At 58.9% G+C, this 57671-nt stretch carries 46 protein-coding genes, 1 tRNA gene and 1 pseudogene (2 of these 48 running past the window's edge); 20 read left to right on the top strand and 28 right to left on the bottom strand.

Translation table 11 applies throughout. The features are described 5' to 3' along the window. The 3 genes from grpE to gshB form a co-directional block, all read right to left on the bottom strand. A protein-coding gene (gene grpE, locus WDN46_05350; GenBank protein ID MEJ0092855.1) for a nucleotide exchange factor GrpE crosses the window boundary here: on the bottom strand, positions 1-253 show its start. The gene continues 335 nt to the left of window position 1, outside the view; only the first 253 of its 588 coding nucleotides appear in the window; its start codon is at positions 251-253; the stop codon falls past the left edge of the window. 129 nt (positions 254-382) lie between these two features. Beyond that, a complete protein-coding gene (locus WDN46_05345) occupies positions 383-3196 on the bottom strand; it encodes a [protein-PII] uridylyltransferase (protein MEJ0092854.1) in 2814 nt (937 codons plus the stop codon). 5 nt (positions 3197-3201) lie between these two features. Further along, positions 3202-4242, bottom strand: coding sequence for a glutathione synthase (gene gshB, locus WDN46_05340; protein MEJ0092853.1), 1041 nt, complete (start codon positions 4240-4242; stop codon positions 3202-3204). 319 nt (positions 4243-4561) lie between these two features. Between gshB and WDN46_05335 the strand changes: the two genes are divergently transcribed. The 4 genes from WDN46_05335 to WDN46_05320 all read left to right on the top strand — a co-directional run bounded on the left by WDN46_05335 (position 4562) and on the right by WDN46_05320 (position 7989). After that, positions 4562-4924: an HdeA/HdeB family chaperone gene (locus WDN46_05335; GenBank protein ID MEJ0092852.1), complete on the top strand. Its 363-nt coding sequence runs from the start codon at positions 4562-4564 to the stop codon at positions 4922-4924. 300 nt (positions 4925-5224) lie between these two features. After that, the gene (locus tag WDN46_05330; protein MEJ0092851.1) at positions 5225-6184 is read left to right on the top strand and encodes a transporter; all 960 of its coding nucleotides are present in this window, start codon (positions 5225-5227) and stop codon (positions 6182-6184) included. 192 nt (positions 6185-6376) lie between these two features. Beyond that, positions 6377-6453, top strand: a tRNA-Arg gene (locus tag WDN46_05325). A gap of 792 nt (positions 6454-7245) precedes the next feature. Continuing rightward, positions 7246-7989, top strand: a complete 744-nt coding sequence (locus WDN46_05320) for a hypothetical protein (GenBank protein MEJ0092850.1) — start codon at positions 7246-7248, stop codon at positions 7987-7989. Between the two features lie 367 nt (positions 7990-8356). On the opposite strand, the gene WDN46_05315 is transcribed toward WDN46_05320, so the two are convergent. Together WDN46_05315 and WDN46_05310 are read right to left on the bottom strand one after the other, a co-directional pair. Beyond that, positions 8357-9460: a tyrosine-type recombinase/integrase gene (locus WDN46_05315; GenBank protein MEJ0092849.1), complete on the bottom strand. Its 1104-nt coding sequence runs from the start codon at positions 9458-9460 to the stop codon at positions 8357-8359. 848 nt (positions 9461-10308) lie between these two features. Then, positions 10309-11268: a hypothetical protein gene (locus WDN46_05310; GenBank protein ID MEJ0092848.1), complete on the bottom strand. Its 960-nt coding sequence runs from the start codon at positions 11266-11268 to the stop codon at positions 10309-10311. 107 nt (positions 11269-11375) lie between these two features. Between WDN46_05310 and WDN46_05305 the strand changes: the two genes are divergently transcribed. The 3 genes from WDN46_05305 to WDN46_05295 are packed head-to-tail and all read left to right on the top strand — an operon-like array spanning position 11376 to position 17892. Further along, positions 11376-13544 carry a class I SAM-dependent DNA methyltransferase gene (locus tag WDN46_05305; GenBank protein MEJ0092847.1) on the top strand — a complete coding sequence of 723 codons (2169 nt, stop codon included), beginning with the start codon at positions 11376-11378 and terminating at the stop codon, positions 13542-13544. Further along, positions 13541-14824, top strand: a complete 1284-nt coding sequence (locus WDN46_05300) for a restriction endonuclease subunit S (GenBank protein MEJ0092846.1) — start codon at positions 13541-13543, stop codon at positions 14822-14824. Before WDN46_05305 ends, WDN46_05300 begins: the two co-directional genes overlap by 4 nt. Further along, positions 14821-17892, top strand: coding sequence for a type I restriction endonuclease (locus tag WDN46_05295; protein ID MEJ0092845.1), 3072 nt, complete (start codon positions 14821-14823; stop codon positions 17890-17892). Before WDN46_05300 ends, WDN46_05295 begins: the two co-directional genes overlap by 4 nt. Before the next feature lie 16 nt (positions 17893-17908). Here the strand turns inward: WDN46_05295 and WDN46_05290 are convergent, their stop codons facing one another. Continuing rightward, positions 17909-19186, bottom strand: a complete 1278-nt coding sequence (locus tag WDN46_05290) for a site-specific integrase (protein MEJ0092844.1) — start codon at positions 19184-19186, stop codon at positions 17909-17911. Positions 19187-20108: 922 nt separating this feature from the next. Between WDN46_05290 and WDN46_05285 the strand changes: the two genes are divergently transcribed. Both WDN46_05285 and WDN46_05280 read left to right on the top strand, forming a co-directional pair. Beyond that, a complete protein-coding gene (locus WDN46_05285) occupies positions 20109-20372 on the top strand; it encodes a hypothetical protein (protein ID MEJ0092843.1) in 264 nt (87 codons plus the stop codon). Beyond that, on the top strand, positions 20372-20521 hold the full coding sequence (locus WDN46_05280) for a hypothetical protein (protein ID MEJ0092842.1): 150 nt from the start codon (positions 20372-20374) through the stop codon (positions 20519-20521). The genes WDN46_05285 and WDN46_05280 overlap by 1 nt, the downstream gene beginning before the upstream one ends. A gap of 658 nt (positions 20522-21179) precedes the next feature. Here WDN46_05280 and WDN46_05275 read toward each other — a convergent pair. Both WDN46_05275 and WDN46_05270 read right to left on the bottom strand, forming a co-directional pair. Next, positions 21180-22502 carry an ATP-binding protein gene (locus tag WDN46_05275; protein MEJ0092841.1) on the bottom strand — a complete coding sequence of 441 codons (1323 nt, stop codon included), beginning with the start codon at positions 22500-22502 and terminating at the stop codon, positions 21180-21182. Positions 22503-22525: 23 nt separating this feature from the next. After that, positions 22526-23167, bottom strand: a complete 642-nt coding sequence (locus tag WDN46_05270; protein ID MEJ0092840.1) for a response regulator — start codon at positions 23165-23167, stop codon at positions 22526-22528. Positions 23168-23476: 309 nt separating this feature from the next. On the opposite strand from WDN46_05270, the gene WDN46_05265 reads away from it, so the two are divergent. From WDN46_05265 to WDN46_05230, 8 genes and pseudogenes are all read left to right on the top strand, one after another. Further along, the gene (locus tag WDN46_05265; protein ID MEJ0092839.1) at positions 23477-24337 is read left to right on the top strand and encodes a hypothetical protein; all 861 of its coding nucleotides are present in this window, start codon (positions 23477-23479) and stop codon (positions 24335-24337) included. Further along, entirely contained in the window at positions 24337-25704 is a 1368-nt protein-coding gene (locus tag WDN46_05260) for a TolC family protein (GenBank protein MEJ0092838.1), read from the top strand. Before WDN46_05265 ends, WDN46_05260 begins: the two co-directional genes overlap by 1 nt. Beyond that, on the top strand, positions 25701-26753 hold the full coding sequence (locus WDN46_05255; GenBank protein MEJ0092837.1) for an efflux RND transporter periplasmic adaptor subunit: 1053 nt from the start codon (positions 25701-25703) through the stop codon (positions 26751-26753). Before WDN46_05260 ends, WDN46_05255 begins: the two co-directional genes overlap by 4 nt. Beyond that, complete coding sequence (locus WDN46_05250) at positions 26750-29800, top strand: efflux RND transporter permease subunit (GenBank protein ID MEJ0092836.1); 3051 nt, start codon at positions 26750-26752, stop codon at positions 29798-29800. Before WDN46_05255 ends, WDN46_05250 begins: the two co-directional genes overlap by 4 nt. Positions 29801-30359: 559 nt before the next feature. After that, on the top strand, positions 30360-30695 hold the full coding sequence (locus WDN46_05245; GenBank protein ID MEJ0092835.1) for an SOS response-associated peptidase family protein: 336 nt from the start codon (positions 30360-30362) through the stop codon (positions 30693-30695). 82 nt (positions 30696-30777) lie between these two features. Further along, positions 30778-32946, top strand: a complete 2169-nt coding sequence (locus WDN46_05240; GenBank protein MEJ0092834.1) for a methyltransferase domain-containing protein — start codon at positions 30778-30780, stop codon at positions 32944-32946. A 924-nt stretch (positions 32947-33870) separates the two neighbouring features. Continuing rightward, a pseudogene (locus WDN46_05235) lies at positions 33871-34637 on the top strand (IS5 family transposase). A 146-nt stretch (positions 34638-34783) separates the two neighbouring features. After that, positions 34784-36802 carry a multicopper oxidase domain-containing protein gene (locus tag WDN46_05230; protein MEJ0092833.1) on the top strand — a complete coding sequence of 673 codons (2019 nt, stop codon included), beginning with the start codon at positions 34784-34786 and terminating at the stop codon, positions 36800-36802. A 697-nt stretch (positions 36803-37499) separates the two neighbouring features. On the opposite strand, the gene WDN46_05225 is transcribed toward WDN46_05230, so the two are convergent. After that, the gene (locus WDN46_05225; GenBank protein MEJ0092832.1) at positions 37500-37739 is read right to left on the bottom strand and encodes a hypothetical protein; all 240 of its coding nucleotides are present in this window, start codon (positions 37737-37739) and stop codon (positions 37500-37502) included. A 591-nt stretch (positions 37740-38330) separates the two neighbouring features. On the opposite strand from WDN46_05225, the gene WDN46_05220 reads away from it, so the two are divergent. The 3 genes from WDN46_05220 to WDN46_05210 are packed head-to-tail and all read left to right on the top strand — an operon-like array spanning position 38331 to position 39188. After that, a complete protein-coding gene (locus WDN46_05220; GenBank protein ID MEJ0092831.1) occupies positions 38331-38591 on the top strand; it encodes a hypothetical protein in 261 nt (86 codons plus the stop codon). Continuing rightward, the gene (locus WDN46_05215; protein ID MEJ0092830.1) at positions 38588-38746 is read left to right on the top strand and encodes a hypothetical protein; all 159 of its coding nucleotides are present in this window, start codon (positions 38588-38590) and stop codon (positions 38744-38746) included. The genes WDN46_05220 and WDN46_05215 overlap by 4 nt, the downstream gene beginning before the upstream one ends. 28 nt (positions 38747-38774) lie before the next feature. Continuing rightward, the gene (locus tag WDN46_05210) at positions 38775-39188 is read left to right on the top strand and encodes a hypothetical protein (protein ID MEJ0092829.1); all 414 of its coding nucleotides are present in this window, start codon (positions 38775-38777) and stop codon (positions 39186-39188) included. Here WDN46_05210 and WDN46_05205 read toward each other — a convergent pair. The 19 genes from WDN46_05205 to WDN46_05115 form a co-directional block, all read right to left on the bottom strand. Then, positions 39142-41325: a hypothetical protein gene (locus tag WDN46_05205; protein MEJ0092828.1), complete on the bottom strand. Its 2184-nt coding sequence runs from the start codon at positions 41323-41325 to the stop codon at positions 39142-39144. The genes WDN46_05210 and WDN46_05205 overlap by 47 nt on opposite strands. Beyond that, positions 41326-41604, bottom strand: coding sequence for a hypothetical protein (locus WDN46_05200; protein MEJ0092827.1), 279 nt, complete (start codon positions 41602-41604; stop codon positions 41326-41328). It abuts the gene before it with no gap. A gap of 4 nt (positions 41605-41608) precedes the next feature. Beyond that, positions 41609-43222 carry a hypothetical protein gene (locus tag WDN46_05195; GenBank protein MEJ0092826.1) on the bottom strand — a complete coding sequence of 538 codons (1614 nt, stop codon included), beginning with the start codon at positions 43220-43222 and terminating at the stop codon, positions 41609-41611. Continuing rightward, on the bottom strand, positions 43215-44228 hold the full coding sequence (locus tag WDN46_05190) for a tail fiber domain-containing protein (GenBank protein MEJ0092825.1): 1014 nt from the start codon (positions 44226-44228) through the stop codon (positions 43215-43217). Before WDN46_05190 ends, WDN46_05195 begins: the two co-directional genes overlap by 8 nt. Next, a complete protein-coding gene (locus WDN46_05185) occupies positions 44225-44647 on the bottom strand; it encodes a GNAT family N-acetyltransferase (GenBank protein MEJ0092824.1) in 423 nt (140 codons plus the stop codon). Before WDN46_05185 ends, WDN46_05190 begins: the two co-directional genes overlap by 4 nt. Further along, positions 44644-46281, bottom strand: a complete 1638-nt coding sequence (locus WDN46_05180; protein MEJ0092823.1) for a hypothetical protein — start codon at positions 46279-46281, stop codon at positions 44644-44646. The genes WDN46_05185 and WDN46_05180 overlap by 4 nt, the downstream gene beginning before the upstream one ends. Before the next feature lie 3 nt (positions 46282-46284). Beyond that, positions 46285-47289 (bottom strand): hypothetical protein, encoded by a 1005-nt coding sequence (locus WDN46_05175; GenBank protein ID MEJ0092822.1) that lies wholly within the window; start codon positions 47287-47289, stop codon positions 46285-46287. Between the two features lie 21 nt (positions 47290-47310). Further along, a complete protein-coding gene (locus tag WDN46_05170; protein MEJ0092821.1) occupies positions 47311-47694 on the bottom strand; it encodes a hypothetical protein in 384 nt (127 codons plus the stop codon). 35 nt (positions 47695-47729) lie between these two features. Further along, positions 47730-48602, bottom strand: coding sequence for a hypothetical protein (locus tag WDN46_05165; protein ID MEJ0092820.1), 873 nt, complete (start codon positions 48600-48602; stop codon positions 47730-47732). A 59-nt stretch (positions 48603-48661) separates the two neighbouring features. Continuing rightward, entirely contained in the window at positions 48662-49192 is a 531-nt protein-coding gene (locus WDN46_05160; protein MEJ0092819.1) for a hypothetical protein, read from the bottom strand. Between the two features lie 78 nt (positions 49193-49270). Further along, positions 49271-50179: a phage major capsid protein gene (locus WDN46_05155; GenBank protein MEJ0092818.1), complete on the bottom strand. Its 909-nt coding sequence runs from the start codon at positions 50177-50179 to the stop codon at positions 49271-49273. After that, entirely contained in the window at positions 50176-50406 is a 231-nt protein-coding gene (locus tag WDN46_05150) for a hypothetical protein (protein ID MEJ0092817.1), read from the bottom strand. Before WDN46_05150 ends, WDN46_05155 begins: the two co-directional genes overlap by 4 nt. After that, positions 50406-52955 (bottom strand): hypothetical protein, encoded by a 2550-nt coding sequence (locus WDN46_05145; GenBank protein MEJ0092816.1) that lies wholly within the window; start codon positions 52953-52955, stop codon positions 50406-50408. Before WDN46_05145 ends, WDN46_05150 begins: the two co-directional genes overlap by 1 nt. A 62-nt stretch (positions 52956-53017) precedes the next feature. Next, complete coding sequence (locus WDN46_05140) at positions 53018-53263, bottom strand: hypothetical protein (protein ID MEJ0092815.1); 246 nt, start codon at positions 53261-53263, stop codon at positions 53018-53020. Further along, positions 53260-54636, bottom strand: coding sequence for a hypothetical protein (locus WDN46_05135; protein MEJ0092814.1), 1377 nt, complete (start codon positions 54634-54636; stop codon positions 53260-53262). The genes WDN46_05140 and WDN46_05135 overlap by 4 nt, the downstream gene beginning before the upstream one ends. After that, complete coding sequence (locus tag WDN46_05130; GenBank protein ID MEJ0092813.1) at positions 54614-55234, bottom strand: hypothetical protein; 621 nt, start codon at positions 55232-55234, stop codon at positions 54614-54616. The genes WDN46_05135 and WDN46_05130 overlap by 23 nt, the downstream gene beginning before the upstream one ends. Before the next feature lie 1176 nt (positions 55235-56410). Further along, on the bottom strand, positions 56411-56980 hold the full coding sequence (locus WDN46_05125; GenBank protein ID MEJ0092812.1) for a hypothetical protein: 570 nt from the start codon (positions 56978-56980) through the stop codon (positions 56411-56413). Positions 56981-56991: 11 nt separating this feature from the next. Further along, the gene (locus tag WDN46_05120) at positions 56992-57195 is read right to left on the bottom strand and encodes a hypothetical protein (GenBank protein ID MEJ0092811.1); all 204 of its coding nucleotides are present in this window, start codon (positions 57193-57195) and stop codon (positions 56992-56994) included. Positions 57196-57226: 31 nt separating this feature from the next. Then, positions 57227-57671, bottom strand: partial view of a hypothetical protein gene (locus WDN46_05115; protein ID MEJ0092810.1) — the 3' portion only. Its footprint extends 140 nt past the window's final position; 445 of the gene's 585 nt are visible here — the last part of the coding sequence; the start codon falls outside the window, past its right edge; its stop codon occupies positions 57227-57229.

Raw genomic sequence — 57671 nt, 5'->3', positions numbered from 1 at the left:
CCCTTGCGAAAGAGGAGACGCCATAAATTTTGGCGTCGGCGACTTCTTTTTCCGTGCGCCGGCGGAGATTCTCCATATCGGCGAGCGCGCGCAACAATTTATCTTTCAGCCCTGTGTTTTCGAGCTGAAGATTTTCGAGCACGACGAAAGGGTCGGGTTCGCTGGAGCGCGGCGCGGCGGCATCGCGGGACGTCGAAATGTCCTCGGCGCCGTCCTCGGCGGTTTCATTCGGGGATTTTTTTGAATCGTTCATGGATCAATCTGCTGAATGAAAGACAAGGCTGGCATATCAGTTTTTCGGCGGAAAAAATCAAGTTTTTCCGTCAGAGCGACTCCAAACCGCCAAAGCCGCCGCGTGTTTCGATGCGTTTGCCGCGGAGGGTCAATGGCTCATCGCCGTCTGCGGCGCATCCTCCTTCGCCGGACTGAATGTCTCCAAAATCGAGCTTCGAATGCTATCTTGCTGTCCCGGCGAGGTAATTTTGGCGCCGTTCAGATCGGTAACATAAAAAACGTCCGCAGCCTTTTCGCCAAAGGTCGCAATATGAGCCGACCCGATATTGAGATCCAGACGCGAAATCGTCCTGGTTAAATCGTAAAGCAGGCCCGGACGATCGAGACCAGAGACTTCGACGACAGTAAAGCGATTGGAAAGCGTATTGTCGATCGACACTTCCGGATGGACCCGGAATGTATTTTGGCGCCGCCCGTGCGCCTGCCCGGCCCTGGCGGCAACCATTTCCCGCAATTTTATTTCCCCGGCCAGGGCGCGCTCGACGGCGAAGGCGATCCGGCTGGCGCGCCGCAACTCGTCCTCGTCAAAGTCGAATGCGCGCGAAATGGAAATCGTATCGAGCGCCATTCCATCGGTCGTCGTAAATACCTGCGCATCGACGATATTTGCTGATGCGGTGGCGCAGGCCCCCGCGATGATCGACAAAAGCCGCGGATGATCCGGCGCAATGACCGTGAGCTCGGTGACGCCGCGCGATGAATCGATGACGATATGCGTCACCGGAGCCGGCATTTCGACTTCCGTCATGTTCAGGAGCTTGGCGTGGAGGATCTGCTGTTGCAGATCGGCCTTCAGCCAATAGGCCTGCGGATGACGTTCCGCATAGGCCGCAAAATCAAGGTCAGTCCAGTTTGGCAGCGCGCGCCGCAGCACCCTGCGCGCCTGTTCGACTCGCCGCTGGCGATCGATCGTCGAATGGCCCCCGGCCAGCACGATCTCCGTCTCCCAATAAAGGCTGCGGAGAAGTTCGCCCTTCCAGTGGTTCCATACCCCAGGCCCAACGGCGCGAATGTCGCAGATGGTCAGGATGAACAACATTTTCAGCCGCTCAAGGGTCTGCACCCGATTGGCGAAAGTGGCGATCGTCTTGCGATCGCTGAGATCGCGGCGCTGCGCCGTATCCGACATGACAAGATGGTTCTCGATCAACCAGGCGACAGTCTCCGTCTCCGCGTCGGAGAGGCCAAGGCGCGGACATAACGCCCGCGCGACTTTCGCGCCAGCTATGGAGTGATCCTCGAGACGGCCTTTGGCGATATCATGGAGAAACAGCGCGATGATCAGCGCGGTGCGATTGCCGATCGACGGCAACACCTCGCTCGCCAAAGAATGTTCGCCGGAATGCCGATGCTGCTCCATATCGGCGAGGTTGCCGACCGCGCGCAAAAGATGCTCATCGACGGTGTAGTGATGATACATATTGAACTGCATCAGCGCGACAATCTTGCCGAAGTCGGGCACGAAGCGCCCTAGGACCCCCGCCTCGTTCATCAGCCTCAGCACGATCTCAGGCGTGTTGCGCGAGGTCAGAATGTCGAAGAAAAGTCGATTGGCCTCGGGGTCGGCGCGCAATTTGGCGTCGACGCGCTTCAGCGACAAGGTGACGAGCCTCGTCGCGTCGGGGTGGATCGCGAGAGCATTGCGGTCCGCCACCCAGAACAGCTTGATGATGTTGACCGGATTGCGCTCGAAAACATCGGTCTCCGCGACGGTCACGCGGCCATTTTCGATCGCGAAATCGCCCGTCGTGATCACCGCCGGCTGTGGCAGGAACGGGCCGAAGCGGTCAAGCACGGCATGGGGCTTTGCCTGTTTCTCCTCCATAGCGGCGCAGACGATTGCGGTCAGATCGCCGACGTCCTTCGCAATCAAGAAATAATGCTTCATGAATCGTTCGACGCTGGCGAGGCCGCCGCGAGTCGAATAACCAAGCTGCGCCGCGATCTGGCGCTGATGGTCGAAGCTCAGCCGCTCCTCCGCCCTGCCAGTCAGAAAATGGAGATGGCAGCGCACCCGCCAGAGAAATTCCTCGCAGCGACAGAACAACTGATACTCGCGGCGGGAAAACAGCCCGACGTCAACGAGCTGGGAGGCTTCGCGCACCTCGTAAACATATTTGGCGATCCAGAACAATGTGTTGAGATCGCGTAGACCGCCTTTGCCATCCTTGACATGCGGCTCGACGAGATACCGCGAGCGCCCCGCGCGGGCGATGCGCGCATCGCGTTCCGCGAGCTTAGCGGCGACGAATTCGGCCGCCGAACCGTGCACGATCTCGCGCTCAAACCGCGTCCGCATGGTCTCAAAAAGGGCTGCTTCGCCCAGAATGAAGCGAGCCTCGAGCAAAGCCGTGCGAACGGTGATGTCGGCGCGCGCCTCGATGAGACATTCTTCCGTAGTGCGGGTTGAATGGCCAACCTTCTGGCCAAGATCCCAAAGGACGTAGAGCACCGCCTGAATGACGGATTGAGTCCGCACCTGGGCGTCGGCAGGAAGCAGAAAGAGCAAGTCAATGTCCGAGCCGGGGGCGAGCGTCGCGCGCCCATAGCCGCCGACGGCCGCGATAACGCAAGGCGCGGCGGCCGCGCCATCTTCCGGCGGATGAACGTAAGTCACGACGTAATGGTGGACCGCCTTGATCAACTCATCTTCGATATGAGCCAATTGTCCGGCGCAGGTTAGGCCCCGCCCATTGGCTTCGAGCGCCGCACGAGCGATAGCCCGGCCATTGTCCAAAGCGCCGCGAAAGAGTGTAATGACATGCCGGCGCAACCCATCGGCTGAGCCGCCGTCCGAATGCAGCGCCGCGATGTTCTCGCGCAGCCCGGCGCGATCGAAAAGCTTCGACGCCGAATGCCCAGGCCCGACGCCTCGCCGTGCGGGTGAGACTGTCTCAAGCATTGCGGTCATTGGCTCCGACTCGGGGCGGAGGAGCGCCGAACGCCCTGAAGCTGACGCAAGATCCATCCGGGTTTGGGTTTTGCTTCAACTGTGACGGAGGCCTCGGCTTTTCTCTTCGCTTCGATCGCATCCCAAACCACTATCGAAAGGTCAGGTCCGCCCACTCGCTTGATCGCCCTGATGCCCGTCGGAGAGGTGACATTGATTTCGGTGAGATTACCGTCGATCACGTCAATTCCCACGAGAACGAGTCCGCGCCTTTTTAGTTCCGGACCAATCGTCGCGCAAATTTCCTGTTCGCGCGGCGTGAATTGCGTCGCCGCCGCCGCCCCGCCTCGCACCATGTTCGAGCGGATGTCATCCTCGGCCGGAATCCGATTCACGGCGCCGGCCGCCAATCCCTCGACGAGAATTATGCGTTTGTCGCCTTCGTTCACCTTCGGCAAGAAGCGTTGCACCACCCAGGGTTCGCGAAACGTCGCGGCGAAAAGATCGTAGAGCGAGCCGAAATTCGAATCTTTGCGGCCAACCTTGAACACAGCCGAACCGCCATGACCGTAGAGCGGCTTCATCACCACTTCGCCGTGGGTGGCCCGAAAGGCCTCGATGGCCTTCTTGTCGCGCGTGATCAGGGTCGGCGGCATCAACTCCGGAAACTGCATCACAAAGAGCTTTTCGGGAGCATTACGCACGCTCGCCGGATCATTGACGACGAGAACGCTGGGCGGCAGAAGCTCAAGCAGATGCGTCGAGGTAATATAGGCGAGATCAAACGGAGGATCCTGGCGCAGCAGCACCACGTCAACCTCGGCGAGATCGATCGGCTTGGCTTCGCCCAAGGTAAAATGGTCGCCGGCGATGTCGCGAACCGAGATCGGCGCCGCCTCGGCGATGACGCGGCCATCCGACAGCGAAAGCCTGTCCGGCGTGTAATAGAATAATTTGTGCCCGCGCGCCTCCGCTTCCAGCATCAGAGCGAAGGTCGTATCGCCCGCTATATTGATCTTTTCAATCGGGTCCATTTGGACAGCGACGTTCAACGACATGGATTGATACCCTTGCGCATTCGGCGGTTTCCGCCGCTTCCGTCAGCCAGGCATGGGATGGGAAGATCAGTCAAGCCCGCACCAACGCGACGCTTGAGCTGCGGGAAGCAACGCTTGAGTTGAAGAAGTAGCGCTCGCGTTGAAAGAAGCTTTTGGGCGCGAATCTCGGCTGCGAGCGTGCACCTAGAGCGCGGCGATCCGTTTGTTGCTGACTCTTCATATTAACCACATATTATCGGACAGCGTCGGTTTGCGATTCGCGCAACGCAACCGCCAGCTTGGGGAAGCTGGCATCAAATCCAAAAACGGGGAGAAAAAAATTCGACAGATCCTGCTCGCTGCGGCGGCGATTGCGACATGCCTGACATCCAGCGCGCATGCTCAAGTTGCGACGCCCTTGAGCGCCTATGCCGACAAGGACGGTTATCTTGATGTCCAGGCGCTGACTTGCGCGCAACTGGCCGGCACTTACCAGGAAGACGCCAATTACCTGACCTCATGGTACAGCGGCTGGTACAATGGCCTAGCGAAGAAGCATTACGCAAATATCCCGCGCGGCAAGGAAGCCGAGCACTTGACCATCGTCTATTGCAAGGAGCATCCGCAAAAGACGGTGATTGAGGCGATCGGTCTTGTGATCGATGAAATGAGACAAAAAAGCGGCATCGAATTATCGAAGTGATCGGCGCCTAGACTTTATTACTGTGGGCGGGCGCGCGGAAGACCCTCGGCATTGCGCTGCGGCGCCCGACATCCATTCAATGGCCGGGAATAACGGGCCCCGCCGGGTCTGAGGGCAACTGTGGCGAAATAGATACTGTCTGCAGAAATATCGCCGGAGAAATTCACCGTCGTCTGAAAGTTTTTGGCAGTTTATAGTGTACAGCCTTAAGTTGATTTCGGCGCTTTTGGTCGCGCGCCGATCTCTTTCCGGGGTGAATTATCGATGTCAGCGGAGCGTTGGACACCGCGAGTTGCGGGCGTGACGCTTTTAGTTTGCGTCAGCAGCATTTCGAGCGTCGAAACCGCCGCGGCTACAGAGTATGGCCTGAGTAATTACCAGCTTGGGCTGGTCATTCCGATGTCGGGATACATTCCGCCGCCCGGCGTCTATTTTTGGGACACATTTTATCTCTACCAAGGCAGCGGTAAGCTCTTCCAAGGCAGCAATACAAGAAACCCCGCGCAGGTAACCTATAATATCGCGGCGAACATCGTCATTACAGCCCTGATCACGGATTTTACGCTGTTCGGCGGCCAACTTGGGTTCGCAAACACCAGCGCCTACGCCTCGGAAAAGACGACGACTGTTGTTCCGTTCCAGGACGCGTTTGGGATCAATCGCCATCTCACCGATCAACAATCGGTCAACAGTATTACCGACACGGAGTTCACCGCCCTTCTTGGCTGGCATGCCGGCGAGCAGCATTGGAGCTTAACGGTCAGCGGATTCGTGCCGACTGGCAACTATGACGCCGCGCGGACTGCGGAAACGAGCTTGAACCGGCCTTCCCTCGACATCAAAGGGGCGTATACATTCCTCAGTCTTCAATCTGGTTTTGAGGTATCGGGCGCGTTTGGCGTAATGGTCAACGGGGTCAATAGCGCGACGAATTATCAGAGCGGCTCCGAAATCCATTTTGAATGGGCGCTCAATCAGCATTTCCCATTTGGCCTGGCGGTCGGCGTTGGCGGCTATTTTGATCAACAAATCACCAATGATACGGGCTCTGGAGACATTCTTGGCTCCTTCAAGGGGCGCGTAGCGTCGGTTGGACCGCTGGTCAGTTATACGATCAAAATGGGAGACCAGCAGGTCGATCTCAGCGCCCGATGGTTCCACGAGTTTGACGTGCAGCACCGGGTGCGGGGCGATGCGATCTTCGCGACGATGGGCTTCCCGCTTCAGTCGAAGCCGCCGGCAGTGTTCGCGACCAAATAGAAACGTCTATAAGCGATGGGGCTGACCCGCCGGTCGCCGCTCCTCCTCGCGAAGAAGCGAAATTCGGAAGGAATGCGGTCCCCTATTGCCACGCGCGCTTCGAGCCGCTAAGTGTCGCTCGTCCCTTGCGGTCACAGTTTCGGTTGCGTCGACGATCCAAAGCTCGACCTTTCCCGATGACCGCTGCGGCAGGCGCCCGTAGCTCAGCTGGATAGAGCACTAGACTACGAATCTAGGGGTCAGGAGTTCGAATCTCTTCGGGCGCGCCATCTAACGTATTGTTTCATAAAGTTTTTTTGAGCTGACCCCTGGTGGCCCCGTTTGCTTCCAATCAGGGGGTACCACCCGGGTACCACCGTGCGGAAGGCGGCCCGCTGCGGCCGTTATGAACCCGCGCTGCCAGCTGGGCGCGGAACGTTTCGGACTCGGTGCGAGACACCCGCCATCCCCACCACGATAAGAAAATCCGAGACTGGTGGCGCATCTCTAACGCAATAAAAATTGGATAGTCTGCTTCCGATCCTTTAGCGTCAGCATATGACGAACGCGGCGCGAAAATCCGAAGTCGGGCTGGTGGATCGGTTTTTAACTGATCCAAAGACATTGTTCGGGGCGCCCCCCGAGTTTGGGGACAAGCGCAGAGATCGCGGCGGTCCTATTTGGGAAGCCGTGTGGCCGATAGAGAATAGTCTTGGAATTGTTGAGACGGGGCAGCTTCGTATATTGACGTCGACCTCGACGGATAAGCCGCTGACGTTGGCAGTCGTCTATCGGGGCAATTGTGTTTGGCGAGTAGATTTTGTTGCGGCATCAATCTGCCACGTGAACCCATTCTGGGCTCATGGCTCCGGCGCATCCCCGAAAGTTTGCGGGCCTCATTACCATGGCTGGGATTCCAACCGAGACCATATTTTGGGCCAGTCCGAATGGACGCTCCCCTCTAGGCGAGCGCTGCCGCCGCAAGTCAGAAAATTCGAGCAGGCTCTTCCTTGGCTAGCCACGGAGGTCAATTTGCTATTAACTCCGGACCAGCGAACGTTTCGTTTGCCAGAAACGCTGCTGTGATCGACATGATCTGTGAATCTATCCGCAAAGCACTCTCCGACTTCAATGCGTGTGAGGACACGCTTGACGGCGCGCGTGTGGCAACGCATTGCCTTTATCCGTCTTTCGAGACTGTACAAGTGTATGTCGTCAAGATGGGCGATGGATACAAGGTTCATGACGGGGCCGGCGCCTACCGATCGGCTTGGGGTCATGGGCGCGATGAAGGCGTCATTTCCAGAGCGCTGTCTGCGGAGGCTTCCCGGTTCCATCTTGGTTGCTTCAATGATTCGCTCATTTCGGCAGAAGTTCCCGAGGAATGGCTCCAAAGCGTGATCTTAAGCGTTGCAAATGCCTCTTCGTTTGCCGCCAACCGCGCAGTTGCACGCTTCGTTCAAGCCGCCGAAGAAGCTTTGATTGAAAAGATTGATCACACGCTCGCTTACTCGTTTGGCCAAGAGCATATTGCGCGTAACTTCAGCATTCGCGGCAAAAGCGGCGGCGAGCGCCATTTTGACTTTGCGCTTCGTAACGGAGATGACTACGGGATCCTGATCAACGGCGTCTCACCTCATCATGCGTCGATTAATTCCAAATATGTAGCTTTTTCCGACACCGACGGAACCCCCGACAAGAAATTCGCAGTCTTCGAAAAGACGCTGGAATCTGATGATACAGCCTTATTGCAACAAGTGGCGAGCATTGTCCCGCTTGCCTCGTTGGCCGCAGGGGCCAGACGTGCCGTTGCAAATGCCTATTAGCTAAGATCCCGCCCTTGGGTCCGAAGACGGTTCCCCAGCGGGAGGACCCACTTAAGGTGCTCGCTGTGCCACCCGGGGCATAAGACGAAGCTATAGGTTGATCCGACTCCGAAAAAGTGCGGCGTTTGGATGGTCGGTTTTGAGATCCTTGTCGCTCTCTGGCTTGTTTTTTTGAGCTTTTTCATTTCGTCTCCTGCCATCGTAAAAGCGAGCCGCTTTCTGCGTAGCGTGCACGGCTTCGTCAAGCCGTTGAAACTGAGCCCGCGTGCCTTCCGCGCCTCCGAGCATTTTTGCGGCTCGCTCAGCGTCCTCGACGCCGAAGTCACAGCGGTTGCCGTAGCGAGTGCGCATCGCTCTGCTGGTCGCGCTATTCGCAGCCAATGGGCAATCGCTGTTCCAGCATCGCCAGCCGCCGTTCCAAGGCGCGAGTGTCAGGCGCTTCGCCCTTCGGCTTACCTAGCTGGCGGATAAGTTCGGCTTGGCGGGGAGTCGCGACTTGACCGTAGCTCGAAAACGTCGTGAGCACGCTCTCGTGGCCCAAGTTTTGGGACCAAGCTTTGAAGGCTTCCGGCGTCTGACATGTCCGCTCGCCAAATTGGCCAAGCGTCTTGCGGAAGCGATGCGGGTTAAAATAGGGCAGTCCCGCCGCCGTGAAAGCGTCTTTGAAAATGGCGCAGATTGGCGAGGCGCTGCTCCACCCCTTTCGGTCGAGCCCGACTGCTTCAAAATGGCGACTGGCCCCCACTGCGACTCGCGTCGCCGGGAACAGCGGATCGTCCAAGCCCCACAACTTTTCGCCGCGCAAATAATTGACCCAGTCCGTCACGATTTGCCGGATATCATCCCCCACCGGGAAGAAGTAGGTAGCGAACGTCTTGCGGAATTTTGTTTTAACTTCACGCGCGTCTTGCTCCACTTTTCCTTCGATCAAGTCGACATGTTTTAGCTTCATAGAAGCAATGGCCCCGTCGCGCGCTCCCGTGAGCAAGACAAAAGCGATCAACGCGCGGTTGCGCCGTTCAATATCGGTACCGATCGGCATGGTCGAGATCACGTGGCGAATCTGTTCGATAGTCGGCACGCTCTGTTCACGATGCGCCTTGGCGATCGCCGTGTCGCCTCTTCCGAGATTGAAATACTCTCCATCGGAATAGGTTAATTTCGATTTGTACCCTGGTTGCCCGGCGAGCCAGAGAAAAAACCCCTTAAGTGCGGTCAGCGTCGAATAAAGCGTCGCCTTGCTCAAAACTTCTTTTGTTCGATCGTTCACCTGGGCCGCCAAGTGCGACTTGAAGCCAATGGCTTGTTGAGGATGAAACGTTTTGAAGTCCTTGAACCGCGTGTAATTTTCAAAGCGATTCAGAGCTTTCGCCACGGCGTCAATGGATTGCTCGCTGTAACGCCGCGCCTCCTTCATATAGGCGAAATAGACGCGCTTAATCCGTTCATTCGGAGCATTGGTCGTTTTCATATGTTCAACGTTCCTTCCTGGAGTTACAATTCACGGAGGGGGTAATCATCTCTCTTATGCGTGGCGACGCACCCGCGAACGTGATCTCAAGATTCCCCTGAATCGCCCCAATTTTCGTTCGATTCGCTCGTCGATGAATCAGCCGATCGCAATCGGGACAAATCCCGCGAAGATTGCCTGTGGCGTCACTCACCGGCACAAACTCCGCCATATTTCCGGCGGGCGCTTTGGGCGCTCGGCATGGCAAACAGTAGATATGGCCGGCCGGACAGGGGCGCTTCGCGGACGCGCGACGACGCTGGAGAAAAGCCACGAGTACTGGCCCGTGAAAGATCGCGGGTCTTTGCTCATCGACGGATTGAAGGCCCTGCTTCACCCATCCGCGGACCGTGTTTTTGTGGACATCTAAAAGGCGGGCGATCTCTTCCACAGAGTAAGTCCGATGAGACTTTACGAGTTGAGGGTTGGGGTGACGCTTGCCCATGCGTCACTCTTCCCCTTTCTCTTGAACGTCGTCGGCCAAGACGGATGTGGAGCGACGAGGAGAGCCAATGCGGCCCTTCGCCCACCGATCAAGATCGTTCATCGTATAAAGTGGAGTTCGACCTGCCTTGCAGTAAACCGGCCCCCCACCAACAACGGCTAGCTTCGCCAGCCACTTTGTCGAGCAGGGCAAGCCCCAGTTGTCGCGGACATAGCCCGCCGCTTGGTCGCGGCGAAAATAGCGCGGGGAAACTTCCATAAAACCCTCTCCATCTGCCGTAACTTGCGGCGTCTTGGAGAAGATGACGGAAGCTTGCGAGGAACGCTTGCGACAAGCCTTGACTGTCAGACGTTGTCTTAACTTGTCAGGTGTCCGTCAAGGCGCGATGAATGGTCCGGTCGCTTGGAGGTCGAAGGCCCTTTTGCTTCAACAATTCGATAATCTGGGCGTCCCGTTCCTTCACCATCAGCCCCACCGGCAGGCCGTCGGGCCAAAGCTCATTGAACACGACGCGAATAGCCTCGCGACGATCCGACTGCCGAATTGAGCGCGGGACTACTGCGCTCGGTTCAGCTGAATTTCGGTCGGGCCACAGTTCGACGACTCGTTCGCGGTTAACCCGTACCCCGACAAAAATGGGATTTGGCTCCAGGATTCGGCCGACCGCGTCTGTTGGCCAGCCCTCCTGATAATATTGGTCGATATCGATCCAATCCGTATGCGGGATCGCTACTCGTCTCGCTTCTCGGGGTGGAATGCCGTTGGCGATCAGGTGGCCGGATTGCAACGGGCGCCAGAGATCGACTTTTGCTTCTTTGCCAGTGACAAGCGGGACACCATCGTCAGGATCATTGAAGGTCGAGCGCAGAAGCACCTGGAAAAGGTGCAGATTGGACAATCGCTCGAGCGTGTACCCGGTAGCGTTTTCGATATGGAGAGCTTTGGGTTCTCCGAGGATTCCAGGTTCAGTCTGCTTGTCCTGGACGACATCGTATTCGCGAGGGCCTATCCATATTCGCACCTCACGACGATAGGGCCACCATGCGCGCCGCACGGCATGCGGCGTGCGCCAAATGACCCACGCCGCCGTCATGGGCAGCGTCCACCAAATTTCGGGCATCGGGTCGAATTTTGCCGGATCAGGCTCAGTTGCCAGCGGCGGGAGTCCATTGGCTTTTAGCTCCGCTTCGATTTCGTCCGGCAAAATCTCGCCGCGGAGCGCCCGTTTGAGATAATCTTGGGCATAGGGCGGCACTACGATTGGAAATTCGAAACTCCCATAGTCCAAGGTTCTGCCCCCAACTTGTGGCACCGGATTGCCCATCGAGCCATTCCAGTTTGCAGATGCTATCTGTGATTCTTTTATCGGACCGATGAAGCAAATTATTTTAATCGACGATAGTCCGCTCGGTCGCAAACTTGGAAGCGTTAATGAACGTTCAACGACATCAACAACTTACAAATTCAATCTGGGAAATCGCAAACCGCCTTCGCGGTCCCTACCGCCCCCCACAATACCGCCTCGTGATGCTGCCGCTGGTCGTACTGCGCCGCCTCGATTGCGTGCTGGAGCCGACCAAGGATGTTGTGCTGGCCCAATACGAGAAGCTTCAGGCGCAGAACATGCCGCAAGAGGCGATGGATCGCATCCTGTCGCGAGCGGCGGACCCGACGCGCAAGCAGCCGCTCTTCAATACCAGTTCGTACACCTTCCAACGTCTGCTGGGCGATTCCGAAAACATCGCCCCCAACCTCGCCACCTTCATCAACGGCTTCTCGAAGACCGCGCGCGACATTTTCGATCGCTTCAAATTCAATGACCAGATTGAGAAGCTGGACAGCAGCAACCGGCTCTTCGCTATAATCAAAGCGATGGCCTCGATCGACTTGCACCCGGACCGCGTGGATAACCTCCAGATGGGATACCTGTTCGAACATCTCGTCATGAAGTTCAACGAGCAGGCAAACGAGGAAGCAGGGGACCACTTCACCCCGCGCGAAGTCATCCGGCTTATGGCGAATCTCGTCTACACCGGCGAACAGGATGTCTACACCCCCGGCATCTTCCGCACGATCTATGACCCGACCTGCGGCACCGGCGGCATGCTCTCGGTTTCGGAAGAGTTCATTCTCGACCAGAACAGCAGCGCAAACCTCGCCCTTTACGGGCAGGAATATAATGATGAGTCCTGGGCGATCTGCTGTTCGGACATGCTGATCAAGGACGAAGAGACTGGCAACATCGTCCTAGGCGACACTCTGGGCGACGGTAAAACCAAGGATGGGTTTGAAGGCAGGCAGTTTCACTACATGCTGGCCAATCCACCCTTTGGCGTAGAATGGAAAGACCAGAAGACCATTGTCGAAGGCGAACACACAAAGCTCGGCTTCAACGGGCGCTTTGGCGCCGGGCTTCCGGCAATCAACGATGGCTCCCTGCTTTTCCTCCAGCACATGATTTCCAAGATGCACCCCGCGCGGCAGTATGGCGGGGAGGGGTCCAGAATCGCCATCGTCTTTAATGGCTCGCCGCTTTTTTCCGGCGACCCGGGCGGCGGCTCTTCGAACATCCGTCGCTGGATCATCGAGAACGACTGGCTCGACGCCATCGTCGCGCTGCCGGATCAGCTTTTCTATAACACCGGGATTTTTACCTATGTCTGGCTCATCACCAACCGTAAGGCGCCGGAGCGGTGCGGCAAGATTCAGCTGATTGACGGCACGCGCTTTTTCCAAAAGATGAAAAAGAGCCTTAACAACAAACGCAACGAGATCACCAACGATCAGATCAAGACGCTAACCCGCCTTTATGGCGCCAACCGCGACAGCGAGATGGCGCAGGTTCTTATCGACGGCCAGCCGGAAATGCGCGTGGTTTCGCGCATCTTTGAAAACCGCGAGTTTGGCTTTCTTAAAGTGACGGTGGAGCGCCCGTTGCGCCTGAATTTGGAGGCGAGCGAAGAGCGGATCGCCAAGCTCGACGATCAGGGCGCCTTTGCGAACCTCGCTGTCTCGAAGAAACTGAAAGACAAAGCCGCCATTGCGCATGAGGAAGAAGCGGGCCGCAAGACGCAAGAGGCGATCCGCGCCATCGTGCGCAAGTTGGCCCGCAAGGGACGTTATATGGACCGGGCTTTGTTTGAGGCCGATCTGAACCGCGCCGCCAAAGCGGCGGGCGAGAAGGTGTCCACGCCGATCAAAAAGGCGATCTTCGCCGCCTTGGGCGAACGCGACCCCAAGGCCGCCATCTGCCTTGCAAAGGGCGTCCCCGAACCGGATAGCGAGTTACGCGATACCGAAAACATACCCCTGCCGTCAGGAACGGCTCTGCCGCTTCCGATAGACTTTGGCCCCGATAAGCCCAATGACCGGCTGGTCGCGGCGATGCGCTCGGTGATCGACGCCTATATCGCCGCCGAGGTGCTGCCCCATGTGCCCGATGCCTGGGTCGATTATGAGAAAACCAAGATCGGTTACGAAATTCCGATTAACCGGCATTTTTACGTCTACAAGCCGCCCCGTCCGCTCGACGAAATCGAGGCCGACATTGCCATGCTCGAGGGCGACATCGCCGACCTGCTCAAGGGGTTGGTGCAATGATGCCGGTCTCGCAGCGTGGCTCCGAAAAATGGCCGCGGAAACGGTTGAAGTTCGTTGCAACCTACAATGACGATATCTTGCCAGAAGACACGGACGACTTTGAGGAAATCAATTATGTTGAAATATCCGGTGTCTCGCTGACGGGTGGAATCGAAGAAACCAGCCGCATTTATTTCCACGAGGCGCCCTCGAGGGCACGGCGGAAGGTCAGAAGCGGCGACGTCCTCATTTCTACAGTCCGCACGTACCTGAAAGCGATCGCCGCTGTCCCCCAAGCCGAAGCAAATCTCATTGCGTCAACCGGCTTTTGCGTCATCCGTCCCGGCGACGAAATGGACTCGACGTTTCTAGGATGGGTCGCAAAGTCCGAACCTTTCGTGTCCGAGATCGTCGCTCGATCCGTGGGCGTCAGCTATCCGGCGATAAACGCGAGTGAGCTTGCGACGTTGGAAGTACCGCTTCCCTCTTTTGATACCCAGCGACGCATTGCGAAGTTTCTGAATGAGAAGACGGCGCGCATTGATGCGCTGATCGCGAAGAAACAGGCGCTTCTGGATCGCATGGGGGAAAAGCGCCAGGCGCTCATAACCCGAGCCGTGACCAAGGGCCTCAACCCCACCGCCCCCATGAAGGACAGCGGCATCGATTGGCTGGGCGAAATTCCGGCGCATTGGAAAGTCATTCGGCTGCACTTTCTTACTAGTGAGCCGTTGAAATACGGGGCCAACGCCCCGGCGGATTTTGATAATCCTGACTGGCCGCGTTTCGTCCGTATCTCCGATGTCGATGAGAACGGCCAGTTGCGGCCTGATACTTTCCGGTCTCAGCCACAAGAGGTGGCCGAGCCGTACATGCTGCAAGAGCAGGATATCCTGCTTGCGCGCAGTGGTGCGACCGTCGGAAAGAGCTTCATCTACAGGAGTTCTTGGGGCAGTGGCTGCTTTGCGGGGTATCTTATCCGAGCGAGGTTACTGAGCGAGGTTTCCTCTGAATTTGTGTATCGTTTCCTCAACTCGTCGGCGTACTGGGAGTGGGTCCGTGCGAACTTCATTCAGAGCACGATCCAGAATATCAGTGCCGAGAAGTATGGAAATCTGTGGATTGCCCTGCCAAGCGAGCGGCATGAGCAGGACCAAATTTCGCGGTTTCTTGATAGCGCGTGCGAGCAAATTGACCAGCAGCTAGCCAAGATCTGCGCTTCCCTCGACAAACTCGCCGAGTACCGTGCCGCCTTGATCACGGCCGCTGTCACTGGCAGGCTCAAACTGGAGGCAGTATGATGTCCGGCCATACGGAAATCGACTTTGAAAACGCCATCGACTTCAGTCTGACCACCCAAGGCGGCTATGCCAAGGGCGACCCCAAAGCCTTTGACGAGCTGCTGGCCCTCTTCCCCGCCGATGTAACGGGATTCTTGCGGGCCAGCCAGCCGACCCGCTGGGTGCAGCTTGAGGCGCTGTTAGGAGCCAAAACAGAGGCTACGTTGCTCGATGCTCTGGCCAAGGAGCTGGAGGTGAAAGGCACACTGCACGTCCTGCGACATGGTTTTCGCTGCTATGGCAAGACGCTGCGTATGGCCTATTTCCGTCCGAACTCTGGCCTCAATCCCGAGGCGGCGGCGCTCTACGCCACCAACCGGCTGGTGATCACGCGGCAGGTTTCCTTCTCCTCCGCGATGAAAAGGCCCGATGGCGGCAACCGGCGCTGCATCCTCGATGTGGTGCTGTCGGTGAATGGGCTGCCGGTGGCGACGGCGGAACTCAAGAACCCGCTGACCGGCTCACGCGCAACCGACGCCGTCGCGCAGTATCAGGACGAACGCGACGAACGCGATTCGATCTTTCGCTTCACTAAACGCGCTCTGGTGCATTTCGCCGTTGATCCCGACGAGGTCTGGATGACAACGCGGCTGAAGGGGAAGGAGACGGTCTTTCTGCCCTTCAACCGGGGCCATAACCACGGCGCGGGCAACCCGCCGACGGAGGGAAACTGGAAGACCGCTTATCTTTGGGATGAAGTTCTGGCAGCGGACAGTCTTTTGGACATTCTCCAGCGATTTATGCATCTGGAGGTGAAGGAGCGCCAGGTCACGACTGACAAGGGCGTACGCACGATCCGCAAGGAAACCATGATCTTTCCACGCTATCACCAGCTTGACGCGGTGCGCGCGCTGGTGCGGCATGCGCGAGAGCACGGGGCGGGGCGGAATTATTTGATCCAGCATTCGGCCGGCTCGGGCAAGTCGAACTCGATCGCCTGGCTGGCGCACAGATTGGCCAGCCTTCATGACGGCGACGATCAGAAGGTGTTTCATAGCATCGTAGTCGTGACGGATCGGCGCGTGCTGGACCAGCAGTTGCAGGATACGATCTATCAGTTCGAGCACAAAACTGGCGTGGTCGAGAAGATTGACGAAAACACTCAACAGCTTGTGCGCGCCCTGTCGCAAGGCACGCCGATCATCATCACCACGATCCAAAAATTCCCTTTCATAGCCAAGGCGCTAAGCACTCTGGAGGCTAAAGGCGATGGGGTAAAGATTGACACCGCGAGGAAGCGGTTCGCCGTGATCGTCGACGAGGCGCATTCTTCGCAAAGCGGCGAGACGGCCACGGCGCTACGGGGCATGTTGAACCGTGACGGGATCGAGTCGGCGATTGCCGCGCAGGTGCTGGACGACGAGGAGGACGACGGGCTAGAGGATGAAGCCAAACGGGCGCTGTTGCGCGAGGCACTGCGACGTACACGTCAGCCGAACCTCAGCTTCTTCGCCTTTACTGCGACGCCGAAATTCAAGACGCGAGCGCTGTTCGACGAACCCGGCCCAACCGGGAAAGCTCCGTTCCACGAATACACGATGAAGCAAGCCATAGAAGAAGGCTTCATCATGGACGTGCTCCAGAACTACACGACCTATAAGCGGTTCTACGGGCTGGTTAAGAAAATCGAGGATGACCCGGAGGTGCCACGCCAGAAAGCGGTGAAGGAGCTAACGCGATTCCTCGAACTACATCCGGTGAATATCGAGCAAGTCGTCAGCGTCATCGTCGAACATTTTCGCGCAAATGTGATGCATGAGCTTGGCGGGCGAGCGAAGGCAATGGTCGTCACTGGATCGCGCCTGTCCGCCGTCAAATACAAGCTGGCGTTTGATCTCTATGTGAAAGCGCGCGGCTATCAAGGGATAAAGTCTCTTGTGGCCTTTTCAGGTGAGGTTGAGGACCCGGATTACCCCGGAAAATCTTACACCGAAGTCGCCATGAACGACGGGCTTGCCGAAAACGAATTGCCCGAGGCGTTTGAGCGCGACGACTATCGCGTGCTTCTCGTGGCAGAAAAGTATCAGACTGGCTTTGACCAGCCTCTGTTGCAGACAATGTATGTGGTGAAAAAACTGGCGGGCGTTCAGGCCGTTCAGACCCTTTCGCGCCTGAACCGCATGGCGCCGGGCAAAACGCGCACATTTGTCCTCGATTTCGTGAACGAAGAAAACGACATCTACGAGGGCTTTAAACCCTACTACGAGACGACGCCGGTTGGTGAAAACGCCGACCCGCAAACGCTTTCGGAGCTCCATCACAAACTTCTAGAATGGGCGATCTTCTCGCCCGACGACGTCAATTCCTTTGCCAACCTCTGGTATGTCCGCAAACGCGATCATTCCTCGTCGGATCATCGCAAGATGAATGCGCTGCTCGATGTAGTCGTCGATCGCTTCAAAAAAAAGGCGGATGCGGAACAGGACGTGGTCAGGGGACAATTGACCGCATTCCGAAACCTCTATGCTTTCTTGTCCCAGATCATCCCCTACCAGGACAGTGAGCTTGAAAAATTTTACACCTTCGTCCGCAACTTGATCACAAAGTTGCCTCCGCCCGGCGACGGCAAGAACTACTCGCTGGATGACGAGGTAGCCCTGCGGTATTTCCGACTCCAGCAGATCACCGAAGGATCTATCGACCTGCACGACGGCGAGGCCAAGGCGCTCAAAGGCCCGACAGACGTGGGAACCGCGGCTCGAAAAAACGACAAAGAGTCGCTGTCTAGCCTTGTCGCAAAACTGAATGAACGATTTGGGACGGACTTCAATGAGGCAGATCAACTGTTCTTCGATCAGATACGAGCGTCGGCGGAGAACGATGAACGCATTGTCGAGGCGGCGCGAGGCAACAACCTTTCGAACTTTTCATCCTATCTGGACCGAATTTTGGACGAACTCTTCATCGATCGGATGGAAGGCAATGAAGAGATTTTCACGCGCGTCATGACGGACAAAGCGTTTCGCGCCACCGCTCATGAGCACTTAGCGCAGGAAATATTCAGGCGCACGAGAGGAGACCCCGCTTAGAAAGCAAAATGGTCGCCTACGGGCGAAAGGGGATAATTTTTGCGCCGCCCTGCGCCGCCCCGTCACCCAATGCCGCGGCAATCGTGCTTCCAATCCGCTCTGAGGCTCGGCGAAGCGGATCTGCATCCAAATGCGCATAGCGCGCGGTTGTCGTGGCGTTAGCGTGCCCCAAAAGTTTCCCGATAACGGGAAGGCCCATGCCGCCGCCCGCGCCGAAGCTCGCGAAGGAGTGGCGGATATCGTGAATGCGAAGGCCGTCGAGGCCGGCGCGCTTTATCACCATTGCCCACGGACGTTTCAGATCGGTTCGGGGCTTGTCTTCGGTTTCGCCCGCTATGACGAATTTGCCAACACGAGGGAGGGCGCCCAACACGGCGAGGGCTGGGGCATTCAAAACTATTGTCTTCTTACCCGTCTTGCTTTCAGGCAGAAAAAGCAGGCCGCGCTCAAAATCGATGTGCTCCCATTTTAAGTGGAGAATCTCCCGGAGGCGACAGCCTGTGAAGAGCAAAAGCCGTAGCGCACCAGCCGCATGTGGGCCAATAATAGTCTGGCGATTCTTTTTCGGCACGTGCTTGGAAGACGGCTTACTATCGTCGATCTCCCAAGCAATGCCTGCAACCTCGGCTTCACGGATAGCCGCGCCTAAGCGTTCAAGCTCTTCAATTGACAGAAAGCGTTCGCGGCCCTCTTCCGGGTATTTTTCTAATCCATGGGCGGGATTAAATCCGCCCGCCACAAATTTCCTTTTAGCTGCAAAGGAATACATGCTCGCAACGACGGCAAGGATGCGGTTGGCCTGATACGGCGTCTTCTTCCACTTTAAGTGAATGCGAGCGATGTCGGAAAACGACACCTTATCCGCCTTGGCGGTACCAATCTCCGGCAAAACAATACGCTCTATAATGTCTCGATAATGCTTTGCAGTGCCCGGCCGGCGCTTTGCGTCCACATGCTCGGATAAAAAGAGATCTGCCAATTCGGAGACGATCAGCGCCTTACGCTCTCCCGTCTTAGTTGCCGCTGGATCGCAACCATTTGCGACTTGGCCGAGCGCCTTCTTTGCGATCGTCCGGGCTTCATCGGGGGTCAATTTGCCGACGACGCCGATGGTGAGCTTGCGCTTCGGTGCGTTCCTACCAGAACCCGCGCGGTAAACGACGACGTAGCTCTTCACCCCCGACGCGCGGACGCGGACACCGAAGCCAGGAAGGTCAGAGTCCCATGCGACATAGTCAGTCCCGTTGATTTCGAGCCCGTCTATGATTCGCTTTGTGAGCCGGATGCCACTCATGTCTGGTCTCGTTTCAACATCTGGGGTACCACGTGGGTACCACGCTTTAGCTAACCCAAGCAATCGCCAGAAACATCCGTAGGACGAAACCAACTCAAAAACAATTAGTTAGAAGCAGACAGAAACTCACGCCCATTGCCGGAAAACCATGATCATAAGACTACGAATCTAGGGGTCAGGAGTTCGAATCTCTTCGGGCGCGCCAACAATTTCAAATAGTTAGCTTCCAAGATCGCTTAGGCTGCTTCCCAGAAATTGCGATTGGGAAGCACATGGGAAGCGCCAAGGCGGCAAAGGGCGCATCCACGGTCCCGCGGGGATCGAACCCGAGCCAAGCCTTGGGGTCGCCTGTCTACGGAATGCGGCGGATCGGCCTCTCGGGCTCGGCGGCCTTTAGGAGTAGGGCGCGCCGAGCCGCTTTCTAAAAGGCCGCCTATCGACTGAACCCTCTTCTTCGATAACCGTTGGCTCGGCAGACGACTGAGCAGCCGCAGGGATAAGCCGAATCGTCCCGTCAGGTGCGATCTCGACCGCCGTCGAGGGGTCGGGGCCGCCGGGCGCGACAGAGATTATTTTCCCCCTCGCTAAAATCGCGAGCACTTTTCGGGTTTTCCGGCAAAGTCTATGGTTACCCGGGTTCTTTCGTGCTGACAAAGCTCAAGTTTGGGAACGTTTGGGAGCCCGAGGGCGGTCTCATTGATGTCCTATGCCACTCCAAATTCGCGAGCGTTTTTTTAATTTTGCTCGCGGCCGTTGCTGTTCAATAATTGATTTGGAATATAGCTTACCCTTGGGCGACGAGATGACGATCGCAGCGGGACGCGCTTTAAGTCGTTCGCGAGCGCAACCTCAAAGATAGGCGGCGTCTATTGCTACGATGCTTGGGCTCGCGGGCGTCTCAATTGCGCTGGCGACGGCTGCAATGGGCGCCGCAGCGCAATCAAGACCCGCCCTAACATATGTCCAGGAAAAGAACCCTTATCGCGAGGTCTTGCTTGCGAGCGACCGCAAGTTGTTTCCCCCGTTAGAAGTCGGTAACTCCGGAACAATCTTTGCGTTTGATGACCAGAGCGCCGCAATTTTTGGGGTTTTTCAGGATAACCCTTTGATAGTCGAGCGGATTGATAATAAATCAGGGTCACGACTATTGTTCGAGATAGCGACGGCCGTCCCATCAACGAATTAGTGCGCAATGAATGGCGTGTGACGCCCCCGCCAGGGACTCTCGATCGCAACTATACGGATGACGCGCTAGAGATTAGAGGCGCGGGCGGGAAAATTGTCCTGCAGCTCAGGGTTCTCCAGGACCGCATTCAGCTGCAAGGCGAGTGGTAGAGCGACAACGTTCACGGTGTGCGCTGAGTCAAATCAGATGACGCCGCGATGCCAGGGGCGCAAATTATGTACTTTGGGCCGAACTTTCCTGCACGGCCGCCTGAGATCCAGCCTATTTTTGAATATCCAAGCGACGCGCATCTAGGCGAGCTGAAAAACTAGACTTATCGCCCAAGATTCTCAGTCGCTCTTCATTGCAAACTCCCCGACCTGTGAATGGTTCAGGGCCTCGAGGGTGGCCGCCATGTAGGCGACCAAACTGCCGCATGAGGTCTTAATTTCTATGCGGCTTAGGCCGGCGCGATCTGCGGCTTCCCAACATTGGTCTGAAGGTTCTGAGCCATATTGATCTCGAATTGGCCTCCGATGGCGCAGACATTTTCCGAAATCCATTGATCGACGAATCGTTTTGCGCAGTCACTCGTGGCCGCGTTCCCCTTAGACACCATGATGACATGCGCTGGTTCAATATTGCCAGGATCGATGCTGCACGAGCGACTGGGGACGTGGCCCGACACCCGTGCGCAATACTCCGGTTCGAAAATGTGCGAAATACGCTGACTCCAGCAGTTCCGGTGGGCCCGATGAATCGCTTAACTTGAGATGCGGCCTTGGCGTTCGCACCGGGCGTTTAGATTGGCAGGTCGAAACACGGGGCCTATATCGACATCGCTCGATGCGAAGCTGAAGCCATCGCAAAGTAGACCGTGACGCGCAGACCCGATGGACTTGTGCGGTTCTCGAAGGAAAGTTGGAGGTTGTAACGCTCGGCGATTGCTTTCGCGATCGAAAGGCCGAGGCCGCTTCCTGTCTTGTCAATGCTCGCAGCGCGAAAGAAACGATCGGTAAGACGCGGGATATCACTTTCGGCGACTCCCGGTCCTGTATCGGCGACGATCAGGCGCGCACCTGTTCCGTGCTGCTCGACCGAGCAGTCGACTTTTCCGCCTGGCGAAGTGTAGCGGATCGCATTGTGGATAATGTTCGATAAGAGCATTTGTATGTCGCTTCGCACGGCCAGCACAATGTAGCGCTGGAGCGTCGTCAGTCCTAGATCGATGCTGGACGCGTCCGCTACCTCGAGTTGGCCGGCGACACAGAACGTGACGAGGTCGACGAGATCGATTTCTTCGAGCGCGGGATTGGTGGGCGGCGTGTCGAAGCTAGCGAGACGCAGTAATTGATTCAGCAGATCGTTAACCCTACTGCTCCCCTCGCGCAAAGCGCCGACAAGCGAAGCGGCCTCTTCGCTGCCCGCGGCGTGCAGATTGTCGATCTGAATCTGCAGCGCGGTTAAGGGAGTTCGCAATTCGTGCGCGGAGTCAGCGACGAAGCGACGTTGCTGGTCGAGCGCCATCTGCTGACGGCCGATCAGCGTATTCATCGCGCCGATCAAAGGCAAAATCTCGCGCGGTATGCCGACATAAGAAAGTGGCGCTTTGGTTTCGACGCTGCGGATTGCGATGGTCTCGCCGAGTTTTGCGAGGCTTCGCATGACGCGCCCAATGGACAATACGACGACCGACCATGCGAGGGGGAGGATTAGGAGGATCGGCACCGCGACCTCAAGGGCGGCATGCCTCGCAATCTCGCCCCTCGCGCTCATCCGCTGGGCGACCATAATAGTGCTCTTGGCATCCTTCGAGACGAAGACGCGCCAGCTCTCGCCATCATCGAAAGTTCTGAAGCCCTGGTAGGACGGAGGCGCGTCAATCGGCGGACCATCCCTCGTCGCATGGACCAGCCGGCCGTCGGCGCTCCAAGCCCGCGTCGTGAAACGATCCTCTGGTTCCTGCAGCTCAGCGGCAGCGCGATTTGTCTCGTCGGTGTCGGCGGAGGCATCTGCGAATTGACGCAGCTGGTCGTCCATGAACTGTCCGGCCTCGTAGAGGGTAAGTTCGTAGGTTGTCGCTACAGCTATGACGCCGACGACCGCCATCAGGAGCGTGATCCACAGGATGATGGAGCGACGAAGCGACATCACGAACGAGCCTTGAGGACCATTCACCCAGCGCCTCTCACGTTGCGGATGACGTCCTTATCGAACTTGCGCCGGATGGCGTGGATCAGCACGTCCACAGCATTGCTCTCGGCGCTTGTATCCCAGCCATAGAGTCGATCCTCGATCTGCGCCTTGGACAGGATCGTACCAGGTCTCTCCATCAGCGCATGCATCAAGGCGAACTCGCGCGGCGGCAAGAGCCGGCATTCTCCGCCGTAGGTCAGTTCGCGGGTCGCGAGATCCAGGCTCATTGCTGCCGCCTCGAGGCGGGACTGCGTATTGCCGGATCGACGCCGAGTCACCGCGCGGATGCGCGCCAGCAATTCCGCCACATCAAAGGGCTTGATGAGGTAATCGTCCGCGCCAAGGTCAAGCCCTTTCACGCGATCGCCAAGAGCGTCACGCGCTGTGATGAGCAACACCGGTATGGAGATGCCTTCCCCTCGGATTTCGGATAGCAGGTCGAGACCGGAGCCGTCAGGCAATCCGATGTCAAGCAGGATGATCGCATGCTCCCCGCCCATCGCCGCCACCCTCGCCTGCGACCCCGTGCGCACCCAATCCACGGTCATCCCAGCTCTCGCCAAGGCGGGGATCAATCCCCTACCGATCATTGCATCGTCTTCAACAAGCAAGACACGCATCAGCGACGAATGCCGCAACCAGGGGGCTTCGTCAAGGCGGAGCTGGACGCGCGGCCGGGCTAATTCTGTCCTAAGTTTCCGTCTCTATTGTGTCGCTCGCGGCCCACCGAGCAGTGCAGAAAGCATGGCAGAATGACGCCCCCCGAAAGATGCTATGGACTCGTATTGATATCAATTATGGCGATTGCCGCAATTCCGAGCGCTTCGTCGAAACCCGGGCCCTTGTACCACATTTGCCAAGCCATCTCGCTCGGTGCGCCGGACCACTGGGACTTTCTAACTTTCGACGCCGTGTCGCGCCGAGTCTACTTGGCCCAAGACAACCGCGTGACCGTCGTCGACGGACTCGACGGTGCGGTGCTCGGGCATCTCGACGGGATCGTCGGCGGCTCGCACGGAGTCGCTATTTCCGCATCGACCGGCAAAGGCTTCACTGACGACGGAAAAGCCGGCACGGCCATCCCCTTCGATCTCCGGACCCTTGAGGCGGAAAAGGCGATAGCGGTCGGAGCTGACGCCGATACGGCTGTCATCGATCCCGTGACCGACCACCTTTTCATCATCAACGGGGACCCAGGCACGATCAGCGTGATCGATCTCCGTGCATTAGCCGTGATCCAGACAATCATCATTGGCGGCAAGCTCGAGTTCGCGGTGGCCGATGGCGAAGGACATCTCTTCGTCAACGGCGAGGCGAAGCGAGAGATCGTCCGGATCGACACGCGCACCGGTCGCATCGAGGCGCGCTGGGGAATGCCGGACTGCGTCGATCCACACGGGTTGGCAATTGATCCGGCGACGCGGAGGCTTTTTTCGGGGTGTACCAACGAACGCATGGTCGTGATGGATTCAATCAGCGGTGCGATCGTGGCGACGGTTCCAATCGGGCGCGGCAGCGACGGCGTCGCCTTCGACCCAAAGCGCCGGCGCATCCTTAGCGCCAATGGTCTCGACGGAACGCTGTCGGTCATCCGCGAGGTGAGCGCCGAGGAATTCGTCCCTCTCGAAGCCGTGCAAACGATGGTCAGCGGCCGCACCCTGACTGTCGACCCCGATAGCGGTCGAATTTATATCGCGGCCGCAGAGACCGATCCGGCGGAGGAGCCGGGCGGCCGGGCCGTCCCGCGACCAGGCACGCTGCGCCTTCTCTTCCTAGATCCAATGCCGTAATGACGTCCGGATTGCGCTCGCAGAGAGCACTGGCAATCGCTCTGGGGCTCGCCGCGACGGGGTGTGCAAAGTACGAGCGGCTTCCGCTCGACACCTCGGCCGATCTTGTATCGCGATCCGACAACCTTGTTGGCGGCGTCGGCGGCCGCGTGAGCCTGCGGATGCTCGACCAGCTGGTTGTCGCGAACAATCCGGACCTTCGCGCCGCGCGGGCCCAGCTGGGCGCGGCTGACGCGCAGGTGCTGATTGCCGGCATCCTCCCAAACCCGCAGTTGCAGGCGGCCTATCCGTTCCTGATTTCCGGCCCAGGCACCGTCGATTCCTATAGTGCGGGCTTCGTCCAGGACCTAAAATCGATTCTGATCTATCGCACTAAAGGGGAGGTCGCGAGCGCCGCCAAACAGAACGTAAGCGCCACGCTGCTCTGGCAGGAATGGCAGACCATCGGCAAGGCCCGGCTGCTCTATGTCGACATCGTTTCTGGAGATCGTCTGCTGACCTTCATCGCGAAGACGCGCAAGCTCTTCAAGGAACGTTTTGATCTGACGAGCAAGGCGATCACAGAGGGTAATGCGACCGTGGCGACGCTCTCTCCAGACCTTGTCGCGGTGGGTGACATCCAGAAGACCTACGACGACTTGTCCCGCCTTCAATTGAGTCGGCGGCACCAGCTGGCGGCGCTCCTCGGGCTCACGCCTGATGCCCCGTTCGCTCTGTCCCCCACGATCGGCATGCCGCGGATCGACGTAGCCCGTATCCGGGCCGAGCTTGGATCGATTGCAGATCGGCGCCCGGACCTCATCGCCCTACAGTTCGGGTATCGCTCCGAGGATGCCAAGCTACGCCAGGCAATCCTGTCGCAATTCCCGGCAATTTCCGTCGGCCTCTTCGCGGGGCAGGATACGAGCGGCATTCTGGCGATCGGTCCGCAGATCAACACCGAATTGCCGATCTTCGACCGGAACCAGGGCGGCGTGGCGCTCGAGACGGCAACGCGCGAGCAACTCCGCCGCGAGTTCACCGCGCGCGTCACGGCGGCCACCGAAGAGGTCGAAGCGCTTCTATCTGAACAGGCGTTGGTGGGGCGTCAGCTCATGGATCTTGAGCCGCGGCTGCGTCAAGCGCGGGCTATCGCCGAGCGCACAGAAATCGCCTTCAGGCAGGGCATTTTCGACGAGCGGGCCTATGTCGACATCGAGTCCGCGCGCCTCGCGCGCGAGCAGGAGAGGATCACGCTCCTCCAGGCGCAACTCGAGGGGCAGGTCGCCCTTGCCACGCTCGTCGGGGCCGGGTTTCCCTTCGTTACGCTATCTCCCGAGGAACCGCCTGCCGATCCCCTCGGCCTCTTCCACGAGGTCGCTCGATGAAATCCGTCGTTATTGCCCTGCTTGGGTTACTTGCTCTCTCGCGCGCTATCCAGGCTGCCGAAGAATCCAGCGTTCTCATCATAACCATGACTCCCCAACGCGGCAGCCTTCCAGACATCGTGATCGGCTACGGCACCGCAGGGCCGGCGCTCGACAGCAGCATGACGATCAGCTTGCAGATCCAAGGGCGCGTTACGCGCTTCTTTGTGACTCCCGGCGAGGCCGTTCAGGCTCGGCAGCCGCTGCTCGACTTCGCAGTATCGCAGTCCACGCTCGGCAACTACCAACAGGCGCAGACTGCGCTTTCGATCGCCCGGATTAACAGCGCCCGCCTGCAGCAGCTCGTCCAGCAGCAGCTCGCCACGAAGGACCAGCTGACCCAAGCGGATAAGGCGGTCGCGGATGCGCAGACGAACCTAGACACGCTAACGCGATCCGGCGCCAACAAGCCGAATTTCGCCATCGAAGCGCCGTTTGAGGGCATCGTGTCGGCGATTTCGATTGCGCAGGGCGATACCGTCGCTCAGGGTGCGCCGATGATGACGCTAATGCGCGCCGACGGTCTCGTCGTGAGCGTAGGCATCGAACCGGCGCAGCGGCTCCGTCTGAAATTGGGTGATCCGGTCCGCCTTGAGCCGCTGACAAGCGGTGGCGAACCCTCCGATGGCACGGTCGCGCGCATTAACGGGCTACTCAATCCCAGGACGCACCTCGTCGATGCCGAGATCTCAAGCGGGGGTAAGCTCTTGCCGGGCGCCGCGTTCCGAGCATCGATCACGGTCGGGCACTTCGAAGGGTTCGTCGTGCCACGCGACGCCGTGCTGACCGACGCGCAGGGCGAGGCAGTCTACCAGGTTGCGGCCGCGAAGGCGCGCAGAGTCGGTGTTACAGTTGTCGGGAGTAACGCCCGTCAAAGCGTTGTGACGGGCGCGATCAATCCTACGTTGCCGATCGTCGTCGAGGGCAACTACCAGTTGTCAGACGGGATTGCTGTCCGCGAGGCGCCGAGCGAAGAGTCTCCGGCTACCGCCGTCCCCGCGACGCCATGAGCGTCTTTGCGGCCGCCGAGCGCCACGCGCGCTCCATTATCTTCATTGCGGTCGCGCTGGCGGCCGCGGGCATAGTCCTCGCGCTTGGCCTGCCGGTCGGCCTGTTCCCGCAGGTGTCTTTTCCCCGCGTCGTGGTCTCACTCGACGCCGGCGATCGGCCGGCCGACCAGACACAGGTGCTCGTTACGCGGCCTGTGGAGGAGGCAATCCGCGGCGTGCCCGGAGTGCTCAACGTTCGCTCGCAGTCGACTCGCGGGTCCTCGCAGATCTCTGTCGACTTCGGCTGGGGCCGCGATATGGCGGTGGCGACGCTGAACGTTGATGCCGCCGTCGCCCGCGTTCTCCCTGGCCTTCCAGCGGGCGCACGTTACGATGCGCGCCGGATGGATCCGACCGTTTTTCCGATCATCTCCTATGCACTCCTGTCTGAAACTTTGTCACCCGTCGCGCTTCGCGACCTCGCACAATACCGCATCGTCCCTCTGCTCTCTGCTATCTCCGGTCTCTCACGGGTCGGCGTCCAGGGCGGCGCCGCTCAAGAAATCGAGGTCGAGACCGATCCGAATAAACTCGCGGTCTACGGCCTCAGCTTCACCGACGTCACGACCGCGCTCGCCGCCGCAAACGTGTTGCAGGCGGTCGGCAAGATCGAGGACCACGACAAGCTTTACCTCGTGGTCTCCGACCACACGCTGGCGACCCTCGCGACGATCCGCGATGTCGTTGTACGTAGTGATCCGACGGGCGTCGTTCGTCTCCGCGACATCGCGACGATCCGGGACGGCGTCGTACCGCAATGGCTGCGCGTGGTCGAGGACGGACGACCAGCCGTGCTCTTCAACGTCTATGAACAGCCCGATGGCAACGCGGTGCAAATCGCCGCAGACGTCAAGACAGCGCTCGCTGGCTTTAGCCTGCCAGCCGGCGTGACCATGAAGAACTGGTACGATCAGAGCGAGCTCGTGGTCCAATCGGCGACGAGCGTGCGCGACGCGGTCGTCATTGGCCTCTCGCTAGCCGGTTTGGTCCTCTGGTTGTTCTTGCGTAGCCTGCGCTTAATGTCGATGGCGCTGATTGCAGTGGCGGCGACGCTCGCCATCACCATCTTGCTGCTTTCGATGCTAAGGCTCAGCTTCAACATCATGACTCTCGGCGGCATCGCCGCCGCCGTCGGTCTTCTAATCGACGACGTGATCGTGATGGTCGAGCATATCGCCCACCGCGCAGCGCCGCAACCGGACGCCGAGCTCGGCGCGCTAACCGGTAAGAGCGCAGTGATGGCGGCTGCGGCCGAGTTCATGACGCCGCTCAGCGGGTCGAGCCTCGCGACCTTTATCGTTTTCATTCCGCTGAGTTTCCTCAGCGGCGTTACCGGCGCTTTTTCGAAGGCTTTATCGATCACTATGGGCTGCGCTCTTGTCGTCTCATATCTAATGACCGCTTTCGTAGTTCCCGTGCTTGCGCGCTCGATGGTTAACTTCGCGACTCTGAGGCCTGTGACGCCAGGCGAGCATCGCGGCCTTTACGCCAAGGCGCATACGGCGATCCTCGACCTCTTTCTGCGGCACCGATTCGTGCCGATTGCGCTGCTAATCCCGGTGGTCGGACTCGGCGCCTATGCGGCGCTTCACGTCGCGACTGGTTTCATGCCGCCGGTCGACGAAGGTGGCTTCGTAATGGACTATTACACTAAGCCGGGCACCTCGCTGACCGAAACAGAGCGTGAGATCGCTCAAGTCGAGGACATCGTCAAAAGCATGCCGGAGGTTGACACATTTTCGCGACGGCTCGGCACAGGGATCGGCGGCGACCTCGGCCAATCATACCACGGCGACTTCTTCGTCCGTCTGAAGCCGGACCATATGCGACCGACGCCGAACGTCATGGCTGCGGTTACTGCCGAAGCGGCCGCCAAGGTCCCGGGCGTCGAGATCGAGACGGCGCAGCTCATAGAGGATCTGATCGGCGACCTGACCGCAGTACCGCAACCGATCGAGATCAAGCTGACTGGCGCCGCGCCCGCGGTGTTGAACGCGACCGCCGTCAACGTGGCCTCGGCGATCAAGGGGCTCGACGCGGTGACCGGCGTCAAAAATGGGGTAAATCTCGCGGGCGACGCGCTTAACGTCACGGTCGATCCAGTGAAAGTGGCTCTTGAAGGCGCCAGCGGCGACCTCGTCACCCAGGCTGTCGCGACCGCGCAGACTGGCGCGATCGCAACACAATACGTCAATGGAGAGGTGCGGGTCGGCATACGTGTCATTGCGCCCGGCGCGCAACACTACACAGTGACTGACCTCAGTCAGATCTCAATCCGGGCACCAGATGGCCACATGTTCCCCCTGGAGCGCGTCGCGACGATCACGGCGATTAGCGGTCAGCCGCAGATCGGCACGGAGAATCTTCAGCCGATGGTCGCCGTCACCGGCCGCATCGAAGGGCGTGGGCTCGGGGCCGCCATCTCCGACGTGAAGACCGTGCTCGCTAGGCCGGGTCTTCTGCCAGTCGGCGTCACTTATACGCTGGGCGGCCTTTATCAGCAGCAGCAGATAGCGTTCAACGGTCTCGCCAAGGTCTTCGTCGCCGCGCTGGCAGCGGAGCTGGTGCTACTGCTCTTCCTTTACGAAAGATTCTCCCTCGCGTTGATCGTGATCGGCTGCTCGCTTCTCTCGACAGCGGCGGTCTTCACCGGCCTCTGGCTGACCGGCGTCGATCTCAACATCACCGCGCTGATGGGCATGACGATGGTGATCGGCATCGGCACAGAAATGGCGATCTTCTACGTATCGGAATATGCCGAGCTGGCAAATACGCTGACGCCGATCCAAGCTTTACGCGAGGCGAGCCGCAATCGGCTCCGGCCGATTACCATGACGACCATCGCCGCCCTATTGACGTTAGCTCCGCTCGCCTTGTCTATAGGTCAAGGGTCAGCCATTCAGCAGCCGCTCGCCATTGCCATCATCTCCGGGCTTATGCTGCAATTCCCGCTTGTTCTCCTGGTCATGCCCGCTCTTATGACGTTTTCTCTTGAGAGGACCGCCTGACAGGGTTCTGTCTCGAGACCCCTAACGCTCATCGACCATCGGAACGGCAACAACGGATATTAGGCGGCTTTTCATCGCCGTGCGCTGAACGTCGCCTATGGCTTTAAACTCAGGCGGTTTGCCTGTTCCGCGCTGAACGTGGGCGTTGGGTCGATTTGTGTGGATTTCCGGCTCGCGTTAAGTCGCTTGTGTTCGCATCGCTATTCCGCCTAAGCTGCCGTCAGCACAGTAGCGACGGTGTTGCATTCTCTCGCACATGCAATTCAGCATCGGGTCAGTTTGAGAGCGCGGTCATGATCAAGCGATTCGGCGATATGCCGGATACGGACGCATCGCTGGGTGTGTACTGAAGTAGTTGGTACCAAGCTTGCTACCCGTGCCATCTCGTCGTTCGATCGCGAAGCCCAAGCCGCTTTACCGCCGCCGCCAAATTCGAGAAGGTTCCGGTCACCGACGTACTCAATCTGTCATCTCCCAATGCTGCGGCTGGCTGAAGGGCGAATGGCGCTGCCTTGTGCCGGCGACGTCGTTTTGCGAATGGACCGACACCCGGCCGAAGGTGACGAACTGGTTCGCGCTCGATGAAAGCCGGCCGCTGTTCGCCTTCGCGGGGATCTGGCGGCTATGGACCGGCGAGCGGAAGGGCGAGACCCGCGAACATCGCCTGTTCTCTTTTCTGACGACAGAGTCGAACGACGTGGTGCGCCCAATTCACGCCAAGGCCATGCCGGTGCTGCTCACGACGCCCGAGGAATGGGATACGTGGCTCGAGGGATCGCTCGACGACGCAATTGCCCTTCAACGGCCGCTGGCGCACGAAAAGCTGAAGATTGTGGCGACTGGACAGAAAACGGACGATCCAGGAGAGTGGTCCTTCCCTATCGCCTCGGCTTAGCACGACAGGACGGGTACGGATGCATGCATCATCGATTGAAAATATGTGGCGATGTTACTCGACGTATATCGCCGGCGGACCATTGGAAGCGAGAGCCGAAACAATCGTGTTGGACATCGGCGCCGCCGAGGTCAACGGCAGCTACCGCGAGGTTTTCGAAAAGCCGCCCTATCGGTACATCGGAGCCGATATGGCAGCGGGGCCGGGCATCGAGATAGTACTCACTGATCCCTACCGAATTCCGCTGGCCGATGGTTCAGTCGATATTGTTATTTCCGGCCAGACTCTCGAGCACAGCGAATTCTTTTGGCGAGCCTTCGAGGAGATGGTGAGGGTTCTGCGGCCGGAGGATTTCATCTTCCTGATCCTACCATCGGCCGGTCCGATCCATCGCTATCCAGTGGATTGCTACCGATTTTACCCCGACGCTTACCACGCTCTAGCAAAGCATGCCGGCTGCGTCCTCCTGCAGAGCTGGCTCGACGAGCGAGGGCCGTGGCGAGATCTAGTGGGAGTGTTTCGTAGAGCCGACGCGCCGCCGTTTGAGTCCTCAGGGCGGCCTATTCTACCCTCGCAGGATTGGGATGGTGCGCTGGGCACAGCAGAAGAAGAGACGCTTAAGGGCGCAGTTTCATATATCGAGGTTCTGAATCGTCTCCATAACGAACTTGCGCCAGCCAATTACCTCGAGATTGGAGTCCGGCAAGGGTCGAGTCTCAGCCTAGCGCGCTGTCCAGCTATAGGCGTCGACCCCGCCCTCGCACTAGACCATGAATTACCTCCGACAACTCGCATCGTGCCGCTCGCAAGCGACGATTTTTTCATCAAGCATTCAGGCGCGATTTCTCCAGACCTTTGCTTTATCGATGGGATGCATTTGTTCGAGTATACGCTTCGTGATTTCATGAATATCGAGCGGTGCGCGGCTCCCGGCGCACTGGTCGTAATTGACGACATCTTTCCCAACCATCCCGCACAGGGACAAAGAGAACGCCGAACACGCGCCTGGACTGGAGACGTTTGGCGGCTCGTCGAGACGTTGCGCAATCATCGCCCCGATCTCTTTCTGTTGCCGCTTGACGTCGCCCCAGCAGGGATCCTCTTAATTGCGGGGCTCAACCAAGCAAACCGGGTTCTGTGGGACGCCTATAATCCGATAGTGCGGGAAGGCCGCGAGCATTCCGGGCCGCCTCAGAGCGTTTTGCAGCGTCAAGGCGCGGTGGATCCGGCCGGCGAGGAAGTTCACCGCGTCATCAAGGCCATGAAGGAGGCGCGATCCGAGAGCTCCCCGCCGCACGAGATCGTGGCCCGCCTACGGCACGCTTGGAACCACGTGAAGGCGCCCATGCGGGCCGAGCGAACCGGGACGCCCAAGGTATCGGTCGTTGTCGTTGGTTACAATATGGCGCGAGAGCTGCCTCGCACCATTCGATCACTTTCACCTGCCATGCAGCGCGACATAGATCCCCAAGACTACGAAGTCATTCTTGTCGATAATGGCTCGACACAGCCTTTTGATGAAACCGAATTGCGCAGTCTTATGACGGATCTCATTGTGCACCGAGTCCAGAACGCTACAGTTTCACCCGTGCCAGCGATCAATTTCGGGCTCAGTTTGGCTCGTGGCGATCTCGTCGGCGTGTGCATTGATGGTGCGCGCATGGCGTCGCCAGGACTGCTAGCAAATGCCCTTGCCGCCTCGCGGATTCACGACCGCCCGGTAATTGGAACCCTCGCATTCCATCTCGGCGCAGAAGTGCAGATGGAAAGCATTAAACGCGGCTACAACCAGGCGGTAGAGGACGAATTGCTCGCCGCCAGCGGATGGGACGCGGACGGATATCGTCTTTTCACGATTTCGGCGTTCGCCGGTTCGTCGGCTGGCGGTTGGTTTGAGTTGCCCGCCGAAAGCAATGCGTTCTTCTTGCGAGCCGAGCATTGGCGCACTCTCGGTGGCTGGGATGAGGGCTTTGTGACGCCAGGAGGTGGCCTGGTTAATCTCGATATGTGGTCGCGAGCCTGCTCTGACCCTCAGGGTGCACTCATCATGCTATTGGGCGAGGCCACGTTCCATCAAGTCCATGGCGGCGTGGCAACTAACAATCTCGAGCCGCCCCAGGCGTTGTTTCACGAGGAATACGCGCGTCTGCGCGGCCGCGGCTACGAGCGACCAACCCGACGTCCTCTCTATTTCGGAGCGCTGCCCGATACGATGAAACCAAGCCTGAAATTCTCCCTTGATCGACTTTAAGCCCTTCCCAACGTTCACACAGAAAAAGGGGCTAGCAAGGAGACTCCATGGACGGTCGGCGGACGCTGACGTTTGCAGCAATGATCAAGTGGATCAAGCGGATTGAGGAGTCACCCCTCTCAGTTGAATCCGACGCAGGCGATCTGATCTATCGCTTCGGCGATCAGGCGTACTATGTGGCTCGCGACCGAGCGCAACGACACTCGGTCATTATCGATGCAAACCGCCCTCGCCGGTCCAAATATATAGCATCGGAAGGTGGAGCACGGCCCGAGTTTTGCCGCTTGCCCGCCGGGTGATTCCGTCCCCTGGCTTCTGATAAAGGAGCTCCCCGCTCGCTGGGGTTCACCAGCGGCGGGGGCAGTTGCACTACCGGATCTCGATCGTTGGGCCTTGAAGAAGTGTATCTCCCAGGGGGTGGCGAAACGTTCCGGTCCCTGCAAGCGTATGCCCGCGATTTTCGACTAGACTGGAGCCCATCGCAGCGCGGTTTTGCGAGCCAACGAACCGGCAACGACCGGCACACACGGAGGGCCCCAAATCATGGCGCGAGGTGGCGCCCCGACGCGCGCGGATTCGAGGTGGCGCTTGCAAAGATCCTCAACCTGAGCGATAGTAGCGCTTACTCTTCGCTTGCGCGGGCACGCACCGTCGGGCGTGTCGAATTCAGCCCGAACGGGCAGCGTTTGTGGCTCCTCGATGTCCTCTGCTGCGCGTCACAAGGAAGTGGCGCAATCGGCCGAGCGACACGAGCGAAGCGGGAGGGGTCCGACGATGCGCGTCAGTGGGATCGCTGGTTTCACCATCTTTATTATTGCTTTCTTCGCTGCCGCCCAGCTAGGCCGTTGTGACGAATTCGGCGTTTGGGGGATTCTCGCGAGGATCTTTCCATGATTCAAGGCTGATTTTTGGAGATCAGCCTTGATGATTCGGGATGTCGATGCGCTGCGAGACGATCAATGGGAGCGGCTTTGTGATCTTGTGCCAGGCGGAAGAGCCGGCCAGCGCGGGCCGCGCTGCGACAATCGACGCTTCGTCGACGCGCTGTTATGGATGGCCCGCTCGGGCGGCCGCTGGCGCGATCTGCCCGAACGCTTCGGCGACCATCAGGCGGTGAAACGCCGCTACTATCGCTGGATCGAGCGCGGCGCCTTGGACGGATTTCTTGAGGCATTCACCGCCGAGGCCGATCTCGAATGGCTGATGATCGACTCAACAATCGTGCGCGCCCATCAGCACGCGGCCGGCGCAAGGATCGCCAAAGGGGGGCGGATGCCCAAGGCCTGGGCCGCTCTCGCGGTGGTTTGAGCACCAAAATCCACGCCGCGACAGACGCACTCGGCAACCCCGTTCGGCTCCTTCTCGGACCTGGGCAGCGCAACGACATCACAAAAGCGCACGCCCTGATCGAAGGCTTTGCGGCCGATGCGATCATCGCCGATAAAGGTTATGACGCCAATCACTTGCGCAAGGCTGTTCTTATGCGTGAGGCTGAGCCGGTGATCCCATCAAAATCCAATCGCCGCGCGCCGCTCCCCTACGACAAGGCGCTCTACAAGGAGCGCAATCTCGTCGAGCGTTTCTTCAATAAACTGAAGCAGTTCCGGCGCGTCGCAACCCGATACGACAAGCTCCTCGCAAACTACCGAGGCTTCGTATTGCTCGCCGCTATTGCTATCATGCTCAGGTAATTCGTCACTACTGCCTAGAGCCGACCGACGGGTTTCTAGCCCAACTGTGGGCCCGTCTCTGCTCGAGCGGCGCCGAGGACGCCACTGCCTGGCCAGCCGATGCGCGGCAATCGCCGGCGTTGGCGATCACCGCGACGTCCGCGGCCTTGGCTGAGCCGGCGCCAGTGGTCTGCCCGCCACAGCCATCCACCTATGCCAGCCTTCCCAGCGTCACCGCACGCGGCAATCTGACCGTGCCCCTCAGCCTTGGCGCCGGCACGGGCGCTTTTAAAAACCCCACTCTTTGTTTCGTGTCCAACGCCCTTCCAGCGGCGCCGGTCATTCGCGTGTTTCGCGGCAACACGCTGACGGTTAAATTGACCAACACCTTGATCAACAGTGGGCCAAACCCCAAGCAAAACTGCACAATCCAAAACTATCCCGGCGGGCCGCCTATACAAGGCCTCCCGTGCGACGAGCCAGAGTCGTCAGACCTGGCTTTGCCAGGCCCCAACGGAGCCTTCTACCCCATCCAGGCGAATCTCCAGCACGCGGCGGACGGAAGCACCAATCTGCATACGCATGGATTCAGCGACGTGTCGCCCGAACCATGCCACGACGAAGTGATTCGGAGCGTCGTCTACGCCGCGAACTGGCCGGGCCGCCCACCGTTGTTGCCATGCCAGTCAGCGCCGAACGAACTCACGTACAGCTACGATATCCCGCCCGATCATCCTGCCGGGCTCTACTTCTATCACACGCATCGCCACGGGCAGGTGTTCCCTCAGACAATGATGGGGGCCGCCGGCGCCATCGTCATCGAGAGTGAGCAGGACAACGTAAGGGCCGCCCTCGGCGTCAGCGATGACGTCATGATCATTCACGATATGCCAGCCAGCTTTATCACGTCGTCAGCCCCCGCGCTTCCCTATCGGGCCGTCCTCGCTCAACTGCATGCGCGCGAGCGTGCGCCGACCGCGGCGGCAGGCCCGACGATCGATCCCAGAATCGATCGCGACAACGAGATAACGTGCAAGCCAACTGACCCCGACACTGGCGGCGGAGCGCCATTCGCGCGGCTGCTGTTGAATGGCGCTGTGGTGCAGGAGACGCCAGCGTTCCCGCCACCCGACGACCAGGTCCTGGTCAAGACGATGAAGCCAGGCGAACGCCAGATCTGGCGGATCGTTAACGCTTCCGCCACGTCCTATGTCAGCCCGCAGCTTGTCCTTTCGATCAACGGCAAGACCCAGGTGCTGCCCCTGGTCATTACCGCTTTGGACGGCGTGCCGGTTCATGACGACAATGGCCGCGCCTATTTCGATATCGTCGACACCACGAAGCATCCGCTTCTGTTGGCCACGGCCAATCGGGTCGAAATTCTGGTGCATGCTCCGCCGCCGGGCGCGGCCCTCTACCTCGATAGCCTCCAGGTGGCTCCAGGATGCGCCGGCAACACTCAGCCACACCGCCGTCTGCTGCGGGTCGTCTCGACCAAGGCGAAAGGCGGCGCGGCGCAGGACGCGACCGCGTCCGCGTCCGCCGATGGCGCGGCGAAGATCGACATCGCGTCCGCGCAAAACGACGCCGACCTCCTGCCCCGGGAGATGGAGACGCAATACACGCACATTCTCGACGCGCCGCCAAGCGTGCGCCGCGTGTTCGCCTTCACGGAGTATCCGCACACGTTCACTGTGAAAAAGTCAAAATGGATCATTGGCCCCCCCACGAACCCCAACCCAGCCATCATCGATTTCTATCTGACTATGATTGACTCGTCGGACGACCAGGGATACCCGGTTGCGCTTAAACCGTTCGATCCACACGTTCAGCCGCCCGATGTCGTGGTTCATCTCGGGGGGAAAGAAAGCGTCACGGAAGACTGGCTCCTTCAGAACTATACGTTGGAAGTGCATAACTTCCACATCCACCAAATGCATTTCCGTGACATAACCGCCGGGGACACGATTGGCGATCGTGCGCCACTTCTCGATACCGTGAATATCCCTGCCGCGACCAGGGCGCCTTCGGCCGATGGTAGCGTTGACGTTCCCATGACCCCCGGATTTACTCGCCTGCGTCTGAAATTCACCCGCAGCATGATTGGCGAGTTCGTGTTCCATTGCCACTTCCTCAACCACGAGGACACGGGCATGATGAAGAAGGTTCGGGTGGTGGCCTATTAGGAAACAGTGGCGCTCTGCTGCGGCGAGAGGGTGACCGTTGTTGCGGGATCGGAAGCACAGCTGGAGGTCTGCCGCTCGGTCGCCTGCCCCGGCTGTCCGGATTGTAGATCGCCGGGAGGGCGGCGCATGAGTGACCACAAGGGCGCGCATGAGTCGCGGCCGGCGCCAGCGCCAGCATCGCAAACAAAAGGACCTTGACCACCAATCTAGTCATTGCAGGCGTCCTCATTTTATGTGCGTCACAACCCAGCGCCCACGCCGGACGCCAGGCCGCCGCGAAACAAGACGACCCATTGAAAACGCAACCAGAAAGCGGGCAGCCGGGATTGCAGACTTGGGCTTTAGCGGGCAGCGCCAGTAACGCCAGAAGGCAAAGAAATCGCATCCACATGCCGAGCTTCCGTCACTCGATCTTCGCGGTCCGTCTGTGCCCGGCCGTCGCCGCTGAGACGGTGATCGCTTCGGTCGAAACTGGCCCCGGACCCGTGCTGTAGACTCGCACGACGAAGTCGGCCGAGCGCGCCACATCGCCGACTTGCTGCGACAGGCATCCCGACCTGCGCGGATTGGGAAGCGTTCTCGTGGCATGTAGCTTATGCCGCCGTCCGCCGACAAGCAGGAAAGGCTGGGCGACGGCCGGGAGCCCGCGGTCGCTCTATACCCCCGTTGGCAGTGGCGAATTCAGTTGTTCAGGTGTTTAGGCAGCGGGAATATTGCGCAGCGAAGCGCGAATGCTTTCCAGAATCGTACACTCGATCCCATCGTAGATGCCGTCCTGGAACTCGCCGACCTGGAGCAGATAATCACAGAGGGCGATGATGCCCGCCAAAGTAGTCGGCACCGTCTCGGCGATCTTAAACATAGCATCCCACTCAGCGCAGGTAGACACCGAGTAGTCCGGTCCGCCTCCGCCGGTCGCTTCGCCGATCTTAATCATAGTGTCGTATTTGACTTTGTGGTCCTCAATCTCCGCGAGGACGGGATCCGCCGAGGCAGTGGTAATTCCGATCCCAGCAGAGAGGACGGGCCCCCGGCAGAAGCGCCGCCGCTGGGGCATAGCTCATAATCATACGACGGCTTGGTCTATCCGTATGGGTGCCGGATAGACCTCCGCATCTATTCGACGGTATGATATTATCTATCTTAGCCATGGCGAAGAAGCCCTTTTCTCGCTGGGGTTAGGGCTGCTCGGGGAGTACCAGTCCCCTTGCGGCCCGCTCTAATTTACGTCATCATGTAATCATGATTTATGATGACATGCAATCAAAAAATAAACGTGGGCGTCCGGCGACGGGGACGAATCTGTCCATCGGTGTTCGGATGCGGGCTGACGCCATAGCAGCGCTAGATCAGTGGCGGGCGCGACAATCAGATTTGCCGACAAGGCCGGAGGCTGCGCGTCGCCTCATAGAACTTGGTCTAGCAGCCACAAAAGAGAGGAAATGATCTATCTTAATGTCCACCCGACTAGGTGCTTGATCTTTGAACTGATCGGATTGGGTAAAATGGATCTTAAGGACCGCGTAAAATGAGCACGATCCTATTCGATACGCTGCGCCTGTCCCGCACCCTCCGGGACAAAGGCAATTTCACGACCGAGCAGGCAGACGCGATCGCGGAAGCGCTTGGCGAAGCGGCGCATGGCGATTTAGCTACCAAATCCGACCTCAAAACTGAAATAGCCGAAGCAAAAACTGACATCCTGAAATGGATCATCGGAGCGATAGGATTTCAGACCATCGTTATCTTAGGAGCAATCGTTTCGCTGATTAAGGTCTTTGGGAAATGAGCGAAACCTCGAACGGCCTGTCGCAGTCTTTCGCGGAAATCCGGGCCGATCTCGCTGTTATTCGATCTGACATGGCTATCGTTAAGTGGATGGCAGTCCTCAACCTGTTCGGCGTCTTGCTTCTCGTCATCAAGTCGTTCTGGCCAGCGCATTGAAATGAACCGCGAGGCCGGCGTGGGGCGATTGGTAAAGATCGTTGTGTGGATAGTTGCCGTCATTCTCATTATCGATCTGCTTGCGGCGGACCGTACCACCGGGATCATGACCCTAAATCTTTGGACTCTTTTCGCCGCAACTGCATACGCCATTTTCACTGTGGCTTGGGTTTGGATTCTGGTGGTCAACATTTGGCGCGGTCTGAAGGTGCTCAGGCGCGGTCTGAAGGCGCTAATTTGTAGTTCAGAGGCAAGGTCTCGTTTGTTTGCGATCATCGTCTGCTCATCAATTCTATTCGCCCTGATCTGGGGTTATCAGACCTTGGCCTATAAGATCGCCGATGTTTCATTTTGGGGGGCGATCGCGTTCTGCATGACCATCGGGATCAGCGGCATCATTGCGGCCTTTGCAGTCGATCGTTCGCGTACGGGCCGCCGATAAGCGCTGCAGCCATCGCCGTATTGTTTCCAACTGCCTGCCCTCTGGCCGCATTTGCGCCCCGACGCATCAACGCGTCAACTAAAGCTGAAGTATAGGCATCGCGCTGCGGCCCTTGCGCGCTCAGAACGCGGGCGATTTCGCCATATGATCTCGTTGGGTCGGGACGCATCTGATTGAGCAGAGCGTTGCCCATCGCCTTCACGGGCGTCATCAGCGCGCCGGTCAACGTCATATTGGGGTTGATCAGCGGGATACCGCCCGTCGCCGCTCCCGGCTTCATTGCCGCTGCGGCGGCCGTGCGCTGCGCGGTCTGCGAACCCTGATTAACGGTCTGGTTCGTGTTTCTGAATACCGTGTTCCGGTCGATCGAATTGACTATGTCGCTGGTCGGTCCGGCTCCGAAGATGCTCGCAAGTTTTGCCTCATTCCACCCGCCCTCCCCCTGCATAGCGCTGCGCAGCGCGGCGAGGTCATTTGCCTTTGTGCCGACGGTGCGATCAATCGCACCTCTCGCGCCGACGCGCAAACCCGCGATCTCCTCCGGCGTCATATTCTGCATTTGAGTGTTCAGGTCGGCTGGGTGAACTGCACCCTGGCCCGAACTCAGGATGGAGTTGCCAGTTTCGATTGCATCCGCGCCCCGAGCCAGCGCCGACGACCGATCCATAATATCGGCGTAGCCCGGTACTTGATCGCGCAGCGCTCTGTTCAGTCCCGCTCTGACCGCGCCAATTGAACCCTGCGATTTGCTCACGGCGCCGGGCTGCACGCCCAAAGTCAGATCACCCCGATCAATTAGCATGTCGATCGCCATTTTGGCATTCTGCAGCGTCTCGGCCCTGGTCACGGGAACCCTGATCGGATTGCCTTCGGCGTCCTGGGCATCCTGCATCAGATAGTCCCGCGCCCACGCGAGCACCGCTGCTTCGGGACCGCGCGCTGTATTCAAGCGCTGGCCGATATCCGCCAAGACATTCGACGTATCGACCGGACCAGCGTTCGTGAAAATCTGCGGCAGAGGAGCGTGAATGGCCGTTCGCTGGGCGACGATGGCATCAGTGACCGCTTGTGGGCTCTGCGCCGGCCCGATCGCGGCGATTAAGTCCTGATTTAGACGATTGTTCGTTCCTGCGTCTCTCCCTGCCAGCGCTGTCCCCAAAATGGTGCGGCCTTCGTCACTATTGAGCGAAGCGCCCTGGGCTTTTCCTGTGAGCGCGGGCCCAGCGTCCGCCAGCATCCCTTGATCGCCAAGGCGCGCGAGATTGGCCTGAACCATCTGGGGCGTGTCGGCCTCAATCGCCGGAATCAACTGTTTCTGCGCCGCGCGCGAAATGCCCGGCGCGCCTCCATTGACGAGATCCGCAATGCCGGCATACCCGGAGCCAATGCCGCCGGCGGCGATCGGAAGCGCGGCGCCGGTGCTGAGACCAACTATGGCGCCTCGAGCTGTCCTTGATGCTGCATCGCCGACATCCGTCAAATCTGGGGCGCTTGACGCTCCTTGCACGCCTCCATAACCAGCACCGGTCAATCCGCCGGCGAGCGCTCTTTCCCCTAATCCCGCGCCCGCAGCTAAGGCGGACTCAGGGGCAGTCGCTGCGATCCCCGCCGCGCCGCCGCCAAAGCCCAGGATTTTTGATAGAATTGGATGCGCCGCTTCGACGGTCGCATTTTGCATCCGTTCATCCCGGAGATTGCCGGCATAATCAGTCGATTTTCCAGGCCCTGTTTTCCACCAATCAGCCGGCAACCAATCAGGTCTCAACCAATCAGGCATGGGCAGATTCGCTGTAAGCGTATCGCCTGCCGCCGCAATGCGATCGGAAAACGGGATTTCCGAGGTTAGCATGCGACCGACATCGCCTACATTTTCCCAAAAACTTTTCGGCGGCTGCGCCTGCATGACTTGACCATGCGAAGGATCGGTCTCGACGCCAGCTGGGTTCAGCGATCCCGAAACCCGAGATTGCTGACGCTCCCGCATAACGGTGTTTGCTTGCGCCAATTCATCCGGATCCGTGATGGCGCCGAACGATTGCGCAGCGGTCGGCGGCACAGCGCCGGGTCCCGTCGTTCCTTGAGCGGCCAATTGGGCCTGCGCCTCCGACAATTCATCCGGATCGATGATCGCGGCCATTTATTTCTCCCGCGGTCCGGCGTCGGCGACGAGCGGATCGTCGGGCGAATAGACCGAAAATCCGCTCACATCAGTGCTGGGGACGATCACGCGTTTTTGGCCCTGATATTCGTAAGTGTGCCCGAATTTCGCGGACGCGAGGGGAATGGCATTCTTTCCCGTCGTGGCTTCCTGCCAGGCTGCCGTCGCGTTATCGTAAGCGTCGGGCCCCTGCCCATTCTTGAGGAAAAGATCGTGCTCGAACTGCGCTTTTTTCTGCGCGACCTGATTAAGCCTCACAAGATTATCGATAAGATGGGCGTTGGCCGGGCCTCAACGCCGGGTTCGGCGAAGTGATCTCGGCGGATTCGAGGCCCAAATTGGTATGAAGGCCCAATGACTGGGCTTGCGCCTGCGCGGCCTGCATCCCGTATTTTTTCAGCAGTTCCAGAGTGGGAAGATTGGAGTCCGCGTCGGCGACGGGATGCCCCATGAGTGTGCCCAACATGTTCACGACGGACAAGCCGTGCATCAATTGTTCGGAGCCCTCACCGCTCGGCAACAAACCGCCATTCTTGGCGATGATGGCCTGCAATTGGCGAAGCGGATAGGACGCAGCCATGAGCTGCGGGCCCGCTTCCTGCGCCGCCTGATATCGCGCCGAAGCGGCGCCCTGCTTGGCAAGAGTATTTGCGCCCTGCGCCGCGTTGGCCTGTCCCTGCCGTACGATTGACCCGACCGCCGAGTTTGGACCCAAGATCGCCGAGCCGACGCTATCCGAACCCGGCGCCGGAATACCAGATGGCGCACCGGGCACTGTCGGAACGGCGATTTTGTTCGTCGGATTTTGCTCTGATCCACCGAGGACGGTCGGGACCGTCCCATCCGGACCGACATGACTGAGCACGCCGGCGCGGAAGATCGGCGCGCCGGGGGCCTGGTTCTGATAAGAGATGCCCGTGTTTCCGAGCGCATCGGTCATCGGCCGCGGCGCAATGGTTTCCAGCAGCTGATGTTTGACGCCCGGATCGATATTCGGATTGGCGAGAACAGCGCCGATCGCCCCCGCCGATACCGGTGGCTGCGCGCCACCAACCGGCGCCGCGGGAGGAGCCGCAGCTGGCATGGGCCGCGGTGAAGTGTTCGGGGTCGGTACTGGACCTGCGAGACGTATCGCACCGCTTATGGCTTGCGCCGCTGGAGCGGATCCGAGCGCCGAATTGAATTTCTGGACATATGCCGGCGCCGTCGTGCCAAGGGAATCCTGCACATCGCCTGCCTGAGCCTGAGGCTTTCCGGTGAACCACATCGACGCTGCGTCTTGCGGATTGCCCGTTTGGGCGAGATATTGCCCAAATTTGTGGTTGAAGACTGCGTCTTGAGCCTGCCGATCGGCGGCAAATTCTTGAGGCGACATTTGCTTGCCAAGCGCTTCTTGCGTCCATTGCGGGACGTTTGAGGCCATAATGCCGTAACGGCCGATGGCCCGATTGCCGTTGCCGGTATCGGGACCGACCGCCGCATAATCGCCGCTTCCCGCGCTTTCGTTGGATGCGATGGCTTCCCGGTACGGAGCCAAAGTGTCCGCTCCATTCGCTTGCGGGCTCGGCGCGGCGCCAGGCTGCGGCGAGCCGGCCGGAGAATAGGCGGCGCCGACGGAATTCGTAAGCTGCTGCTGGTCAAGCGCGCGGGATGCCTGCTCCTGCTGATCTGCGAGATGACCCGTGTACCCTCCAACGAGGGCGCGCGCGAGCTCGCCAAATCCCTGCGCCACGCTTTTCACCGGCTGCGGCTTCATAAGCTCGTTAGCATAGGCGTAGAGCTGCTGTCGCTGCGCCGGCGTCGCGTAAGCCGGATTGATGAAGTTCGGCGAGGCCGCAAGCGCCGCGCCAAGGCCATCGGTAGACGGATCAGCCATCGACGCCCCTCACCGCGCTCTCGGTCGCGCGCTCGTAATTCACGCGCATAAACCCATCATCGCCGACATGTACTGCTTCTGGGCAATCCTCGGCCACATCCTGAGCCATCAATCCAATTTGCATCTTCGGATCGTCGTGATAGCGGAAGCGATAGACGGGCTTGCCATCGAAGAGTCGGCCGATCTCAGCGATATCCCGCTTCGCGCGGCGATCAGACGTAGTACCGGCGGCCGGCGTGCCTGGCGCCCTCGCCAATCCACCGAGAATCGCGCTCGGGATGCTGAACAGGCCTGAAATCGTGTTCTGGAACTGCTGATTTTGCTGATCGAAATTCTGTTCTGCGGTGCTCTCGAAATTGGCCGGCTGAACTTGTTCCTGCGGTGTTGAGACCAGGGAAGAACTGACCGAGCCAGGTTGGCCCTCGCCGAGGAGCGTTCCCAGCGTCTGGATTGGAGCCTCATAGCTCTGAAGCGCCTGATTGAAGACTTGGTTCTGATCCTGCGCCATGGCGTTTTCAACCGATCCGGTCTGATTCTGATTGAGTGAACGCTCCGCATTATCGTAGGCGGTCGACCCCTGCGTGATGCCCTGCGCGGCGAGCTGCGAGTCAAGATTGCTCTGTTGCTGCGTGAATGTCGGCTGCATGAATTGGGTTTGCATGTTCAGCAGCTGGCTGGTCAGAGCATCGTTCGACAAGTTCGGTCCCGAGGTCAGAGACGGCGCGAGGTTCGTCGCCAACTGCCCAGCATCGTTCGCGACTTGCTGTTGCGTCCCGACTGTCGCGTTGAAGAGGCCCTGCTCCTGCGGGCTCAGCGCCGTCGTCGCAGTGAATTTCGGTGTCCCGTCAGGATTGGTCCCGGATTGGGTGAAAGTTTCGGACCCAAAAGGCGTCTGCTGGTTGACGTCATTCAGCTCGGCCTGCTGCGTCGCGGCTTGTTGATTGAAGCCCTGCTGCGTGTCAGCCGTCTGTGTGGGATTTGGGGGCGTCGGCTGACTGAGACTCATCTCGCCCTCTCAATATATTTTTGAGCATCCGCGGCCAGAATGCCGAACATGATCGCATCGAGCCGCTTTGTCGGGCCGAAGTAACGCTTCAAGACGCCCTCGCATTTGAACCCGAAGCGAGGCAGCGCCTTGATCACGATTTTATTTTGGCGCGGCATCCGGGCCGTCACGCGATTGACCTTCAAGCCGACGAACGCGAACTTCATCAACCCGCGCAGGATCGTCGGCGTCATCGCGCCGGGGCCATAAAAGCAGAGCTCGACGTTCGATCCGTTGAAATCGTGAAATGATGCGGCTCCAACCAAGAGCCCTTCACGATCGATGATCCCAATCGCCCAATACCAATTGCGCAATGGAGAGCCGAATTTCTTGGACGCCCAATCTGCAACTGTTTTGTCGTGACCGAAAAGGAGATTCAAATAAATGCCCCTCGTTCCGCCAAGATATTCCACCCGTTCAGCTGTAAATTGCTCGTAGCGGACGGATTATTCGGGTTCTGCTGGGTCGTGACTTTCGTCCAGACCGAGACGTAATGCCCGATCCCTTGGGGAGACAGCCAGTTATTTGTGATGCCCGGCGCATTACCCCAATTGAACTGGCCCCATTTGACCTGATTCCACAGCGCTTGCGATGTGGTAACTGGCTGCTCCGTCGAGAATGTCGCGGCATTCTTGAAATCTACGTCGATCCCGATGGAGGGTACAGGATTGGCCGACGCAGTGATCAGCGCCTGCAAGCTCGTATAGCGCTTCAGTTGCGCCGCGTTTCCGAACGAATTATAGGCGCCCTTGACGATGCAGCAAATCGGCTGCTTCCCGTCTCCAGATCCGACATTCCATTGAAAAACAGTGCCGTTATTGCCGCCCCAGAAAATATTATCCGCGGCGTCGACTTCCCAGCAATTGGCGTTAATCCCGAACAGCGGCGATTGCAACCCCGTGCTCGGATCGATCCCGATGAAGCGCGACCAGGCCCCGATGATGGTGTTCATCACGAATTGCATCTGGAAGGCGTTTTCTTGCATCGGGATATTCAGGATGGCGAGCGTTCCCAGAGGGAATTCAATCAGCTGCCAACCAAAATTATTCTTAAATTGCTGTGCGGCCAACGCCATCTGATTCATGATGATCGACGTCAGCGAAACCCTGTTTGCCGCCGCGCGATCGGTGGACAACATCTCCGACATGCCGACGACGCCGTCGACGGTGATAATCATCAGATCGCCGGAGATGCGCAGAAAGCAGCGGCGCTCTATCGGCGAGCCGATCTGATATCGACCGACGAGCTGGAAGGTACTCGCCGTGGTCGGATCCGTCCCGGCAAAGACGATGACCTCACCGCGGGACGTCATAAACGCGATATATTCATCGACATTCTGCCGGGTGTCGACCGTCCATGTCCCGATCGCCATGAGAAATCCGCCCTTGGTCATCAATTGACCGAGGGGGAAGGTCTGAGCGGCGCCCTGGATGCCTCCGACAGTGGTTAAGAAAATGACGTCCGTCGAGTTATTCTGAACGAACCAGAGGCGTTGCTGATATGCGTTGACTTGAATGAATTGCGTCGGGTCGATTCCATCGCCGGTGATGGGCGCCTTGCTCCATGTGGTCCCGTCGTAAAGGAGGACGCCATCGGCGCCATTGCAGGCGATGATATGCTGCGCCTGAGAGGCGTTCGAGAACATGATGTATTGGAGCCGCGAATTTTGCAGCCCGGTCATTGTGGTGGGCGTGGCCGGACCGACTGCGGTGCAATCGTAAATCGTCCCGCCCGCGACGCCGAAGATCTTTCGCGTCCCGTTGAACCCGTTGAACGCCATGAGGGTCTGGACAGGCGTCTTGTTAGTCCCCAAACCCGTCGCCTGGACAACCGAACCACGGCGCGGCTCGATCCAGCCCGGCCGGCAAACCCAATTGTCGAGTTGAAAAGCCCGATCCACCGGCATATTGGCCAGCGGCGAAATTGCATCCCAACCGCTGACAGGCGCCGGCAAAGGTACGCCCTCGACCACCACCATCTTTTGTGGTCGTTTGGCTTTCGCAGTGATGCGCATCGATCAGTTTCCGACCGGTCCCGGAAAAGATCCGTCCTGAACAACAGACGCGAAATAACCGACGCGCGGGCTCGGCAGCGACAAGGTTTTCGCGCCGCCGTCATTGCCGTATTTGCGGTCGACGTAATCCTGATATTCCTGCTGGAAAGCGGCGTAGTCGAAGCCCTTGATCTGCCACATCCGCCACTTCGCGCCGAGGATGAAGATATTCTCATCCAGGATCGGGAAATCAGTGTCGGCCAAAAACCTCGCCTGCGCCACGCCATTGGCGCTAAGCACCGAATTCTTGGAAATGTATTCGAAAACGATATCGATTGGCGTATCGATCGCGCCCGGCGGCGGCCAGAGCCGATAATTATTGATCGGCCCATTGGCTTGCTTGAGACCGTTCGAGCCGATCTGCCGGAAATGTCGGCGAGGCCCGATCGTCACAATGCCGGATCGATGCCACTGATCGAGTTGAGGGCTGTCTGGCCCCATCAAAGACCAGCGGTTCGTGCGATCCCACCATGTCTGGTTGATAAATCGAGAAAAATCGGCCGGCTCCGGATAGGTGTCTTTCGCGAAAACCATCGGGACGCCCGTTTGAGTGGCGGTCGCCGGCTGATCAATGGTGACCATCGTCGGGCCAGGGACGGTGGCTACACGCGTCGCAACGGGAAGGAATTGCCCATTGACGACCCAAAGCTGGCTGAATTGAGTGGCGTCGCCGCCGCCAAATCCATCGCTAAATCCGTCGCTAAATCCATCGGCGCCGACAATCTTGATATTTTTGATCAGCGGGCTGCCTTGCAGAACGTCACCGATCGCGTTAACGGGCTGCGCGACATGCAAATTGTATTCGGTTTGCAGCGCGGTCCAGTCGTAATTCTGCTGGATTTCGCGAAGATCCCGATTGATTAGCGCTCCGAGTTGACGAGTCTGAAGATCGGTCGCGCCCGCGACGACCGCGGGCCGATCAAGGCCGAGCTCGTCGCAAGCTGTCTGAACGATTTCCAGATAGGTCATCGGCATTGTCGATAGCTCCGATTACGCGCCGGCTACGCAGACCCATTGCGGCGCGGCGCCGCCGGATCCCGCGACGAGCATAAATATCGCGCCCTTCCCTGCAGCGATGGAGATATCGCCCGTGGTGCTGCCATTGAGGGTGGCGCCGCCGAGCGGCGGGAAGACCAGCGCTGCAACGGCGCCGACGTTGAAGACGTAATGCTCCTTGCCCATGGCGATCGGGCCAGTTGGAAGCGTATAGGCTGTGGCGCCCGTCTGCGCATTGGCCAGGGTGATCGAGCTTCCGATCTTCGCAGCCCCGGCCTGCGTCGTGCCGATGCCATTGAGCGGCGCAATATTGTAGCCGATGCGCTCGGCGACCGCCGGCGGCACGCCAAGGCCCGTGAGATCCGTCTGAATCGCCATGATGGTCTTCCTTTTTGGGGTTGAGATTGGAGAGACTACTCGTGCGGCTTACGCGGTTTTCCGGCCGGCCATCCGCCGCGACGTTTCGGCGGCGCATCGAGAGATTCTTCCGAGTCTGCGGCTTCCTCTTCGACGAACATCGGTTCATCGGAGGCCTCGATTGCAGGCGCGGCGTCTGTATCGGGTAGGTCGTCGTTCGGGAAGGTTTGGCGGCTATCGCCGAATTGCGGCGGATAATCGGTGGTGCGCCCCTCGCCGAACTGCTGGGCGAGCGTCGGATCTCCATTCGGGATCATCGCAGGCGGTATTTTCTGGTTCTGCGCCGCGAGAAGCCGATCGATCTGCGTCTTCATGAGCGCGATCTGGTTGCCCTGAACCTCGATCTGGCCCTTGAGCTTGTCGTTTTCCTGCTGGAGGCGATGCATGCCGACGCCGCCATTGGCCGCGGCGAGGAATTCCTTGGCCTTGCGCTGCCATTCCGTCGCGCCCATGCCGATGGTCTGCTGGCCGTGCGCGGTCAGGCCGGCGAGCTGCTCTACCGTGTGGACAGCGAGCGTATGCAAATTGGCGGCGATCTCGGGGTGTTGCGGGAAAAGGCATTCCAGCGGCGTCCCGGCCGGAGCAGGCTTCTGGCCGCCCTCATAGCGCGCCCAATGGTGAGGCCAGCGATGCTTCGCCGCGTCATTTTCCGTCACCGGGCGATCGATGTAATCCTTCTCGCCAGGCTGCTGGATTCGGACATAGGGCAGCGACACGTGATAGGGTCGGCCGCGCTCGCGCGATTGAACCGGATCAAGCACCGATTTCGTATAAAACAGCACGTTCACGGTTTCGTCGGAACCGAAGCGAACCAGACCATTGGGCTGGATCGTTCCTCCTTGGCCGTCAATCGTCACATGGTTATTCATGAAAGGTCACGCTCCAAAGAGGAACGAGGCGAGCCTCAACGGCGCGCCCCGGTTATTTATTAGCTCGGCAGCAAGACTTGCGGCTGGTTGAGGAGACCCGGCGCCACGCCGGCGCTCGCCCCATTGGCGGTCGTCAGAATGATGCCATCAATCGCGACGTTGGCCGCTGCCGTGCTGGTCAACTGGCCAGCGGTGGCCGAAGTGAACAGCGCGGTATTGGCGGGCGTGCTCGCCGCGGTCAGAATCGCCGGAGAGAGACCGGCGGTCTGAACGAAGCCGAAGTCACCACCAAGAGAGTTGACTTGCGACATGACGCCGACCAATTGGCCGGAGACCGCCGCGGCGTTCGCGCTGGTGAGCGCCGTGAAGTTCCAATTGGCGTCCATGAAACCCACGGTGCCGACCGGATAAGCCGCGGCGAATTTCACGAAGACATATTCGGAATTATCGACGCCCTGAACGACCTGACCCAACGAAAAAGGCGGTCCAGGAAATTCGGGGGTCTGATTGTTGACGGTATAGGTGATGGTCAGATTGACGCCCTCGAGAGGGGTTGTCGCAAAGGCCAGCCCGGAAGCGGTTGCAGGCATGATGAGGATCCTTTCGGAAAAGCGAACTGAAGCGGGAAAGAAAAGCGAGACGATGTGGGGCCGTCTCGCCAAGCATGATCAGCTGGTGAGAACGCCTTGCAGGAAGGCGGCGCTCAGCGTCATGTTTCCCGCCCAACCGAGCAGGCGGACCATCGCGTCCTGGTTGACCGAAAAGCGGTTCGGATCGAGCGGAACCATGTCGCGATCGGCGTGCGGACGCCAATGCAGATACTTAGTGTTCAGCATGTACATCGTGTTCGTCGGCGCGCCGCCAACGGCCGAACCGCCCGCAATATCCGGGGTGAACGGATCATTGGCGAAGCCCTGGAAGCCGCCATCAAGCACGACGTCGGCGCTCATATATTTGAGCGTCTCGAACCCGATTTCAGCCATATCCGGCGCGCGGCTTTCGGTTTGAATGCGCTGGATGGCCTGGAGGCTCTCGAGATAGAGCTGCCAGTAATTGCCGTCCGCAACGATCAGATCGGGCATGTCGCGCCCGCGAACCAGCTGCTTCCACAGCGAGTTCATGTAGTGCTGGATATTAGCCGACGTCGCCGCGCCGCCGCCGTTCGCCAGCGCCGAGAAGGCAATGTTGCGCCAAAACAACCACGTCGCCCGATCAATACCGCCGACGACGCCAGAAGTCGGCGTGTTGGCGACGAGATTGGCGAGACCGTTGATCGTGCCCGTCACGCTGCCGTCGCCGTACATGGCGAGAGACAGGCCGTTCAGGAACGTATCCTCGCCATTCTCGATGCGGCTTTCCAGCAGATCGATGATGGCTTCCTCGCCGGAGTTCTGCAACTCCTCGAGGCCGGAGATCGATACGGCGAGCGCAGCCTGCCGGATCGGGAATTCCGCCGCAGTAAAGGTCTGCGAGGGGCTGATATTCAGGGTCTGATAACCCGAATACCATTGGAAGGTCTCAGCGTCCTCTTTGCGGACCATTTTGCCGTCGCGGAAGACGAAAGTTTCCCGGCTCATTTCACCTGCTCAATTAGAAGCGAAAGCGCATCGCGCAGACAGATTGCCTCGCTTAGTTTAAGATCGAGCTCGGTATCGGATGACGCTTCATAAGGGCCCGACGAGATCAACAACGAAATTGGGCGATCGCGCTCAATATTGCCGTCATCGTCTTCTGAGACGAGCACAGTGACTACGCTTTCTATGAATTTTCTCGCCTTGTACCCAGACCTGAACTCAATTTTCATCACGCTGCTCCGTTCGGCGCTGGCGTTGGCGCCATGAGCGTTTCGATCCGCCGCTGATGCGCCAAACCGGTTGCCTCCATCTCGCGGGCGTGCGTCTGCGCCGCAATCTGCGCCTGCAATTGAAGTTCGGCCATTTTCTGTGCATGCTCGGCGGCGCGATATTCGGCCTCCCGCTGCATTTGCGCCATTTCCATCTGCGCTTTCTGCTGCGCGACCTGAGCGTCGAGCGTATTGGTCGCCATCGCGCGCTGATTGTCCTCAGCTGAGGCCTGAGCATCGATCTGCGCTCGCTGGATCTCAGCCTGCGATTTGGCCTGCGTCTCCTGCAACTCCAATTGCTGCTTCTGGATCTCGGGATTGGGCTGCGCTGGCGCGATCTGCTTCGCGACAGCATCCTTCTCGGATTTGTCGATAAATTCCTCGATGGTGCTCTCGAGATCGCGACCGGCGCGGAAACCTCGCACGCCGAATAGCAGCATTTTCCCAAGCATGGGCACGGCATCGGGGTTCATCTGCCCGATTTTGAAGCTTTCTTCGATGAATTGGGTCGTCGCCTTCAAGAACTCCGTCCGGGCCTGCTTATCTTGGTTCACATCATCGACGATTGTGGAGTCCGTCTCGATGTCGATGCGGAAGCCGCGCATTTTGTCCTGCTTCAGAAGGTCGATCGCCTTCATGATCAGGATTTGCTTCTCCTGCTGATGAGCTTGCATCTGCATTTGGTATTGAGCCATCTGCATCTGAAATTGCGCGTCGGGATCTACCGCAGGTGCAGGTGCACCGACTCCACCGGGCGGCTGCGGAGCCGCGTGAACCATCGGATTTGAAGGCGGAACGCTGGTAGGCGCTCCTCCAATAGGCGTTGCAGGCTGGCCGACTTGCGTTCCCGCAGGCGAAATTGGCACCGAGGGTTGCTGTGACCGAACCGGCGGCATAGGCAAGCCGTTGGGATCATGCATCCCTGATGGAGCGCCAAGGGGCGGCCCTCCGTTATGTCCGAGCATGGGCGATTGGGGTGGCTTTGGCGCAACTGGGGCTGGCCCACCGATCCCGTCATCAAACATCGCTCCTGAAATATTGATCAGCGTCTCGACTGGAAAATGCTCGGCGATAATCTCGCCCATCATCTTGATGGTGTCGCGGCAGAAGCGGGCGACTTCCGTCTGGCGCCGTTGCAATCTCAAGCTGCCCCAACGGCCCTTCGTCTGCACCGCCTCGGCGGTCTCGCGCGGATCCGCCTGCCCCCGCATAATGTCGGCGAGGCCTGTGATTTCGTAGAGATCTTTCTTGATCTGCTCGCGCGCCTGTGTGAGCCCGACGAGAACGTCCGAAATCTCCTTGATCGGCAGGAACGAGATCGCCGAAGACAGCCCACCTTTTTCCGCAAATGCGGCCCAAGATGAAACCGGGATCAGCTTATTCTCGTGCCCTTCATCAAGCAGCCGCGCCAATTGCTTCTGCGACGAGTCGTAGACGCCGGCGACCTTCAAAGCTTTGATGAGCAGGCTGATCCGGTTCGTGAGATTGTCGATCTCAATGGCCTGATCCTGATATTCGATGTAATCCGGAACGGGCTCAATGGTGTCGTTCGTCATCGTGGCGAACAGGGGCTTCGGGCACGGCCAGAAGCCTTCGAGATTCAGCGGATCCTCGCGCGGCTCCTCGAGGAACTTATCGAACCCTTTCGCGATCGTATAAACCTTCCGCGTCGGCTTATGCCAGATCTCAAAAACGATGGCCTTTTTCATGGCATCGGGCATTTGATCGATGTTGCGGCCGATCTTATTGAGTTCGTCCGTCTCGGGCGTCATCTCCAGTGGGACGGCTTTACCGATCTCCTCGCCGAAATCGTCAATCAGATCCTGGCGCGAGGGGAACAGGCGCCGCGCGACCCATTCAACTTCTTTCCAGAAGCGCGCCTTCGAGGTGAAGAAATCCTGCCAGTGGACGTAATCGATCTCCACATTGGCGCTGAGAAGGCGCTCCGCCGGCGCCTCGTCCGTTTGGGCGTCGCCGTCGGTTTCCTCCTGCCTATCGAGATCCGAAGGCTCTTCACCAACGTCAAGCGGATCGCCAGCTCTATCTGAAAGTTCGTCGTCGCCGCGATCCGTCAAGCTCGACGCCGCGCCGATCACCGGTTTGAACCGCAGCCACGGCACGCCGCGACCGACAAGCAAAAAGTCCAGGACGCATTGTTCCATCGTATCATGGAAGCCGCTGTCCGGCAGCTCGTAGCGCATCGCGCGCTCGAGAATTTGCGCCGCGGCCCGCCCGACGACATCGCGATCCAAAAACCGATGTTCGGCGATCGGAACCGGCTCGCGCCCATAGATTGAGGGCTGAAGCGTCTGAACGTTCGACCAGAGGAGATTCATCCTCATGGGCAAACCGACGTTCTGGCCTTCGTCCGGCCGCTCCTCGCGGTAGCGCTTAATGATCCGCTTGCAGCGGCGCTCCCAACGGTCGCTGCGCTTTTCGGCTAACTCGATCTGGAGCTTCCACGCCGCGCAATCTTCATCGACCGCGGCCGCCGTTACTGGAGGCGACACATCCGCGTCCGAATTCGCAAACTGACGTATGCGCTTGCATGGTCCGCGCGGGGCAATCGCCATCAATCTCTCTCGAAATATTTGCAGCCCATCATGGGCTCAACGTACCCAGCGACCAGATCGCATTTATGCGCGCGGTAATATTCGCAGAGACCGCAGCGGTGAAAGGGCTTGCCCTTCTTGTATTCGGCGTTCTCTTTGGTGAATTTCTCTCCGGTTGCTTCAACGCGCTCTTTTGCGCTGGGCGCCGCGCCATCGGAATCGTAACCGCCGCGAGATTGGCCGGTATTGTCCATCTCGTCGGTCATATCCGCCCACTCCTATGCCGACGTCCCCGGTCTTCCCAGAGCTCGTCCAGCGTGGTTTCTTCCAACGGTTGAAACCGCGTATCTTTCACCGGCTCCGGGATATCGACGCGCCAGGCCTGCGACAAATACTGAAACGCTTTAGCTCCGTGCGACGACCAATCGTGCAGCGCGCTCGCTCGGAACGCCTTCAGCGTGTCGTCCCACTCCCGCCGATAGCTCTCAAGGCACGCAATGCCCATATCTTCCGTCCGGGGGTGAAAGATGCATTTCGGCAGTGTCGAGCGGATCGCCTGATGACCGTCCGCGTCCGAACTGCGGGGCACGACGTGCGGCCGCAGCCCGAGTTCAAGCATGGTCTCAACGCGGGTGCGGTCCGTGCCCCACTCTTTTACCTTGGCGTCATGCGGGACGAAGTCCTTGCCAGGCGTCCAGCCGTATTCTTTCTGCTTGCGCTTCAGAACATCGGAGTAATGCTGAACGCCGACGCCATGGGCCGCGTAATAATCGAGGATGTGAAGACCACCCGGCAAAATCTGAAACCCCCAGATTGCCGTCGAGTCCCTGACGCCCAGATCCCACGCCGTATGAACCGGGAGGCCTTCGACAACCCCGATATCGCGGATCCGGCCCTCAGCACGAACCGACGCCATCTCACGCGCATAGAAAGCGCCGAGGATCGCCGCATTGAAGGAGCAGAGATATTCCTGCTCGAATTGATTATTGCCGAGATCTTCGCCATAGAGCGCGACGTATTCGGCCCGGCTTTCTGCCAACTGCGCCGGTGTCAGCGCGCCGGTATCCTCTATCGTCGAGACTTCAGCGAACCAGCCCGGCGTCTTTCTCGCCATATCCAGCATGGACTTGGCGTGATTCCGTCCACGAGGCGTCGTGATGAACGCGGCCCAGCCGTTATTCTCGATCAGCATCGGCCGGATGTAAGCCCAAGCGATCGGGTTGGCCAAAGCCCATTCCGAGAAGACGACGCCTGCGACGCCGGCGCCGACAAGGCCGTCATAGCGATCCGACCCGATCACCTGCCAGGTCGAGCCGTTTTTCAGCCGAATGAACATTTCCTGGTCATTCGTCGATGCCCTCACCTCGGGAGGGAAGGCTTCGTCAATCCGTCTTTTCCCGGTGTGCGGGTTGACCGCCGTCCAAAGCGCCTTGCGGGCCTGGGCATATTCCGGTAGGCAATGCCAATAGGACGCCACGCGCCGGTGCGCCAATTCGCAAGTCACCGCGAGCGCGATCTCATCCTTTCCCCAGCGGCGATGAGCAATTTCTATGGCCCGCTTGCCGCCGCCGATTAGATATTCGTGGAGAGGCCGCTGATACCAACGGACGCGGCGCTCAATCTCGCGGACGGCTTTCATAGATGGTTTTGAATTCCACCGACCCGCCGCCGTCCCCTGGATCAGCCTTATCTGGCAAATTGAAAGCTTGCCGTTCAAGGCCGACCAAGTTCCGCATCGCAATGGAAAGGCTGGCAACTGCCGTCGCGCGGCCGCCGAGGGAGACCGCACGCAGCATCATATTGCGCCGCTTGAAATCGATCTCACCCTTTGGACCGCTGTGCGCAGCGTCCGCCTCGATCAGGTCTTCAATCTCGTCGCGATTTTCGCTGACCTGTTTCAATTCATCGAAAAGAGCTGCAACCAGCTTACGCCCGTTTCCAATATCCTTCCGGTGCTCGCGAACCAATTGGATGTCTCGCTCGGCGGCAAGCTCAATGGTTTCACGTGCGTTGCTTGCTGAAACCCCTTCTGAAACCAGCCGGGCTGAAACCTCCCGCCTGACTCGTTCAGCTAGATCTCGCTGCCAACCGTCTTTCTTCGCTCTCTTGTTGATGGCGGTGTGGCTGACGCCGTAGAGGCGGCCGATCTCAGATACTGAAAGCTGCCCGGCGCGGTATTCCCGCTCAATCGCTTCCCAATCCACTGCCTTCTTTGGCTTTGGATTTTCAGCGGGCATGGAAGAAGCCTCAAAATGCAAAACGCCCGAACCTTGCGGCCGGGCGTGATTTTGTACAATATAGATTTGTCGCTGATTTGGTCCAACAAGTCAAGAGCTTTGCGACGTTGTCAGCCTACATTCCCGTCAGAGCCAGTTCCCCCTTCTGGTTCCGCTGGGCACGGACTCTCCGGGAACGTGAAAGGGGCTTTCCCGGCTCGCGTGAAGGTGTGCGCCTGTAGCGCCCGGACGGATCTGCGCGTGCGCGTGAGAGAACCTCTATTTTCTCTTTAAAGAGTCTCTTTTGTTCTGGTGTCTTTTGCCAGAGGGTCTACTAATTATGCTCTTATAAGAACGAAACTAGGCTTTTTCGCTAGGGCAGGAAAACCACACCCAAACTCACGCTGCCGACCATGGAGTCTCCGAGAGGGATCTTCAGGTTCTAAGAGCAGGCGGAGAGGGTGGTCCAAGTTTTTGGAGGGAGTCTGCGGCATGAGCGGCTCAGGCGAATTTTTCGCACGATGCAAGCGCTCGGAATGGTTTCTCCGAAGCTTAAGCTACCGCGGTATGCCTTCTGAATTCCTGATGCATCTTGGGGGTCTGTTCTCTCAGCAGTCTGAGACGCGGGACGGTCGGCAGCATCTTCTGCGCATCGTCATTAGCTGCCTGATCGGAAGCATCATTGGATGCTCCATCGGGCTGTGGCTTAACCGCTTCTATCTCAACCTTCGCTAAGGATTTTTCTGTTGGTTTTGTTCGCTTTTGGCGATCAGGTTTTCTGATGTTTTGTTTGGCTTTTAGGGGATGGCTTTCCGCTCTCAAAAACCATGGTGCGTCAGGTCTACAGGAGCGCAGGAGAACTCCTGAGAAGCGGGTCTATCTGGAATGTGAAAAAGCCATATGAGGTTATTCGCCTATTCCTCATATGGCTTGAGAGTTGGAGATCAGGCCAACCTAAGCACTGCTGAAGCGTTTTGGTTCCGGAAAACAACCTTTGCTCTATAGTCACAATATGAATGAGAGATGGCCCCGACCGACTGTTTGTCCGGTAGTATTCGGTCACAACCAGCTTCATAATCTGCTTAACTTTTGTAGCCGTAAATTCACATTTCGGTTAACTCCTGGGGAGGTAAAGTTAAGGACGTATGCTGAAAGGGTTTTGTCAGGCGTGGTCCCATTCGGGCGCGGCCGGGATACCTAAATCCTTTCCAAATCGAACTGATGGTGGCGTGGGACCGGTGCCCCGACACCGACGCCCCAAAGCTCCGTCAGATCATCGAGCGCAAGCCGGAGAGCCGCGGTGAAATAGGACAGCGTCGCGGTTGCCGGCGTATCGGCTTTATCCCGCGCGCGCGCCAAATCATAAACAGCCATCCGATCGCCTATGACGCTGACGAGAAGCGCATAATACCGGGCGCCGAGATGCTGGCGGATTTCCTTCAATTCCTGAACCGCCTCGGCGACGCCCTTGGGAAGGCCACGATGCGTGAACGAGATGTCAACTTTGACTTGGCTGTAGTCAATTGCGCGGGCGCCCCCGATCTCTGCGCGGTCGAACAGCTCGAGGAAGCGATCACCGGCTTCTTTCTGAGGGGCGTTGATTGTTTTCCTCGCCACCATGCTGTCGAGCGGGTGGACGCGGATGTTTTTCATTACCGTCAATTGCTTCGCCGGTTCGAATGGATCTTGGATTGAGGCTGGCTCCAATTCCACGGAGCAGTTTAATCCTGGCAACGTGATCTGCTGCTTTTTGCGTTTCTTGGTCATGGATTTGGCCTCTATGATGGCTGCCGCTGGGCTTCATCAGCCGCGGCGCGCCGGAATAATTCAGACCGGATGCGGATCAATGCCACCTCTTCTCGGGGCGACCAGCGCAGACATTGATTGTTGATATGGGCGTCTTGGCGGGTGACGAGACGCTGCTCCATGGCCATGAGATGGGCGGTGGATAGGCGGGGCATGAGTTCGACGATGCCTGTCATGCTGTAACCCCGCCAAGAGACGCTGGCGGCGTCATCTCGACCCCTCCGTCAATTGCTCATCTTCGGTTTCGGCAGACGGCCGCTTGACGCCCAACTTCGCTAGCAGCCTGTCGGATAGCTCTGGCATCGGCTGACCGCGCAGACGCTCGAGGTTCGCCTCGGCCTCGCGCGGGGTTATGTCGCTCAGTGGAACGGCCCGCCGACGCTTGAATTCGCGTGGATCAGCGGACGCCGATAAACTGGCCGCCAACTCCTGCATCAGCTTCCTGCCGCGATCCTTATCGATCGGCGTGGCTCCCGGCGCCGGGAGAGCCTTAGGCGACTCAGCAGGACGCAAGGATCGATAGACCACACCCAGTCGTTCGCACTCGGCGACAATCTGGGCTGCGCTGGGCACGAATTCCACGCCGCGCTTCACCAGCGACTCGCACGCGGCCGCCACCGCGCGAACCGGGTATTTGCACAATTTGCACAAT

This window comes from Methylocella sp., from assembly GCA_037200525.1.
Lineage (GTDB): Bacteria > Pseudomonadota > Alphaproteobacteria > Rhizobiales > Beijerinckiaceae > Methylocapsa.
Note: the sequence above shows the minus strand (reverse complement) of the source record. Positions and strands in the feature narration are given on the sequence as shown.

Coding starts and splice junctions, on each gene's coding strand:
- WDN46_05155 (MEJ0092818.1), bottom strand. CDS start 50,179: ATGAGCCGGGAAACTTTCGTCTTCCGCGACGGCAAAATGGTCCGCAAA.
- WDN46_05140 (MEJ0092815.1), bottom strand. CDS start 53,263: ATGACCGACGAGATGGACAATACCGGCCAATCTCGCGGCGGTTACGAT.
- WDN46_05215 (MEJ0092830.1), top strand. CDS start 38,588: ATGAGCGAAACCTCGAACGGCCTGTCGCAGTCTTTCGCGGAAATCCGG.
- WDN46_05295 (MEJ0092845.1), top strand. CDS start 14,821: ATGATGTCCGGCCATACGGAAATCGACTTTGAAAACGCCATCGACTTC.
- WDN46_05220 (MEJ0092831.1), top strand. CDS start 38,331: ATGAGCACGATCCTATTCGATACGCTGCGCCTGTCCCGCACCCTCCGG.
- WDN46_05125 (MEJ0092812.1), bottom strand. CDS start 56,980: ATGACCAAGAAACGCAAAAAGCAGCAGATCACGTTGCCAGGATTAAAC.
- WDN46_05135 (MEJ0092814.1), bottom strand. CDS start 54,636: ATGAAAGCCGTCCGCGAGATTGAGCGCCGCGTCCGTTGGTATCAGCGG.
- gshB (MEJ0092853.1), bottom strand. CDS start 4,242: ATGTCGTTGAACGTCGCTGTCCAAATGGACCCGATTGAAAAGATCAAT.
- WDN46_05310 (MEJ0092848.1), bottom strand. CDS start 11,268: ATGGGCAATCCGGTGCCACAAGTTGGGGGCAGAACCTTGGACTATGGG.
- WDN46_05305 (MEJ0092847.1), top strand. CDS start 11,376: ATGAACGTTCAACGACATCAACAACTTACAAATTCAATCTGGGAAATC.
- WDN46_05260 (MEJ0092838.1), top strand. CDS start 24,337: ATGACGTCCGGATTGCGCTCGCAGAGAGCACTGGCAATCGCTCTGGGG.
- WDN46_05250 (MEJ0092836.1), top strand. CDS start 26,750: ATGAGCGTCTTTGCGGCCGCCGAGCGCCACGCGCGCTCCATTATCTTC.
- WDN46_05300 (MEJ0092846.1), top strand. CDS start 13,541: ATGATGCCGGTCTCGCAGCGTGGCTCCGAAAAATGGCCGCGGAAACGG.
- WDN46_05150 (MEJ0092817.1), bottom strand. CDS start 50,406: ATGAAAATTGAGTTCAGGTCTGGGTACAAGGCGAGAAAATTCATAGAA.
- WDN46_05175 (MEJ0092822.1), bottom strand. CDS start 47,289: ATGACCTATCTGGAAATCGTTCAGACAGCTTGCGACGAGCTCGGCCTT.
- WDN46_05160 (MEJ0092819.1), bottom strand. CDS start 49,192: ATGCCTGCAACCGCTTCCGGGCTGGCCTTTGCGACAACCCCTCTCGAG.
- WDN46_05285 (MEJ0092843.1), top strand. CDS start 20,109: ATGGGCGCCGCAGCGCAATCAAGACCCGCCCTAACATATGTCCAGGAA.
- WDN46_05130 (MEJ0092813.1), bottom strand. CDS start 55,234: ATGCCCGCTGAAAATCCAAAGCCAAAGAAGGCAGTGGATTGGGAAGCG.
- WDN46_05190 (MEJ0092825.1), bottom strand. CDS start 44,228: ATGAGTCTCAGTCAGCCGACGCCCCCAAATCCCACACAGACGGCTGAC.
- WDN46_05225 (MEJ0092832.1), bottom strand. CDS start 37,739: ATGATTAAGATCGGCGAAGCGACCGGCGGAGGCGGACCGGACTACTCG.
- WDN46_05180 (MEJ0092823.1), bottom strand. CDS start 46,281: ATGCGCATCACTGCGAAAGCCAAACGACCACAAAAGATGGTGGTGGTC.
- WDN46_05255 (MEJ0092837.1), top strand. CDS start 25,701: ATGAAATCCGTCGTTATTGCCCTGCTTGGGTTACTTGCTCTCTCGCGC.
- WDN46_05165 (MEJ0092820.1), bottom strand. CDS start 48,602: ATGAATAACCATGTGACGATTGACGGCCAAGGAGGAACGATCCAGCCC.
- WDN46_05170 (MEJ0092821.1), bottom strand. CDS start 47,694: ATGGCGATTCAGACGGATCTCACGGGCCTTGGCGTGCCGCCGGCGGTC.
- WDN46_05205 (MEJ0092828.1), bottom strand. CDS start 41,325: ATGGCCGCGATCATCGATCCGGATGAATTGTCGGAGGCGCAGGCCCAA.
- WDN46_05195 (MEJ0092826.1), bottom strand. CDS start 43,222: ATGGCTGATCCGTCTACCGATGGCCTTGGCGCGGCGCTTGCGGCCTCG.
- WDN46_05315 (MEJ0092849.1), bottom strand. CDS start 9,460: ATGAAAACGACCAATGCTCCGAATGAACGGATTAAGCGCGTCTATTTC.
- WDN46_05275 (MEJ0092841.1), bottom strand. CDS start 22,502: ATGTCGCTTCGTCGCTCCATCATCCTGTGGATCACGCTCCTGATGGCG.
- WDN46_05290 (MEJ0092844.1), bottom strand. CDS start 19,186: ATGAGTGGCATCCGGCTCACAAAGCGAATCATAGACGGGCTCGAAATC.
- WDN46_05345 (MEJ0092854.1), bottom strand. CDS start 3,196: ATGCTTGAGACAGTCTCACCCGCACGGCGAGGCGTCGGGCCTGGGCAT.
- WDN46_05120 (MEJ0092811.1), bottom strand. CDS start 57,195: ATGACAGGCATCGTCGAACTCATGCCCCGCCTATCCACCGCCCATCTC.
- WDN46_05270 (MEJ0092840.1), bottom strand. CDS start 23,167: ATGCGTGTCTTGCTTGTTGAAGACGATGCAATGATCGGTAGGGGATTG.